General features: G+C 67.4%; 53 protein-coding genes, 1 tRNA gene, 2 pseudogenes and 1 riboswitch. Of the genes and pseudogenes, 28 read left to right on the top strand and 28 right to left on the bottom strand.

Annotation, left to right across the window (positions count from 1 at the left end; all coding sequences use genetic code 11):
* Positions 1-245 precede the first annotated feature (245 nt).
* Genes A5694_RS18590 through A5694_RS18580 form a run of 3 tightly spaced genes read left to right on the top strand, consistent with a single transcriptional unit; the run spans position 246 to position 3354 of the window.
* Positions 246-1037, top strand: a complete 792-nt coding sequence (locus A5694_RS18590; protein WP_064923781.1) for an SDR family oxidoreductase — start codon at positions 246-248, stop codon at positions 1035-1037.
* Between the two features lie 11 nt (positions 1038-1048).
* Positions 1049-2125, top strand: a complete 1077-nt coding sequence (locus tag A5694_RS18585) for an NAD(P)H-dependent amine dehydrogenase family protein (RefSeq protein ID WP_064923780.1) — start codon at positions 1049-1051, stop codon at positions 2123-2125.
* Positions 2125-3354 (top strand): Nramp family divalent metal transporter, encoded by a 1230-nt coding sequence (locus A5694_RS18580; protein ID WP_064923779.1) that lies wholly within the window; start codon positions 2125-2127, stop codon positions 3352-3354. Before A5694_RS18585 ends, A5694_RS18580 begins: the two co-directional genes overlap by 1 nt.
* A 1-nt stretch (position 3355) precedes the next feature.
* Here the strand turns inward: A5694_RS18580 and A5694_RS18575 are convergent, their stop codons facing one another.
* The 3 genes from A5694_RS18575 to A5694_RS18565 form a co-directional block, all read right to left on the bottom strand.
* Positions 3356-4276: an acyl-ACP desaturase gene (locus tag A5694_RS18575; protein WP_064923778.1), complete on the bottom strand. Its 921-nt coding sequence runs from the start codon at positions 4274-4276 to the stop codon at positions 3356-3358.
* 238 nt (positions 4277-4514) lie between these two features.
* Positions 4515-4943 carry an SRPBCC family protein gene (locus tag A5694_RS18570; protein ID WP_064923777.1) on the bottom strand — a complete coding sequence of 143 codons (429 nt, stop codon included), beginning with the start codon at positions 4941-4943 and terminating at the stop codon, positions 4515-4517.
* A 25-nt stretch (positions 4944-4968) separates the two neighbouring features.
* Positions 4969-6504: a PLP-dependent aminotransferase family protein gene (locus A5694_RS18565; protein WP_082952746.1), complete on the bottom strand. Its 1536-nt coding sequence runs from the start codon at positions 6502-6504 to the stop codon at positions 4969-4971.
* 98 nt (positions 6505-6602) lie between these two features.
* Between A5694_RS18565 and A5694_RS18560 the strand changes: the two genes are divergently transcribed.
* From A5694_RS18560 to A5694_RS18540, 5 genes are read left to right on the top strand one after another with little or no spacing between them, the layout of a single operon-like run.
* Complete coding sequence (locus tag A5694_RS18560) at positions 6603-7496, top strand: SAM-dependent methyltransferase (protein ID WP_109535744.1); 894 nt, start codon at positions 6603-6605, stop codon at positions 7494-7496.
* Entirely contained in the window at positions 7493-7942 is a 450-nt protein-coding gene (locus A5694_RS18555; RefSeq protein ID WP_064923776.1) for a nuclear transport factor 2 family protein, read from the top strand. The genes A5694_RS18560 and A5694_RS18555 overlap by 4 nt, the downstream gene beginning before the upstream one ends.
* The gene (locus A5694_RS18550; RefSeq protein ID WP_131809618.1) at positions 7939-8424 is read left to right on the top strand and encodes a hypothetical protein; all 486 of its coding nucleotides are present in this window, start codon (positions 7939-7941) and stop codon (positions 8422-8424) included. Before A5694_RS18555 ends, A5694_RS18550 begins: the two co-directional genes overlap by 4 nt.
* A 23-nt stretch (positions 8425-8447) precedes the next feature.
* Positions 8448-9188 carry an SDR family NAD(P)-dependent oxidoreductase gene (locus A5694_RS18545; RefSeq protein WP_064923774.1) on the top strand — a complete coding sequence of 247 codons (741 nt, stop codon included), beginning with the start codon at positions 8448-8450 and terminating at the stop codon, positions 9186-9188.
* A 38-nt stretch (positions 9189-9226) separates the two neighbouring features.
* Positions 9227-9739: a pyridoxamine 5'-phosphate oxidase family protein gene (locus A5694_RS18540; RefSeq protein ID WP_064923773.1), complete on the top strand. Its 513-nt coding sequence runs from the start codon at positions 9227-9229 to the stop codon at positions 9737-9739.
* Positions 9740-9764: 25 nt separating this feature from the next.
* On the opposite strand, the gene A5694_RS18535 is transcribed toward A5694_RS18540, so the two are convergent.
* The 6 genes from A5694_RS18535 to A5694_RS18510 all read right to left on the bottom strand — a co-directional run bounded on the left by A5694_RS18535 (position 9765) and on the right by A5694_RS18510 (position 17259).
* The gene (locus A5694_RS18535; protein ID WP_064923772.1) at positions 9765-10976 is read right to left on the bottom strand and encodes an acyl-CoA dehydrogenase family protein; all 1212 of its coding nucleotides are present in this window, start codon (positions 10974-10976) and stop codon (positions 9765-9767) included.
* A 228-nt stretch (positions 10977-11204) separates the two neighbouring features.
* Complete coding sequence (locus tag A5694_RS18530; RefSeq protein WP_064923771.1) at positions 11205-11573, bottom strand: fluoride efflux transporter FluC; 369 nt, start codon at positions 11571-11573, stop codon at positions 11205-11207.
* Complete coding sequence (locus A5694_RS18525) at positions 11570-11920, bottom strand: DUF190 domain-containing protein (protein WP_064923770.1); 351 nt, start codon at positions 11918-11920, stop codon at positions 11570-11572. The genes A5694_RS18530 and A5694_RS18525 overlap by 4 nt, the downstream gene beginning before the upstream one ends.
* Positions 11917-12387, bottom strand: coding sequence for a fluoride efflux transporter FluC (locus A5694_RS18520; protein WP_064923769.1), 471 nt, complete (start codon positions 12385-12387; stop codon positions 11917-11919). Before A5694_RS18520 ends, A5694_RS18525 begins: the two co-directional genes overlap by 4 nt.
* An 88-nt stretch (positions 12388-12475) precedes the next feature.
* Positions 12476-12537, bottom strand: a riboswitch (Fluoride riboswitch).
* A gap of 38 nt (positions 12538-12575) precedes the next feature.
* The gene (locus A5694_RS18515; protein ID WP_064923768.1) at positions 12576-12968 is read right to left on the bottom strand and encodes a nuclear transport factor 2 family protein; all 393 of its coding nucleotides are present in this window, start codon (positions 12966-12968) and stop codon (positions 12576-12578) included.
* Between the two features lie 16 nt (positions 12969-12984).
* Positions 12985-17259 carry a cation-translocating P-type ATPase gene (locus A5694_RS18510; RefSeq protein ID WP_064923767.1) on the bottom strand — a complete coding sequence of 1425 codons (4275 nt, stop codon included), beginning with the start codon at positions 17257-17259 and terminating at the stop codon, positions 12985-12987.
* 210 nt (positions 17260-17469) lie between these two features.
* On the opposite strand from A5694_RS18510, the gene A5694_RS18505 reads away from it, so the two are divergent.
* Positions 17470-17856, top strand: a complete 387-nt coding sequence (locus A5694_RS18505) for an ArsR/SmtB family transcription factor (RefSeq protein WP_064923787.1) — start codon at positions 17470-17472, stop codon at positions 17854-17856.
* Between the two features lie 46 nt (positions 17857-17902).
* Positions 17903-20230: an arylsulfatase gene (locus tag A5694_RS18500; RefSeq protein WP_064923766.1), complete on the top strand. Its 2328-nt coding sequence runs from the start codon at positions 17903-17905 to the stop codon at positions 20228-20230.
* A 221-nt stretch (positions 20231-20451) separates the two neighbouring features.
* On the opposite strand, the gene rpsR is transcribed toward A5694_RS18500, so the two are convergent.
* Genes rpsR through rpmB form a run of 4 tightly spaced genes read right to left on the bottom strand, consistent with a single transcriptional unit; the run spans position 20452 to position 21425 of the window.
* Positions 20452-20715, bottom strand: coding sequence for a 30S ribosomal protein S18 (rpsR, locus tag A5694_RS18495; protein WP_064923765.1), 264 nt, complete (start codon positions 20713-20715; stop codon positions 20452-20454).
* On the bottom strand, positions 20716-21021 hold the full coding sequence (rpsN, locus tag A5694_RS18490) for a 30S ribosomal protein S14 (protein ID WP_064923764.1): 306 nt from the start codon (positions 21019-21021) through the stop codon (positions 20716-20718).
* A 3-nt stretch (positions 21022-21024) separates the two neighbouring features.
* Positions 21025-21189 carry a 50S ribosomal protein L33 gene (rpmG, locus tag A5694_RS18485; protein WP_064923763.1) on the bottom strand — a complete coding sequence of 55 codons (165 nt, stop codon included), beginning with the start codon at positions 21187-21189 and terminating at the stop codon, positions 21025-21027.
* Positions 21189-21425, bottom strand: a complete 237-nt coding sequence (gene rpmB, locus A5694_RS18480; protein WP_064923762.1) for a 50S ribosomal protein L28 — start codon at positions 21423-21425, stop codon at positions 21189-21191. Before rpmB ends, rpmG begins: the two co-directional genes overlap by 1 nt.
* 103 nt (positions 21426-21528) lie before the next feature.
* Here rpmB and mrf point away from each other — a divergent pair, with 103 nt between their 5' ends.
* Complete coding sequence (gene mrf / locus A5694_RS18475; protein ID WP_064923761.1) at positions 21529-22716, top strand: ribosome hibernation factor-recruiting GTPase MRF; 1188 nt, start codon at positions 21529-21531, stop codon at positions 22714-22716.
* Entirely contained in the window at positions 22716-22970 is a 255-nt protein-coding gene (locus A5694_RS18470; protein WP_064923760.1) for a type B 50S ribosomal protein L31, read from the top strand. The genes mrf and A5694_RS18470 overlap by 1 nt, the downstream gene beginning before the upstream one ends.
* Positions 22971-22983: 13 nt before the next feature.
* Here A5694_RS18470 and A5694_RS18465 read toward each other — a convergent pair whose 3' ends face one another.
* Positions 22984-24195 (bottom strand): TetR/AcrR family transcriptional regulator, encoded by a 1212-nt coding sequence (locus A5694_RS18465; RefSeq protein WP_064923759.1) that lies wholly within the window; start codon positions 24193-24195, stop codon positions 22984-22986.
* A 96-nt stretch (positions 24196-24291) separates the two neighbouring features.
* On the opposite strand from A5694_RS18465, the gene A5694_RS18460 reads away from it, so the two are divergent.
* The 5 genes from A5694_RS18460 to A5694_RS18440 are packed head-to-tail and all read left to right on the top strand — an operon-like array spanning position 24292 to position 30164.
* On the top strand, positions 24292-24876 hold the full coding sequence (locus A5694_RS18460) for an enoyl-CoA hydratase-related protein (RefSeq protein WP_064923758.1): 585 nt from the start codon (positions 24292-24294) through the stop codon (positions 24874-24876).
* Positions 24873-26393, top strand: coding sequence for a fatty-acid--CoA ligase FadD5 (gene fadD5 / locus A5694_RS18455; RefSeq protein ID WP_064923757.1), 1521 nt, complete (start codon positions 24873-24875; stop codon positions 26391-26393). The genes A5694_RS18460 and fadD5 overlap by 4 nt, the downstream gene beginning before the upstream one ends.
* Positions 26394-26401: 8 nt before the next feature.
* Positions 26402-27631 carry an acyl-CoA dehydrogenase family protein gene (locus A5694_RS18450; protein WP_064923756.1) on the top strand — a complete coding sequence of 410 codons (1230 nt, stop codon included), beginning with the start codon at positions 26402-26404 and terminating at the stop codon, positions 27629-27631.
* Entirely contained in the window at positions 27632-28780 is a 1149-nt protein-coding gene (locus A5694_RS18445) for an acyl-CoA dehydrogenase family protein (RefSeq protein ID WP_064923755.1), read from the top strand.
* A gap of 28 nt (positions 28781-28808) precedes the next feature.
* Entirely contained in the window at positions 28809-30164 is a 1356-nt protein-coding gene (locus tag A5694_RS18440; protein WP_064923754.1) for a TIGR01777 family oxidoreductase, read from the top strand.
* A gap of 9 nt (positions 30165-30173) precedes the next feature.
* Here A5694_RS18440 and A5694_RS18435 read toward each other — a convergent pair whose 3' ends face one another.
* From A5694_RS18435 to A5694_RS18425, 3 genes are read right to left on the bottom strand one after another with little or no spacing between them, the layout of a single operon-like run.
* Positions 30174-30566, bottom strand: coding sequence for a PPOX class F420-dependent oxidoreductase (locus A5694_RS18435; RefSeq protein WP_064923753.1), 393 nt, complete (start codon positions 30564-30566; stop codon positions 30174-30176).
* 24 nt (positions 30567-30590) lie between these two features.
* On the bottom strand, positions 30591-32270 hold the full coding sequence (locus A5694_RS18430) for a GMC oxidoreductase (RefSeq protein WP_064923752.1): 1680 nt from the start codon (positions 32268-32270) through the stop codon (positions 30591-30593).
* Positions 32267-32737, bottom strand: coding sequence for a hypothetical protein (locus A5694_RS18425; protein ID WP_234786412.1), 471 nt, complete (start codon positions 32735-32737; stop codon positions 32267-32269). Before A5694_RS18425 ends, A5694_RS18430 begins: the two co-directional genes overlap by 4 nt.
* Before the next feature lie 107 nt (positions 32738-32844).
* Here A5694_RS18425 and A5694_RS18420 point away from each other — a divergent pair, with 107 nt between their 5' ends.
* A complete protein-coding gene (locus tag A5694_RS18420; RefSeq protein WP_064923750.1) occupies positions 32845-33405 on the top strand; it encodes an ester cyclase in 561 nt (186 codons plus the stop codon).
* Between the two features lie 2 nt (positions 33406-33407).
* Here A5694_RS18420 and A5694_RS18415 read toward each other — a convergent pair whose 3' ends face one another.
* From A5694_RS18415 to A5694_RS18405, 3 genes are read right to left on the bottom strand one after another with little or no spacing between them, the layout of a single operon-like run.
* A complete protein-coding gene (locus A5694_RS18415) occupies positions 33408-34454 on the bottom strand; it encodes a zinc-binding alcohol dehydrogenase family protein (RefSeq protein WP_064923749.1) in 1047 nt (348 codons plus the stop codon).
* Positions 34455-34484: 30 nt separating this feature from the next.
* Positions 34485-35174, bottom strand: coding sequence for a haloacid dehalogenase type II (locus tag A5694_RS18410; protein ID WP_207516048.1), 690 nt, complete (start codon positions 35172-35174; stop codon positions 34485-34487).
* A gap of 14 nt (positions 35175-35188) precedes the next feature.
* Complete coding sequence (locus tag A5694_RS18405; protein ID WP_064923748.1) at positions 35189-36061, bottom strand: alpha/beta fold hydrolase; 873 nt, start codon at positions 36059-36061, stop codon at positions 35189-35191.
* A gap of 80 nt (positions 36062-36141) precedes the next feature.
* Between A5694_RS18405 and A5694_RS18400 the strand changes: the two genes are divergently transcribed.
* The 6 genes and pseudogenes from A5694_RS18400 (at position 36142) to A5694_RS18375 (ending at position 40806) form a co-directional block, all read left to right on the top strand.
* Complete coding sequence (locus A5694_RS18400) at positions 36142-36669, top strand: CGNR zinc finger domain-containing protein (protein ID WP_064923747.1); 528 nt, start codon at positions 36142-36144, stop codon at positions 36667-36669.
* Between the two features lie 85 nt (positions 36670-36754).
* A tRNA-Arg gene (locus tag A5694_RS18395) sits at positions 36755-36830 on the top strand.
* A gap of 111 nt (positions 36831-36941) precedes the next feature.
* Positions 36942-37478: pseudogene (locus A5694_RS18390) on the top strand (helix-turn-helix domain-containing protein); the annotation flags it as partial.
* A 497-nt stretch (positions 37479-37975) separates the two neighbouring features.
* The gene (locus A5694_RS18385; RefSeq protein ID WP_064923746.1) at positions 37976-39436 is read left to right on the top strand and encodes an FAD-dependent oxidoreductase; all 1461 of its coding nucleotides are present in this window, start codon (positions 37976-37978) and stop codon (positions 39434-39436) included.
* Positions 39437-40014: 578 nt separating this feature from the next.
* The gene (locus A5694_RS18380; RefSeq protein WP_234786411.1) at positions 40015-40473 is read left to right on the top strand and encodes a cupin domain-containing protein; all 459 of its coding nucleotides are present in this window, start codon (positions 40015-40017) and stop codon (positions 40471-40473) included.
* Between the two features lie 9 nt (positions 40474-40482).
* A complete protein-coding gene (locus A5694_RS18375; protein WP_064923744.1) occupies positions 40483-40806 on the top strand; it encodes a class I SAM-dependent methyltransferase in 324 nt (107 codons plus the stop codon).
* Between the two features lie 90 nt (positions 40807-40896).
* Here A5694_RS18375 and A5694_RS18370 read toward each other — a convergent pair whose 3' ends face one another.
* Together A5694_RS18370 and A5694_RS18365 are read right to left on the bottom strand one after the other, a co-directional pair.
* The gene (locus A5694_RS18370; protein ID WP_234786410.1) at positions 40897-42672 is read right to left on the bottom strand and encodes an alkaline phosphatase family protein; all 1776 of its coding nucleotides are present in this window, start codon (positions 42670-42672) and stop codon (positions 40897-40899) included.
* 158 nt (positions 42673-42830) lie between these two features.
* The gene (locus tag A5694_RS18365; protein ID WP_064923743.1) at positions 42831-44798 is read right to left on the bottom strand and encodes a hypothetical protein; all 1968 of its coding nucleotides are present in this window, start codon (positions 44796-44798) and stop codon (positions 42831-42833) included.
* A gap of 261 nt (positions 44799-45059) precedes the next feature.
* Here A5694_RS18365 and A5694_RS18360 point away from each other — a divergent pair, with 261 nt between their 5' ends.
* Genes A5694_RS18360 through A5694_RS18350 form a run of 3 tightly spaced genes read left to right on the top strand, consistent with a single transcriptional unit; the run spans position 45060 to position 47955 of the window.
* The gene (locus A5694_RS18360) at positions 45060-46061 is read left to right on the top strand and encodes a DUF1254 domain-containing protein (RefSeq protein ID WP_082952743.1); all 1002 of its coding nucleotides are present in this window, start codon (positions 45060-45062) and stop codon (positions 46059-46061) included.
* On the top strand, positions 46062-47126 hold the full coding sequence (locus A5694_RS18355) for a poly-gamma-glutamate hydrolase family protein (protein WP_185746602.1): 1065 nt from the start codon (positions 46062-46064) through the stop codon (positions 47124-47126).
* A 10-nt stretch (positions 47127-47136) separates the two neighbouring features.
* The gene (locus A5694_RS18350; protein ID WP_064923783.1) at positions 47137-47955 is read left to right on the top strand and encodes a TIGR03621 family F420-dependent LLM class oxidoreductase; all 819 of its coding nucleotides are present in this window, start codon (positions 47137-47139) and stop codon (positions 47953-47955) included.
* 4 nt (positions 47956-47959) lie between these two features.
* On the opposite strand, the gene A5694_RS18345 is transcribed toward A5694_RS18350, so the two are convergent.
* Positions 47960-48511: a TetR/AcrR family transcriptional regulator gene (locus A5694_RS18345; protein WP_064923741.1), complete on the bottom strand. Its 552-nt coding sequence runs from the start codon at positions 48509-48511 to the stop codon at positions 47960-47962.
* Positions 48512-48628: 117 nt separating this feature from the next.
* Between A5694_RS18345 and A5694_RS18340 the strand changes: the two genes are divergently transcribed.
* A complete protein-coding gene (locus tag A5694_RS18340) occupies positions 48629-49378 on the top strand; it encodes a 3-oxoacyl-ACP reductase family protein (protein ID WP_064923740.1) in 750 nt (249 codons plus the stop codon).
* Here the strand turns inward: A5694_RS18340 and A5694_RS18335 are convergent.
* The 5 genes and pseudogenes from A5694_RS18335 to A5694_RS18315 all read right to left on the bottom strand — a co-directional run.
* Positions 49368-49796 carry a hypothetical protein gene (locus A5694_RS18335; protein ID WP_064923739.1) on the bottom strand — a complete coding sequence of 143 codons (429 nt, stop codon included), beginning with the start codon at positions 49794-49796 and terminating at the stop codon, positions 49368-49370. The two genes, A5694_RS18340 and A5694_RS18335, sit on opposite strands and share 11 nt — an antisense overlap.
* A gap of 9 nt (positions 49797-49805) precedes the next feature.
* Positions 49806-51392, bottom strand: coding sequence for an ABC-F family ATP-binding cassette domain-containing protein (locus A5694_RS18330; RefSeq protein ID WP_064923738.1), 1587 nt, complete (start codon positions 51390-51392; stop codon positions 49806-49808).
* 173 nt (positions 51393-51565) lie between these two features.
* The gene (locus tag A5694_RS18325) at positions 51566-52003 is read right to left on the bottom strand and encodes a type II toxin-antitoxin system Rv0910 family toxin (protein ID WP_064923737.1); all 438 of its coding nucleotides are present in this window, start codon (positions 52001-52003) and stop codon (positions 51566-51568) included.
* Between the two features lie 26 nt (positions 52004-52029).
* Positions 52030-54459 (bottom strand): cation-translocating P-type ATPase, encoded by a 2430-nt coding sequence (locus tag A5694_RS18320; RefSeq protein ID WP_207516044.1) that lies wholly within the window; start codon positions 54457-54459, stop codon positions 52030-52032.
* Positions 54444-54723 (bottom strand): annotated as a pseudogene (locus A5694_RS18315) (hypothetical protein); the annotation flags it as partial. The pseudogene A5694_RS18315 and the gene A5694_RS18320, both read right to left, overlap by 16 nt.

The following is a 54723-nucleotide window of genomic DNA, read 5'->3' as shown; positions in this document are numbered from 1 at the left end:
CGGCCAGCCGGCGCGCCGAGGCCGCGGCCTCCACCCGGGCCCACCCGGCAATGGCCGCCACCAGCAGGTTGTCGTCGACCTCCGCCAACGACGCCGGCCCCGGCAAACCGTTATCGAACATGTGTTCGATTGTACCCGAATCGGCTGACCCGTGCAGCCGCACATCCGGAGGGCCCCGGAGCCGAATTAGAACGTGTTTCAGAAAAGGGGTTCAGCTGGCGACGGATCCTTGTTAGCGTGCCTACGTGATCCTCGACAAATTCCGACTCGATAACTGCGTAGCCGTCGTCACCGGCGCCGGCCGGGGCTTAGGGGCGGCGATCGCGGTTGCGTTCGCCGAAGCCGGCGCCGACGTCGTCATCGCCGCGCGCACCCGATCCCAACTAGAGACCGTCGCCGAACAGATCGACGGCGCCGGACGTCGCGCCCACATCGTGGCCGCCGACCTGGCCCACCCCGAGGAGACGGCCAAGTTGGCCGGCGAGGCCGTCGACGCCTTCGGCAAGCTCGACATCGTCGTCAACAACGTCGGCGGCACCATGCCGAACATGCTGCTGACCACCTCGGCCAAAGACCTCAAGGACGCGTTGACGTTCAATGTCGTGACCGCGCACGCCCTGACCAGCGCTGCGGTGCCGCTGATGCTGGAACACTCCGGTGGCGGCTCGATCATCAACATCACCTCGACCATGGGCCGGCTGGCCGGGCGGGGATTCGCCGCCTACGGCACCGCCAAAGCCGCGCTGGCCCACTACACCCGGCTGGCCGCCATGGACCTCTGCCCGAAGATCCGGGTCAACGGAATCGCGCCGGGATCGATCCTGACCTCGGCGTTGGATGTGGTGGCCTCCAACGACGAACTGCGCGAGCCGATGGAGAAGGTGACCCCGATGCGCCGGCTCGGCGAGCCGGACGACATCGCCGCCGCCGCAGTGTATTTGGCCTCGCCGGCCGGCAGCTATCTCACCGGCAAGGTGCTCGAAGTCGACGGGGGCATCACGTTCCCGAATCTCGATCTGCCCATCCCCGACCTGTAGAGGACACCGGTATGCCCATTCGCGTCGCCCAAATCGGCACCGGCAACGTCGGCGTGCACGCGCTCAAAGCGTTGATCACCAACCCGGAATTCGAGCTGACCGGTGTCTGGGTCTCCTCGGATGCCAAGGCCGGCAAAGACGCCGGCGAACTTGCCGGCCTCGATGTCTCGGCCGGCGTGTCCGCGACCACCGACCTGCAGCAGGTGCTCGACGCCAAGCCGCAGTGCGTGGTCTATACCGCGCTGGCCGATAACCGGCTCGGCGAGGCGCTGGAGGACTTCCGGCGCATCCTGGACGCCGGTGTCAACGTGGTCGGCAGCAGCGCGGTGTTCTTGCAGTACCCATGGCAGGTGATCCCGCCGGAGATGCTGTCCCCGCTGGAGGATGCTGCCCAGGCCGGCAGGGCGAGCCTGTTCATCAACGGCATCGACCCGGGCTTCGCCAACGACCTGCTGCCGCTGGCCTTGGCCGGCACCTGCCAGAGCATCCAGCAGATCCGCTGCATGGAGATCGTCGACTACGCCACCTATGACAGCGCCGCCGTCATGTTCGACGTGATGGGGTTCGGCAAGCCGATGGACGAGATTCCAATGCTGCTGCAGCCCGGCGTGCTGAGCCTGGCGTGGGGTTCGGTGGTGCGTCAGCTCGCGGCCGGTCTGGGCCTCGAACTCGACTCGGTCGAGCAGTCCCACGTTCGGGTGCCCGCACCGGAGGACTTCTCCATCTCCGCCGGTGACATCGCCGAAGGCACCGCGGCCGCTTTGCGATTCGAGGTGCGCGGCATGGTTGACGGCGAGGCGGCCGTGGTGCTCGAGCACGTCACCCGGTTGCGCAAAGATCTGTGCCCGGAGTGGCCACAGCCGGCCCAGCCCGGCGGTTCCTACCGGGTCGAGGTGACCGGTGAACCGTCGTATGCGCTGGATCTGTGCCTGTCCAGTCCCAATGGCGACCACAATCACGCCGGGCTGGTAGCCACCGCGATGCGCGTGGTCAACGCGATTCCCGCGGTGGTGGCCGCCGAGCCGGGAATCCGGACCACCCTGGATCTGCCGCTGGTCACCGGACGGGGGCTCTACGCTCGTCCTTGATGACGCGTGTGGGCAAGCCGGTACGGGAAAAGCCGGGCTGGTATCTGCTCGGGCCCGCGTTTGTCGCCGCCATCGCCTACGTCGATCCGGGCAATGTCGCCGCCAACGTCAGTGCCGGCGCGACGTTCGGGTACCTCCTGGTCTGGGTGATCGTCGCCGCGAATGTAATGGCCGCGCTGGTGCAGTACCTCGCCGCCAAACTGGGCCTGGTGACCGGGCTTTCACTGCCGGAGGCGGTCGGTTCTGTTGCCCGCGGCCCGACCCGGATCGCGTATTGGCTGCAAGCCGAATTGGTCGCCATGGCAACCGATCTCGCCGAGGTGGTGGGCGGTGCCATTGCGCTGAACCTGATTTTCCGGCTTCCGTTGATGCTGGGCGGGGTGATTACCGGGGCGGTGTCGATGGCTTTGCTGGTCGTCGGCGACCGGCGTGGACCGCGGGCTTTCGAGCAGGTCTCCAGTGGGCTGTTGGCCATCATCGCGATCGGGTTCCTGGCCAGCCTGGTGGTCGCTCCCCCGCCGGTGACCGACATCGCCGGTGGCCTGCTGCCCCGCTTCGACGGCACCGAGAGCGTGCTGCTGGCGACTGCGATCCTGGGGGCCACGGTCATGCCGCACGCGGTCTATCTGCACTCCGGGCTGGCCCGCGACCGGCACGGACGAGCCGAAGCCGGGCAAGCGCGGCGACGACTGCTGCGGGTGACCCGGTGGGATGTCGGCCTGGCGATGCTGGTGGCCGGCGCGGTGAACCTGGCCATGCTGGTGGTGGCGGCGGCGAACCTGGCCGGGCACGACGGCACCGACTCCATCGAGGGCGCCCACGCCGCGGTGCGCGACGGGCTCGGCCCGACGCTCGCGCTGTTCTTCGCGGTTGGGTTGCTGGCTTCCGGCCTGGCCTCCACGTCGGTGGGCGCCTACGCCGGCGCGATGATCATGCAAGGCCTGCTGCGGGTGTCGGTGCCGTTGTTGTGGCGCCGGCTGATCACGCTGATACCGGCGCTGGCGATCCTGGCCATCGGGACCGACCCGACCCGGGCACTGGTGATCTCCCAGGTGGTGCTCTCGTTCGGCATCCCGTTCGCGCTGGCGCCGCTGATCCGACTCACCGGGAACCGCGCCCTGATGGGCGAAGACGCCAACCGGCGGCTGACCTCGGTGCTCGGCTGGACCGTCACGGTGGTGGTCGGCCTGCTCAACGCGGCGCTGATCTATCTGACCGTGACGGGTTGAATCAGGAGCTCAAGACGCTCTCGCGGTCCTTGGCCTTCTCTTCGTAGTACCTGGCCCGCTCGTCGACCATCTTGAGGAACCCGTCGACCTGTTCGCGAGCCTGCTCGCCCTCCGGGCCGAAGTCGTCCCGCTCGAAGACCTTCCAGAACCGCAGCACCGGCTGCACCACGTCGTCGTGGTGGATGCGCAGGTCGTAGATGCCGGCCTTGGCGATCAGAACGGCGTTCTCCTGGAAGCCGGGCATGTTCATGCCGGGCATCGAGAATCCGAGCACCTCATCGCGGATGGCGCACATGGCCGCATCCGGCGCGATGTCCAGGGCCGCATCCATCAGGTTGCGGTAGAACACCATGTGCAGGTTCTCGTCGAGGGCGACCCGGGCGAGCAACTGGTCGGCGATCGGGCAACCCGAGGCCTTGCCGGTGTTGCGGTGCGACACCCGGGTGGCGAGTTCCTGGAACGACACGTAGGCCAGCGCCTGCAGCGGCGTCTTGTCGCCGGAGTCGTAGCCGGCGATGGTGTGCTGCATCCGCATGTTCTCGAGGTTCACCGGGTCGATGCCCCGGGTGACGACGAGGTAGTCCCGCAGCGCGATGCTGTGGCGGCCCTCCTCGGCCGTCCACTGCCCGACCCAGGAGCCCCAGGCGCCGTCCCGGCCGAAGCGGGTGGCGATCTCCCGGTGGTACGACGGCAGATTGTCCTCGGTCAGCAGGTTGACCAGCAGCGCGGCCCTGGCGACCGGATCCAATGGCGAGTCCTCGGGAACCCAGTCCTCACCACCGAGGAACGCGAAGTCGCGCCCCTTGCTCCACGGCACATAGTCGTGGGGCAGCCAGGGCTTGGCGGCCTTGAGGTGACGGTTGAGGTTTTGCTCGACAATCGGCTCCAGCTCATGCAGCAGCGCTGTCTGGACGTTCGGCATGTTTGCTCCATCCCGGATCGACATATGGTCAGTCGATTGGCCCCCCGGCCAAACCTACGGTTCCGTAGGTTTGGCCCCACGGTAGACATGGAGCTTGGCACATGTCAACTTGCAAATCTCGCCGTTTGGTGCATCTCGGCATCCGATCGGCCACAGCCCCCGGTGTCCTTGCAGGTAACGCCGCTACGTTCATGGCGCCGACCTGCTGCCACCGGCTCCGTCGCTGTTGCGATCGCCGCTAGGTCGTCGCGCGGCCTTCCGAGCGCCGCTTGAGTCCCTCGGCCTCCATATCGACATAGCGTCGGATACGTCCACCGGCGAGCAACCGGCCCAGCCAGGCCATCGGACCGGTCAACGTGAAGGTCAGGACCGCCTGGACACCGGACTCCGTCGGCGTGAGCTCGTGGTAGCCGGTGAACCGGATTCCGGATGCCGACGCGGTCCAGGTGAACGACCGCTCGTTAGCCAACTCGGTGACGGTCCAGACCATCGGCCGGCCGGTGGGTTGGCGGACACGCGCGGTGCTGCCGACACGCAGCGGGCCGGAGTCGAGTCGGACGATCTCGCGCATCGATGCCGTCCAGTCCGGCCAGTGCTCGACATCGGCTAGGACTGCCCACACCTCTGCTGGGCGAGCGGCGATGGTATCGGTGCGGGTGTAGTGCACGGGAGCTCCTTCCCTCACCGGCACGCTACCGAGAATGGCGGGGGTTTTTCGGCGGTTCCAGCTTCGCCTCTCCTCCGTCGAGGCTCGCTAAACCACCGAACTTACGCGGCGGTTCCAGCTTCGCCTCTCCTTCGTCGAGGCTCGCTAAACCACCGAACTTACGCGGCGGTTCCAGCTTCGCCTCTCCTCCGTCGAGGCTCGCTAAACCACCGAGTAACTGCCCGAGATGTGCCAGCGCTCGGCGGTATTCATGCTCGGCCGGGGTGCCGTAACCCAACACGATTCCCTCGGCTTTCGGTGGCCCGTGCCAGAACGGCGCCAAACCGGTCAGCGCGATCTGGCGCTGCCGCGCGGCGGCCAGGACGTCGGCTTCTGACTGCCCCTCGGGCAGCACGAGGACCGCGTGCAGACCGGCGGCGATGCCCTGCAGCGGGATCGCCGGGACCGCGCGGCCAAGGGTGTGCACCAGTGCGTCGCGGCGCTGGCGGTAGCGTCGCCGCATCCGCCGGATGTGACGGTCCAGCGCCCCGGATTCGATCAGCTCGGCCAGGGCCAACTGGGCGAGGACATCGGTGCCGCGGTCGGCACGGCGCTTGGCTTCGACTACTGCGTCGACCAGATCGGCCGGTAATGCGAGCCAGCCCAGACGTAGCCCAGGGGCCAGGCTCTTGCTGGCGCTGCCGGCGTAGACGACCTGCTCGGGGGCCAGCCCCTGCAGCGCGCCGACCGGGTGGCGGTCATAGCGGAATTCGCCGTCATAGTCGTCTTCGATCAGGTAGGTACCGGCTGCGGTGGCCAGCCGGACGAATTCGGAGCGCCGGTCGGCGGCCAGCGTGACGCCCATCGGCGCTTGATGGGCGGGGGTGAGCAGCACGGCGGCGGCCGGCGCGGCATCCGCGTCCGGGCGTGCCCCGTGCTGGTCGACATCCAGCGGAATGCTGTCGAGCCCGGCGGCGGCGAGGGTGGCGCGGTGGTCGGGCAAGCACGGGTTCTCCACGGCGATCGACGTGGCACCGGCGACGGCGAGTGCGTCACACACCAGACGCAGTCCCTGGGTGAAGCCGCTGCAGATCACGATGCGCTCGGGTGTGGTCAGCACTCCGCGCGCGCGGCCCAGGTAGCCGGCCAGCGCGGTGCGTAGTCGCAACGCGCCTCGTGGGTCGAGCGGACCCAGCTCCGCGTGCGGGGTGACGTGCAGGGCTCGCCGCAGCGCGCGGAGCCATTCGGCACGCGGAAACAGGCTCAGGTCGGGACGGCCGAGCCGGAAATCCGCCACCACCCGAGTCGGGGCCGGTACGGTCGCGGGCGTCGGCGGCATGCCCGGGCCCCGGGCGACCTCGGTGACCGCCCCCTGCCGACTGCGCAGGTAACCCTCGGCGACCAGTTGCGAATACGCCTCTACGACGGTTCCGCGGGCGAGGCCGAGTTGTCCGGCCAGCGCTCGCGAGGACGGCAACCGCTCCCCTGCTGCCAGACGCCCGTCCCGAATCGCCTGTCGCAGCGCGTTTTCCAGTGCTGCGCGGCGCCCGTGCCCGGGCGGGAGTTCGAGATGCAGATCCACGCCGGCGGCATTATTGGTCCACGAATCCGGCATAGAATTGGACCTTACTCGCGGACCGGTCTGGTCATAGCGTTGTCGCTGTGCATGCTCCTGCCCCGCTGAGCGAACGGCGCCTGAATCGGGCGGCAAGTTTGACCGCGCAGATCAACGCCGCTCAACGAGCCGCCGAATCCCTGCAGCCGCCGCAGCGCCGCCTGCTCGACGATCCCTGGTCCCGGCATCTCGTCCGCCATCGGGCGCTGCGTGTGCTGCTTACCAATCGGTGGCTTGCCCGTGCCGCGGTGCGGGCCTTCGACCGCAAATGGGGCGGGTTGCACGCCCACATCGTGTTGCGGGCGCGCTTCACCGATGACGTATGCACGGCGGCGCTGCGAAGCGGCACCGGTCAACTCGTGCTGCTAGGGGCCGGATTCGACACCACCAGCCTGCGCAAGGCCCACGCCGCGGTGACCATCTTCGAGGTCGACGCGCCTGCAACCCAAGCCGAAAAACGCCCCACCGTCGAACGGCTGTTGCCGTCGCCGCGCACTGCCCACGTCGTCTGGGTGCCCTGCGACCTCGAGCAGGGTGCCCTGCGAGACCGACTGATGGCCAGTGGATTTGATACGAACACACCCACCCTCGTCGTCTGGCTCGGGGTCAGCATGTACCTCACCCGCCACGCAATCGAAGCGACGCTGGACGATCTGGCGGCACTGTGCGCACCCGGCAGCCGGCTGGTCGCCGACTACCTCGACGCCGCGGTGGTCACCGGAGACACCCCGTGGCTCAGCGCCCGGCGCATCGCCCGAGTCGTCGCCCGGCGCGGCGAACCGTACCGCAGCGGCTTCACCGCACCGGAGTTCGAGGCCCTACTCGGTCGCCACGGATTCACCAGCCGCGACCACGCCGGCGTCGCCGATCTGCTGCAGCGCTACGACCCATCCCATGCCAGCGGGTTGGCCGGCGACGACTGGCTCGGCATCGTCTGCGCCGAACGGAGCCCGGCGTGACGACCGAATTCGTCGACCACTTCCGGGCGGTCTGGGCCGCGCCGAGCGTCGAACGCCTCGACGCCTTGACCAACCCCGACGTCTGTTATGTCCAGCCGCTGCTCCCCGATGTGCGGGGCCGCGAAGCCGCCAGCACCTACTGGCGCCGGATCTTCACCCTGATACCGGATCTGCACCTTGAGGTGGTCAACTCGGCGGTTTCGCCGGATCACATGGTGTACATCGAGTTTCGGATCCTCGGCACCCTCGGTGGCAGACCGGTGAGCTGGCCGGCCATCGACCGCTACGAACTCGACGAGGTGGGGCGGGTTCGGCGACGCGTGTTGTACTGCGACTCGGCGCAGCTGATGTCGGCGGCGCTGCGGCCGCGTGGACTGCTCGCGCTGTGGCGGGCCGGTGTTCGGTTGGGTATCGCGGCACTGCGCTCACGGTGGAGCGGCCGGTGACCGGTGTCATCGGGCGGCGCCCCGCCGATGCCGCCGCGTTCGTCGAATTCGTACAGGACACCACCAACGCTTATCTGCCCGACGTGATCTTTCAGATCTACGCGCCCGACGCCCGGTTGGTGATGATCGCCGACGGTGCACGCGAGGAATCGGTTGGGGTGCAAGCCATTCACACGGCGTGGGCGCGGTCGTGCGCGGTGTTCGAGGCGCGCCGGTTCCGGCTGTCCAAGCGGTTGGTCGCTGCCACCGACGACACCATCGTCAACGAGTGGTGGGGCGGCCCGCATGGGCGGCACGACGGTTGCGGGATCGAAGTCTGGCGGTTCGACCCGCAGTCCAAGGTCCGCGACGTGCACGTCTACAGCTTCTTGAAGGTGCGCTCCACCCGACATCCGCTGCAGGTGCTGCAGCTGTCCGTCAGTTCACCCGGGACGGTGGTCGCGTTCGGCCGCGCGGCGTTACGCCGGCGCACGCGCCGCTGACCCCGGCGGATACGGTTGTGCCCATGACCGATCTGTCAGGCAAAGTCGCGCTGGTGACCGGCGCCTCGTCGGGGCTGGGCGCCGCGGTGGCGCAGCTGTTCGCCCGGCGCGGCGCGACGGTGTTCGGGCTGGCCCGCGACGCCGAACGGCTGGCCACAGTGTTCGCCGACGTACCCGGCGGGCAGTACTGCGTGACCGACATCAGCACCGCGCCGGCCTGCGCGGCGGCCGTCGAGCAATGCGTCGCGCAGTTCGGCCGGCTCGATGTCCTGGTCAATGTCGCCGGCGCCCATCAGATGCGCCACACGCTGGCCATCACCGACGACGAGTGGGCCCATGACCTGGCGGTCAACCTCAACGGCCCGTTCTTTCTGTGCCGCGCAGCGCTGCCGCACCTGCTGGAGACCGCCGGCAACATCGTCAACGTGGCCTCAATCGCCGGGGTGGAGGGCCAGGCCTACTCGGCGGGCTACTGCGCGGCCAAGCACGGCCTGGTCGGGCTCACCCGGGCGTTGGCGGTGGAGTTCACCGCGGAGAAGCTGCGGGTCAATGCCGTGTGCCCGGGCGGGATGCTGACCCCGCAGGTGACGAACTTCCAGCTGCCCGAGGGCGCCGACGTCAACCTGATCATGCGGGTGGCCTCCCCGCGCGGCATGAGCGCACCGGCCGATGTCGCCGAGGTGATCGCGTTTCTGGCCAGCGACGCCGCGGCCGCGGTGCACGGCGCGGTGTATCTGACCGACAACGGGAAGACGGCCGGGTAGGGCATCCCGCGTCGGACATCAGAGCTAACGAGAAACTCATGGATTCGACACTGGGCCCCACTGCGACACGTCCTGCGCTGCCCGAGGGATACGGGCTACCGAGTTCGACAGAAGGCCTGTTGAGCTGGCCAGAGGTCGAACAGCACTTGACCTCATCGCAGCACTACTGGTTGACCACGGTGCGCCCGGACGGCACGCCGCACTCCGTGCCGCGGTGGGGCGTGTGGCTCGATGGCCGCTTCTTTTACGACGGCGCACCGACCACCCGCCACGCGCGCAACCTCCAGCACAACCCGGCCTGCACCCTGACCCTTGAGAGCGGTACCCAGGTGGTGATCGTCGAGGGAGTCTCGACGGCCACCTCGGCAGACCCGGACGACCTCGGAGCCCGGTTGGCGAAAGCGTTCGAGAAATACCATCCGCAGTACGCTCCTGGCCCCGACGCCTGGGCGGGGCCGGACGGCGGCGGACTGCGCATGATCGTCCCGCGGCGGGCACTGGCCTGGTTCGCGTTCCCGACCGACTGCACCCGGTTCGTCTTCGCCGGTTGACAGTCTTGACGTGCGCGCCGGGCGCTCAGCGCAGCGGCAGGCCGGTCAGCGCCCGCGCGATGACCAGCCGCTGGATCTCACTGGTGCCCTCGAAGATGGTGAAGATCTTGGCGTCGCGGTGCATCCGCTCGACCGGGTAGTCGCGGGTGTAGCCGTTGCCGCCGAGGATCTGGATCGCCTCATCGGTGACATAAACCGCGGTCTCGCTGGCGAACAGCTTGGCCATCGAGCCCTCGGCATTGTCGAAGGCCTTGTTGTTGCGGCCCATCCAGCCGGCCCGCCAGACCATCAGCCGGGCGGCGTCGATCCGGCTCTTCATGTCGGCGAGCTTGAACGCCACGGCCTGGAATTCGCCGATCTTGCGGCCGAACTGCTCACGCTGGCAGGCGTATTCGAGGGCGTACTCGTAGGCGGCGCGGGCCACCCCGACCGCCATCGCGCCGACGGTCGGCCGGGTGCGTTCGAAGGTCTTCATGGCCGCCTGTCCGCGCGCGGAGGCACCGGACTTGACGCGGGCGACGCGGTCCTCGAACTTGTCCCGGCCGCCCAGGATCATGTCCTCGGGCAGCCGGACGTTGTCCAGCACGATTTCGGCGGTGTGCGAAGCCCGGATGCCGTGCTTCTTGAACTTCTGCCCCTGGGACAGGCCGGCGGTGCCCGGCGGGATAACGAACGTGGCCTGTCCGCGCGAACCGAGTTCCGGATAGACCGAGGCGACCACGATGTGCACGTTGGCGATGCCGCCGTTGGTGGCCCAGGTCTTGGTGCCGTTCAGCACCCATTCGCGGGTCGCTTCGTCATAGCGGGCGCGGGTCCGGATCGCACCGACGTCGGAGCCGGCGTCCGGTTCCGACGAGCAGAAAGCGCCGAGCTTGGGGGCGTCTGCGGTGCCGAACATCTCGGGCAGCCACTGTCCCAGCTGCTCGGGGGTTCCGTTGCCCGCCAGGGCTGCTGCCGCCAATCCGGTGCCCAGAATCGACAGCGCGATGCCGGCGTCTCCCCAGAACAGCTCCTCGAACACCGTGAGCATGCCGATTCCGCTCGGTTCGGCGGCTTGGGTGGCGAACAACTCCGGCGAGTACAGGCCGATCTTGGCGGCCTCGGAGATAATCGGCCACGGCGTCTCCTCGCGTTCGTCCCATTCGGCGGCGGCCGGGCGAACAACGTCGGCGGCGAACTGATGTACCCAGTCCCGCACCTCGATCACGTCGTCACTGAGCTCTATCGAGAACGACATGGCTACTCCTGAGAATCCGGGGCGGCGACTCGAAACCGCCGGTTCGATTGTGGCACCCCGTTCCCACGGCGACCCCGTCGGTGTAGCTTTCCGATGGGCGATGAGGATCGCCTAAGCACCGCAGGGGCCTGGCAGGTTCTTTGTGCCGAATTGTCCGCTGCCGCATGTGGCTACATGTCGCGCGTCTCTGAATCGGTCGCGAGCTCCTGGCTCGTGGGCTGACGCCGATTATCCCCAGACCGCCTGCGCGGCAAGGCCGCCCGAATAGTAGGCGCCGAGACCGCACGTTAGGGTGAGCACCAGGTTGGCCAGCGCATAAAGCCTTGCTCCGGCGCCGGCCAGCTGCAGCGTTTCGTAGGAGAAGGTCGAGTAAGTGGTGAGCGCCCCGCACAGGCCGGTACCGACCAGCAGCTGCAACCGCTCGTCACCGGCGCTCGTTGCACCTGTCAGCGCACCCAGGATCAGGCTGCCGAGCACATTGGCGGTGAACGTGCCCCACCCGAAGGTGGTGTTGTGCCGCGCTTGGACGAATCGATCGGTCAAGTACCGCAACGGTGCCCCCACCGCGGCACCGGCGATCACCAGCAGCCAGTTCACTGGCCCTCGGCGGTTCGGCCGACGTGCCGGACGACCTCGACCTCGTCGAGCAGGATCAAGCCCTCGGTGACCAATTCGTCCAGCTGCGGCAGGAAGGCGCGGATCCGTTCGGCGGTGTCGACGATGATCACCGAGACCGGAAGGTCCTCCGACAGGGACAGCAGCCGGGTGGTGTGGATGGCCGAGGACGCGCCGTACCCCTCGACGCCACGGAACACCGTCGCGCCGGCCAGACCAGCCCGGCGCGCCCGGTGCACGATCTCACTGAACAGCGGCTTGCGGTGCCACGTGTCACTCTCGCCGATGAATACCGTCAGGCGCAGCGCCGATCCGGTTAGCTGGGTCATGATGGCCTCCTGAAGAGCAGACCGCGGGTCAGAGCCGCGGCGGTCCAGGTAGTGAGCAGCGCCAGCACCGGGGTGGTCAGTAGATAGACCAAGGCCCGGGCCAGATGGCCTGCAGCGGCGAGGGAGTCGACGTCACCGGCGAACGTGGAGAACGTCGTGTAGCCGCCCAGCACACCGGTGCCCAGCAGCGGGCGCAGCAGCCGGTGCCCGACCCACAGTTCGGTGATCGCCACCATCAACGCCCCCATCAGGGCGCAGCCGCTGACGTTGACAAGCATTGTGGCCCAAGGGAAACCGCCGGACGGCATCGGCCATGCCAGTTCGATGCCGTATCGAGCGCATGCACCGATGGCGCCGCCGACCGCAACCGCCGCAACGACTAGGGCCTGTTCCCGCACCGCACGAGACCGCCGGTGCCGAACGAACAGCTCAAGGCCGTCGGACACATCGGATCCGGGTGTCGGCATCGCTCAGACGCGCATCCGGTAGCGGGTACGGTCGCCCAAATCTCTTGAGTGCCAAGTCATGCAATGCCTCCCAGCCCATATGTCATCGGATCTGGTAGAAGCCATCAGCCGGGGCGGCGGTTCAAGGCGAGCTTCATCGCCGTGCTCAACTATAACCGCCGGTCGGGCGGCGCCGATGCGCTTTTGCGCTAACCGGCGGCGGCCTCGCGCGTGATCTGCTCGAACTGCTGTCCCATGGCCTCGGCCAGCGCGGTGGCCGCCGAGAGCGGCCGGACCATGACCACGAAGTCGTCGATCTTGCCGTCGTCGTCCATATGCAGGAAGTCGCAGCCGCTGAGACGTTTGCCACCGACCGACGCCTCGAACATCAGCGCGTGGTCGCGCCCCGAGGGGTCGGCGATCTCCCGCACGTAGCGGAAATCCTCGAAGACACGCATGACGGCGCGCAGGATCGCCGCCGTGATCGGCTTGCCCGGATAAGGCTTGAACGCCACCGGACTGGTGAACACGACATCGTCGGACAGCAGCGCCTCCATTGCCGCGCTGTCGCGGGCCTCGACGGCCTGCCGGAATGGGTGCATGCCCCGCCTCCGCTGGTCAGTTGGTACGACTGGCCATCACGGTAGCCCCCTCATCGGCGGCAGCCGAGCTGGACCGGGCATCTGTTGGGCGCAGGGTCTGCACCGTGGCCAGCGGGCCGGGCCCAGCATCGATCTCCGGCGTCTGGTTCCGGGCGGCCGGCAGCACGTGCGGCGCCGCGGCGATCGCCAGGACGGCGGCACCGCTGGCGCCCAGGGCCTGCGACCAGCCCAGCGGGCCCACCGGGGTGCAACCCAACAGCTGGCTGATGCCCGGAAGGCTGATCATCGCCGCGAACGCCGCAAAGGAGCCCGCTGCGGTGAGCAGCACCAGCGGCGCACGGGAATCGACCAATGTCTGGGCAAGCTCGGTGGTGACCAGCGTGATCAGGGCGACCGTGGCGGCACGTTGCCGACGCCCGGTCAGTGCAGCCATCCCCCAGGCCACGCTGGCCGCAGCCCCGGTGATCGCGCCGCGGACGGCGACGGCGCGCATCAGGCTGCGTTCATCGATGCCGTGCGCGACTCGGTGCGCAGAGCCGGACGGGGTGCTGACCGCGACTGCGGTGGCCGGCAGCGCGTCGGTGAGCATGTTCATCAGCAGCAGCTGGCGGTTGTTCAGCGGTGAGGTTCCCGACAAGGCGGTGCCGATGACACCGAAGATCACCTCGCCGACGTTGCCGCCGAGCAGGCCGGTCACGGCCAACTGCACTCCGCGCCACAGCCGCTGGCCCTCGTCGATGGCATCCACCAGGGCGCCGATGCGTCCGTCCGTCAGCACGATGTCGGCGGTGAGGTGCGCCGAGTCGCTGCCGCGGGCCACCACGCCCAGCCCCACGCTGGCGGCCCGGATGGCCGCCGCGTCGTTCGCACCGTCGCCGACCATGGCGCAGACCCGGCCGCTGCGTTCGAGGGTCTGGACGACCTGCACCTTGTTCTCCGGGGACATCCGGGCGAAGATCACTCGCTCGCCTACCGCTCGTTCCTGGCCCTTGCGCGACAACGCATTCCACTCCGCTCCGGTGATGACCTGGTCGGCGGTGACCGGCATCCCCAGTTCCGCGGCGATCGCGGTGGCGGTGACGGGATGATCGCCGGTGATCAGCCGGATGCTCACGCCGCGATCTGCCAGGTCGGCGAGCAATTGCGGCGCTTCGGCGCGCGGAGTGTCAGAGATGCCCAGGAACCCGATCAACGTCAACCCGCTCTGGCACAGGCCGGTGATGGCGTCCGGGTCGTCGGCCAGTGACTTCACTTGTGCGGCAGTGAGCCGGCGTTGAGCCACGGCGATCACCCGCAGGCCCTCAGCCGCGAGTTCGGCCACCGGGGCGTCGCTGTCGGAGCCGAGGCCGGTGCAGGCGGCCAGCACCACTTCCGGTGCGCCCTTGATCATCAGCTCGGTACCGGACACCGACGCCGAGAACGCCCGGCCGGACCGGAACGGCAGGTGGGCATCCGGGGCGGTCCACAACGGCTCGTCGGCGCTGGATAAGCCGGCGGCCGCCTCGGTGACGGCCTGGTCGGTGGCGTGTGCGTGCGGGTCGCCTTCGGGTGCCGGGGCGGCGTTGGCCGCGGACCGCAGCACGTCGTCGTCCGAATACCCCGAGACCGGGTGTACCCGGGTCACCCGAAGCCGGTTCTCGCTCAGCGTTCCGGTCTTGTCGAAGCAGACCACCTCGACCCGCCCGAGGGCTTCCACCGAACGGGGGATGCGGACCAGCGCACCGGAATCGGTCAGGCGTTGCGCGGAGGCATGTTGCGCCAGCGTCGCCATCAACGGCATGCCCTCGGGCACGGCGGCCACCGCGACCGCGATCGCGTTGCCCAGAGCCAGCCGCAGGCCGCCGCCGCGCAGCATCCCGAGCAGGCCCACCATCAGCCCGCCGGCCGCGCTCGCCGGGAAGGCGCGACTCATCAGCTGACTCAGCTGATGCTGCAAGCCGACGACGGGCAGCTCCCCGGCGGCCAGTTCGGCGGCACGGCGGGCCTGCGTGTCGGCGCCGACGGCAGTAACCACGGCCCGGGCGGTTCCGGCGACCACCGTGGTGCCCGCGTAGAGCATGCAGCGCCGATCGGCGAGTTCGGCACCCGGTGTCGCCGCGGTCTGCTTGTCCACCGACAGCGATTCGCCGGTGAGCGAGGACTCGTCGACCTCGAGGTCGGTCGCTTCAAGGAGCCGCGCGTCGGCAGGCACGACCTCGTTGCTGCGGACCTCTATCACGGTGCCGGGCAACAACCGGTCCGCGACGATCTCACCGTAGGCGTCGGCGTCCTCCTCGACGACCCGCGCGGGCGGGGTCTGCTGGGCCAGCAGCCGGTTCAGCCGGTTCTCGGCCTGCAGCTGCTGCGCCGCCGCGAGCATGCAATTGCCGATCAGCACCGTGCTGACCATCAGCGCGTCGACCGGAGAACCCAGCATCGCGGTGGCCGCCGAACTCAGTGCCAGCACTGGCATCAGCGGGTCCGACAGTTCGGCGCGCACCGCCTTGACGAACTGCCAGGCCATCGTCGGGGGGCGAACATCGAGGTCGGCGGCGACTGCCGCGCGGTCCGGTGCCGGCAGGACCTCTCGGATCTGCTCGATCGACATCGCATGCCACTCGTAGGCCGGCGCGGGCCGCGGCGCGGGAGTGCGCGCCGCGCCGCGCGCCAACAGGTATCCCGAGAGCAGACCGGTGGCCGCCCCGGCGGTGACTGGCCCCGGCCCGCGCCCGCCCCGGACACCGGGCACCATGAGCAGCGCACCCAGGGTCGATGCGCCGGTGGACAGGGAGATGCCGCGCTGGGTGGCCGCCCGTGCCGCCGGTATCGCATGCAGCACCCGCCAGGCGCCGGTCAGATCGGCCAGCAGCAGATCGGCGTCCCACGGCGGCGCCGTCTCCGCATCATCGCTCAGGATCCCCAAACCCACATCGGCACAGCAGAGGGCCTGCCCACCGGTGGAGGTGAGCACTGCAACCGTGCGGCCGGCCTGCTGGCGAGCCGTCAAGGCGGCGGCCAACGCGTCGTCGAGTTCCTCGTCGCCGGCGCCCGCAACGACCGGCGCCAATTCGTCGAACGCCGGCCGCAGCTCGCCCAGGGATTCGACGTCGAGGGTCACCAGTTCGGCACCCGAGGCCCGCGCTTCGGCCAGCAGCGCTGACGCCAGCGGGTGGCGCGCCGCCCCGCGGTAGAGCAACCGCGGGTCGATGAGCACGGCGTCGACTCGGTCGAGTCGGCGCAGACCCTCCGGACGCAGCGGCAGCGCTGCGTGCTGCTCGACCAACGCGCGGCTCAGCGTCGCAGCAAACGATTCGGTGGTGGTGCGCATGGCCTTTGGAGCGGCGACGACGGCGGCGGTGGCGGCGGTGGTGACGTTTGCGGTGAGCAAGCCGACCAGGCCGGCGCCGAACAGTTGCACCGAGGCGGCCCTTCTGCCGTGGCGGTCGGCGGCTCCCTCCGGCAGGGGCACCGGCCGCGAGGGCAGGTGAACCTGCGCATGGTCGGCGTGCCGGGCCAGGTGCGGCTCGTGGTGGCTCCAGGCCTGTGCCGCAGCCTGGTTCTCCGCGGCCTTGATGCCCTGCAACGCCAAATCCACCGCCAGCGTGGCCGGCGACAGCGTGGCGATGCGCGCCCCCGTCGAGATCAACGACAGCACCGTGTGGGCGGGCCCGACGCCGATTCGATCGACGAGTTGGCGGCGCAGCCACGGTTGGTAGTTCGCCAGGGCGGCGGCGGCATCGACGGTGATCGGCGCCTGCGGCAGCCGCAGCGCGCGCCCGGCGACCGCGACGGCCAACCCCGCAATGTTGACGCCGACCATCACGCCCCGGGCCATCAGCAGCAATCCGTCGCCGGGCAGCGCGGCGGGTTGCACGGCCGGGGAGTCCGAGCCGCCGACCCGGCGGTAGCTCCGTTCGGTCTCGGCGACCCGCCGGCACAAGTCATGCAGTGATACCCGGTCGCCATCGACGTCGGGGGCGTTTCCGAACTGCACCACGACGCGCGACAGTGGGCGGTTCAGCCGGACCGAGATCACACCCGGTTCGGCGACCAGGACCTCAAGCACGCGGTCGCCGAGCTCGGCGCTGTCGCTCAGCCCGCGCACCTCGATCCAGGCCCGGTCGGCGCCTTGCCAACATCGGCGGCCCAGCGGCGCCGAGGCGGACTGGCCGGACAGCATCCGGGTGGCTTCGCGAACCGGCACCGCGGCGACCTGCAGGCTGGCCACGGTGATGGCGCCGACCGCCTCGGTGGTGGCCGACGCACCGCGGGCTGCTGCGTCGACGAGGGCCGACGCCGCCCGCAGTCCCATGGCAGTCGGGCGCAGCAGCAACGATGTCGCAATCAATTCGGCGGTAACCAATCGTGTGGTCTGACGGCGGGTTCGGATCGCACCCTCCCGGGCGGCCAATCTCCCGCGTGGACCGCCCAATTCTGGGCCACACTTTGGTGTTTGCGCAACTGTATGAATGTGTCGTTCGGCGAACCCCGCCATGGGAGTTGGGACAAAATGAATGCCGCCATGGCAAAAGATCGAGAACGGCTATCCGAAGAAATCAGTTCAGCCAACCGGCCCGACGAGCCGACCCCTCCCCAACTGGCCTCCGCCGCGAGCACGTTCGCACTGCTCAGCAGCCCAGCCCGGCTGTACGTGATGTGGCTGGCCGCCCAAGACGCCTATGACGTGACGACCCTGGCGGGCCGGGCCGGCATCAACGTCGCGACCATGAGCCAGCACTTGACCAAGCTGCGGCTGGCCGGGTTGATCAACGCCCGACGCGAAGGACGTCATCACATCTATACCGTCGACGATCCGCACATCTTGACCCTGCTCCAGCAGATCTTCGCCCACATCGCCCCGGACGGCAGTCTGGCGCCGGACCCACCGAGAGGCGACGCGCACACATGAGCGCGCAGCCGTAGACGACGATGTACCCGAGATAGGGAGGCTGGCGTTGGGTGATCAGGTGGTGGCTCCGGTGTTGCCGAACGGTGCGGTATTGCCGTTCCCACCGGTCAGCTCGGGCAGTATCGCGGGCCGGACATTGCAGGAATCGACTTACCGCCCACGGGTGACCCCCCAGCGGTTGCACGCCGACGCGCCCAATATCGTCATCGTGCTCATCGACGATGCCGGCCCCGGGCTACCGTCGACGTTCGGCGGTGAGGTGAACACCACGACCCTCGACCGGATCAGCCGGCAAGGCGTGTCCTACAACCGGTTCCACACCACGGCGATGTGCTCCCCTACCAGGGCGTCCTTGCTCACCGGACGCAACCATCACGAGATCGGCAATGGCCAGATCGCAGAATTGGCCAACGATTGGGACGGCTACGCCGGCAAGATTCCGGCGTCGAGCGCCACGGTGGCTGAGGTGCTCAAGCAGTACGGTTACGCCACCTCGGCGTTCGGCAAGTGGCATAACACGCCCGCGGAGGAAACCACCGCGGCAGGGCCGTTCGAAAACTGGCCCACCGGGCTGGGCTTCGAATACTTCTACGGCTTCCTGGCCGGTGAGGCATCCCAATACGAACCGAACCTGGTCCGCAACACCACCGTGGTGGCCCCGCCAAGGACTCCCGAAGAGGGCTACCACCTGTCCGAGGATCTGGCCGACGACGCCATCTCCTGGCTGCGGCGGCACAAAGCCTTCAACGCCAACAAGCCGTTCTTCATGTATTGGGCCAGCGGCTGCCTGCACGGCCCACACCACATCATGAAGGAGTGGGCCGACAAGTACGCCGGCAAGTTCGACGACGGCTGGGACGCCTACCGCCAGCGGGTGTTCGAACGCGCCAAGTCCAAAGGCTGGATTCCCCAAGACTGTTCGCTGACCGAACGCGACGAGACGCTGACCGCGTGGGAGGACATCCCGGAGGACGAGAAGCCTTTCCAGCGCCGCCTGATGGAGGTCGCCGCCGGATACGCCGAACACGTCGACGTCCAGGTCGGCCGAATCGCCGACGAGCTGGAGACCCTCGGCTACGCCGATAACACGCTGTTCTTCTACATCTGGGGAGACAACGGCTCCTCCGGCGAAGGGCAGAACGGCACCATCTCGGAACTGTTGGCCCAGAACGGCATTCCGACTACCGTGCGCCAGCATATCGACGCCCTCGACGCGCTCGGTGGCTTGGCTGTGTTGGGATCGCCGCTGGTCGACAATCAGTACCACGCTGCATGGGCATGGGCCGGTTCCACCCCGTATAAGGGCATGAAGCTGCTGGCCTCCCACCTGGGTGGCACCCGCAACCCAATGGTGGTGCGCTGGCCGGCCAAGGTCGCCGCGGACCCAGCCCCGCGCGAGGTGTTCCTGCATTGCAATGACATCGTCCCGACCATCTATGAGGTAGTCGGGATCGAAGCACCGCGAACCGTCCACGGGCAACCCCAGATACCCTTGGCGGGAGCGAGTTTCGCGCGCACGCTGGCCGACCGGCATGCGCCCGGCGGCAAGCAGACCCAGTACTTCGAAATCATGGGCAGCCGGGCGATCTACCACGACGGGTGGATGGCGTCGGCGCGCGGACCCCGCCTGCCGTGGGTGCCCGGTCAACCGCCGGGTATCGCCACCTGGACTCCCGATGAAGATGTGTGGGAGCTCTACCACCTCGACGAGGACTGGTCACAGGCGCACGACCTGGCCGAGCAGATGCCGGAGAAGCTCGCTCAAATGCGCGAGATCTTCATGGTCGAGGCGGCCCGCAACTCAGTGCTGCCCATCGGCGGCGGCCTGTGGGTGCCGGTCTACCACCCCGAGCTGCGGATCGCCCCGCCCTATACCGAGTGGGACTTTCCCGGGGATACCGTGCGGATGCCCGAATTCTGCGCTCCCGCACTCGGCAACAAGAACAACGTGGTCACGATCGACGCCGATATACCGGCCCACGCGAGCGGCGTGCTGTACGCGCTCGGAGGTGGAGCCGGCGGGCTGACGTGCTACTTCGACGAGGGCTTTCTCTGCTATGAGTACAACCTGTTCATCTTGTCGCGCACCAAGATCCGCACCGCGGCCAAGGTGCCACCTGGACGCGCCACCATCACCGTGACCACGCACTACGCCGAACCGCGCCCGGCGGGAGCACTCGACATCACCGTGGCCGTCAACGGCGACACCGTTGCCGAGGGCCAGGTGCCGGTCAGCGCACCGTTGTTGTTCACCGCCAACGACTGCCTCGACATCGGCACCTGCCTGGGCTCGCCGGTATCCCTGGACTACCGGGAACGCGCACCGTTCCCGTTCCAGGGCCAGATCCATCGGGTCCGCGTCGCCTACACCTGACCCGACGGCCGTGTCGCAGCTCACAGACCAAAGTCCCGAGTTGGGGTGATCGACAGCACTTTCCGAATATTTGCAACCCAAAGCTGTATACCGTCTCGGTCCATGAAAGACCCCGTACTTGTTCTTCCGGTGATCGCCGGAATCCTCGGATTGCTCGTCTTCGGATTCCTGGCCCTAGAAGTCGTGTTCCACATCGGCTGAGCCCCGGGCCATCGACCGAATCACTCGGCAGTGACACCCGGATAAGGCAGCAATGCCATTTCGCGGGCGTTCTTGATGGCGCCGGCGACCTGGCGCTGCTGGCGCACAGTGAGTCCGGTGACCTCACGTGAGCGGATCTTGCCGCGCGGCGAGATGAAGATCCGCAGGGTCGCGGTGTCTTTGTAGTCGACGGCCGCCACTTTCAGTTTGGTGAGCAGGTTCTGCTTCTTGGGCCTGGCTCCGGCCTGCCGAACGCGCCGCGCCCCCAAGGGTTTGGTTGCCATCTACCAGCTCGCCTTCCGGACGCCGGGCAAATGCCCGTCGTGGGCGAGCTGGCGCACCCTTACCCGGGAGACCCCGAATGTGCGCAGGTAACCGCGGGGACGCCCGTCGACGCTGTCGCGGTTGCGCAGCCGCACCGGGCTGGCATCGCGCGGTTGGCGCGCCAGCGCACGCCCGGCGGCCAATCGTTGCTCCGGGCTGCTCAACGGCGAGCTGATGATCGCCTTGAGTTCAGCGCGACGCTCACCGTAGCGGGCCACCAGCGCTCGGCGCTGCTCGTTTTTGACGATCTTGGATCTCTTGGCCATGACTCAGCGCTCCTCGCGAAAGTCGACATGGCGTCGAATGATGGGGTCATACTTGCGCAGCACGAGACGATCGGGGTCGTTGCGCCGGTTCTTGCGAGTGACGTAGGTGTAGCCGGTGCCCGCGCTCGAGCGCAGTTTGACGAGGGCGCGGATGTCGGTGCGCGCCATCAGATCCGCTGCCCTTCCCGGCGCAATCGGGCCACCACAGCCTCGATTCCGTCACGGTCGATGACCTTGATGCCTTTGGCGCTCACCCGCAGCGTGATGCGACGGTCTTGCGAAGGCAGGTAGTAGGTCCTGACTTGGATATTGGGCGACCAGCGGCGCCGGGTGCGGCGATGCGAATGCGACACCGCGTTCCCGAATCCGGGCGTCCGGCCGGTGACTTGGCAGCGGGCAGACAACAGACCCCTCCTCCAACCTTATTGAAAATGATTGTCGACAAGCGATGAACTGAAGGCTACCGTAGGACTGACGTTAATGACAATGATTTTCAATAGGAGGGTGATGCGGACTCCGGTGATCCTGGTGGCCGGGCAGTACGGCATCGGTGCAGCGACCAGGGCTTTGCAGTCGAAGGCGGGCACGGTCACCGTCTGCTACGGGCTGGACGGTCATGTGGTGGTTCGCGAAACCACTCAGGGGACAACGCCTGCCACGACCTCGGCCCTGGAGTTGGCGCATGGCTGCGTGTCCTGCACGCTGCGCAACGACCTGCTGGTGCTGTTGCGCAGGCTGCACCGGCGTGCCGGCGTCGAACGCATCGTGGTCTCCTTGCCCGACTGGTTAGAGCCGCAACCCATCTGTTGGGCGATCCGCCACGTCCGGGTCCGCGTCGGGCCGGGGTACATCGACGGCCCGGCCGGCCACGATGTGGCGGTCGCCGCGGTCGTCACGTGTGTCGATTCGACGACCTGGCTGCCCCAAGCCCTCGGGGACGACGAACTCGACGACGGCCGGACCGTCGCGCAAGTGGTGGTCGGCCAGGCCGAATCTGCCGATGTCCTGGTGGTTTTCGATCCGGACCCGACTGCGTTGGCGGTGTTGCGCCGATTGGCTCCGCTGGCACGCATCACCGCCGGAACGGACCGCCTCGAACAAGCGCTGACCCACCTCGACGCCGACGCCCGCCGCGGCCGCGATGAGGACCCGCACGCCCCGCTGCTGGCCGGTCAACCGTCGCTGCAGGCCGAGGGCCCGGTCGAGATGATCGAGTTCCACGCCCGCCGGCCTTTTCACCCGCAACGCCTCCACGACGCCCTCGACGTCTTACTCGAAGGAGTGGTGCGTGCGCGCGGGCGGCTGTGGTTGGCCAACCGGGGTGAGCAGGCCATCTGGCTGGAGTCGGCGGGCGGCGGGCTGCACACCTCTTCGGCGGGCAAGTGGCTGGCCGCGATGACAGCCGCAGAGGCCGCCCGCGTCGCCCCGCAACGGCATGCGTTCGCCGATCTGATCTGGGATCACCGCTACGGGGATCGGCACACCTCGCTGGTGATCCTGATCTGCGGCGCTGACCCCGCGCAGATCCGAGCGACCTTGTCTGCCGCACTGCTCACCGACCACGAGTTGCGTCGGCCGAACCAATGGGCCGGCTACCGCGACCCGTTCGGCGACCATCACGAGGAGCCGTGCGAGGAAAACGCCACGGCCACAACCGCTATCTCCTTGTACCGCAACCGAGACGGAGACCAGTGATGAAACCCGACATCCACCCCGACTACCACCCCGTGGTCTTTCAGGACGCCCCCACCGGGGAAGCGTTCCTGACCCGCTCCACCGTCACCAGCGAACGCACCATCGACTGGCCCACGGCGGCGGGCACCGACAGCTACCCACTGGTGACCGTGGAGATCAGCTCGGCGTCGCACCCGTTTTGGACCGGCACGAGCCGGATCGTCGACTCGGCCGGGCAGGTCGAGAAGTTCCGCCGCCGCTACGGCCAGGTCTGACCGCGCGCAGCGGTCACGGCCGCTGATCGCCGAAGAGCACGGCCGCCATCAAGGTGTTGACCCGGGCGCGTTGCTCCGCGGAGTCGTCGAAGTTAACCAGGCGTCCGACATCGACGACAAGGCCAAGGGCCGCGTGGACCCGGAAGACCGCTTCAGTCTCGGCCGCCCCGAGCTGACAGAGCAGGTGGGCCCATTCCTGGACGTTCTGCCGCTGCAACCCGCGCAGGTGGGTCCGGTCCTGGTCGGGCAGGTTGGCGAACTCGGCGAAGTAGATGTTGATCAGCTCCGGTGCGGCGAAGGCCAGCGCGGTATAGCGCTCGGCGATGCGGGTGGCCGCCTCGCGCGGGTTGCTCGACTCGGCCAGGGCATCGGTGATGATCAGTAACACCCGGTCGCCGGCCCTCTGGAACGCCGCGGCGAGCAGAGCGGCCTTGCTCGGGTAGTAGCGGTAGGCGCTGGAGCCGTTGAGGCCGGCGGCACCGCCGATCTCTTCCATACTGGCTTCGTAGAAGCCGCGTTGCCCGAACACGCGAATGGCTTCGGCGAGCAGCCGTTCTCGTTTGGAGGTGCTCGGCAGCCCCCGCTCGGCGCGCCGTGGCGCAGCACGGGCCGGCGCGGCAGGCAACTCGGTGGTCAATACCGACCAGCACAGGTCGGCCAGCAGCGTGTGAAGCGTCGCGGCGGCCAGGCGGGTGCGGTGCGCGGAGATGCTGCCGATGACGCTGAGCACGGCGGCGGCCAGCATCGCGGTGTCGGCGTCGGGGAGCCCGGGGCGCAGCAATGTCAACGGTTCGGCGAGGGCGGCGTTCAGAGCGTCGTAGCTGGCGCGGATGTGCTTGCGGTCCGGCGGTTGCAGGTAGCGCCGCTCCCACCGGTAGAACGCGCCCTCGCGTCGCATGCCGATGGTGGTCTCGATCAGTGCGTCGATGATCGCGCGCAACCGTTCGTGCGCCGGCCGGGCCGGGTCGTCGGCGCCGCGGGCGGCGGCCACCAGCGTCTGCGCGGTGTATTCGGCCGTGGCGACCAGCAGCGCGTATTTGTTGGCGAAATGCCGGTATAGGGCCGGCCCGGAGATCCCGACGTCGGCAGCGATCTCGTCGACGCCGACCGCGTGATAGCCGCGGTCGCTGAAGGCGCGCGCCGCGGCCCGCACGATCTGGACCTTGCGGTCCTTGGGACGACGCCGCACCGCGGTGGCTGGCGCATCCAGATCCCCTGCCGCCACCGTTCGCCCCCCGTTGTTGACAGTTCGGCCCGACACCCATAAGTTAACCACAATTTACATTTCAGACCACTAAGGAAGCAACGTGCGGGGCTGTCCATGACCGAGACCACCACCTCTGCCAAGCTCACCGCGGCCCGGGACGGCCGGGTCCTGCGGGTGACGCTGACCAATCCGGAACGGCTCAACGCCATCGACTACGCCACCATGGCGGCCCTGGGCGACGTGTTCGCCGAAGCGTCCGGCGATCCTGCGGTGCGCGCGGTCGTGATCACCGGCGAAGGCAAGGCGTTCTGCACCGGCGCCGACCTGTCCGCCACGGCCGGCGGGGTCACCGCCGAGGAGGTGATGGATTGCGCCGCCCGGCTGGTGACGGCGATCGCCGAAAGCCCGGTGCCGGTGATCGCCCGGGTCAACGGGGCGGCCGCCGGTGTCGGGGTGGGGATCGCGCTGGCCGACGCGGAGCTGGACGCCAGGGTGGATGAGGCCACCGCGAAGCTGGCCCACGGGCCGCGTCGTGCTCTGGAGCTGACCAAACAGGCGCTCAACGCCACCAGCCTCGCCTCACTCGGCGCCGCGCTGGCCCGGGAGAAGGCCGGCCAGGTGGAGCTGTTGGGCTCGCCGGACTTCATCGAAGGGGCCACCGCAATGCTGCAGAAGCGACAGGCGGTGTTCGCCGAATGATCGCACAGCCACTGCGTTCCCGACGCAACCACTGGATGAATCAGGTGGCGATCCACGCCGAGATGCGCCCCGATGCCGTGGCATTTCGGTGCCGCGGCACCGACACCACCTGGCGCCAGCTGCATGACCGCTCGCAACGGCTGGCCGGAGCACTGTTCCGTCGCGGGATCTCCTTCGGTGACCGCGTTCTCATCGTGATGCTCAACCACACCGAGTACATCGAGTCCGTGTTGGCGATCAACGCCCTGGGCGCCATCGCCGTGCCGGTCAACTTCCGGCTCACCGACCCCGAGATCAGCTACATCGTCTCCGACAGCGGCGCCAAGGGCGTCATCACCGACCAACTCCTCGCACCACTGATCGACGCGGTGCGTAAGAACGCCGTCGGGCTCGATGTGGCCGTCGTGCTCGGCGACGATTACGAGTCGCTGATCGCCGAACCCGGAGAGCCGCACCCCGCCGCCGATATCCCCGAAGACACCCCGGCGCTGATCATGTACACGTCGGGCACCACGGGCAGCCCCAAGGGCGCCATCCTCTCCCATTCGAACCTGCAGGCCCAGTCCCTGACCTGCATCCAGGCCCTGCACACCAGCCCGGAGAGCGTATATTTCTGTGCCGCACCGATGTTCCATATCGCGGGCCTGGGCAGCATCGCGCCCAACCTGGTGGTCGGCACCAAGACGGTGATCCACCCGCTCGGGGCATTCAACGCCGCCGACACCCTCGATGCCTGGGAGCGCGAGCGCGCCACCTCGGTCTTCCTGGTTCCGGCGCAGTGGCAACTGATCTGCGCAGATCCGACTGTGCGGCAACGGGACCTGGCTCTGGAGGTGATCAGCTGGGGAGCCGCGCCGGCGTCGGACACCGTGCTGCGGGCGATGGCCGAGACTTTTCCCGACGCGCTCAACGTCGCGGTATTCGGCCAGACCGAGATGTCGCCGATCACCTGCGTGCTCAACGGTGCCGACGCCATCCGCAAACTGGGGTCGGTGGGCAAGGTGATCCCGACCATCGCCGCACGGGTGGTCGACGATGACATGAACGACGTCCCGCCCGGTCAGATCGGCGAGATCGTCTACCGCGGACCGACTCTGATGCAGGGTTACTGGAACAAGCCGGAGGCGACCGCTGAGGCGTTCGCCGGTGATTGGTTCCACTCCGGTGACCTGGTGCGTGTCGACGACGAGGGCTTCGTCTACGTCGTCGACCGCAAGAAGGACATGATCATCTCCGGCGGGGAGAACATCTACTGCGCCGAGGTCGAGAACGTGCTCTTCGAGCACCCGAGGATCCGGGAGGCCGCCGTGATCGGGCGCCCCGACGACAGGTGGGGTGAGGTCCCGGTCGCCGTTGTCGCCGGTGATGAATCGCTGACGCTGAGCGACCTCGAACCCTTCCTCAACGAGCGGCTTGCCCGTTACAAGCACCCGAAGGAACTCGTCCTGGTCGACGAGTTGCCCCGCAATGCCAGCGGCAAGGTGGTCAAACCGCTGTTACGCAAGACGTACGGCTAGGAGGGGACGTGGATCTGGATTGGTCGGCCGAAGAGGCAGCATTCCGCGACGAGGTTCGTGCGTTCCTCGATGAGCACCTGACACCGGACCTGCGCCGGGCCGGACAGTTGATGACTAGTGTCTACGCCGATCACGAGGCGAGCATGCGCTGGCAGGCGATCCTGCACGAACGCGGGTGGGCCGCACCGGCGTGGCCGGTCGAATACGGCGGCTGCGACTGGACCCCGTTGCAGCACTACATCTTCAGCCGCGAATGCGCACTGGCCGGCGCGCCGTATCTCTCCCCGATGGGCATCAAGATGGTGGCGCACGCGATCATCGGCTTCGGCACCGACGAGCAGAAGAACTGGTTCCTGCCGCGGATCCTCACCGGTGAAGTGTTCTTCTGCCAGGGCTACTCCGAGCCGGAGTCCGGCTCGGATCTGGCGTCGCTGTCGATGGCGGCGGTCGATGACGGTGATCACCTAGTATGCACCGGCAGCAAGATCTGGACCACCCACGCAACCGAGGCCAACTGGATCTTCTGTCTGGTCCGCACGTCGCGCACCGGCAAGAAGCAGGAAGGCATCACCTTCCTGCTGATCGACATGACCACACCGGGTATCGAGATCCGGCCGCTGGTCATGACCTCCGGCGAGGAGGTGCAGAACCAGGTGTTCTTCGACTCGGTGCGGGTGCCCAAGGCCAACGTGCTGGGCCGGATCGACGACGGCTGGACCGTCGCGAAATACCTGCTCAACTTCGAGCGGGGCGGCGCGATGGCCCCGATGCTGCAGGTGTGGGCCGATGCGGTCGCCGAACAGGCTGCCGGACAACACGGGCCGGACGGCACCTCGCTGGCCGACGATCCGGTCTTCCGGCTGCGGCTGGCCGATGCCCGGGTCCGCACCGACATCTTGGAGATCCTGGAATTTCGCACCATCGCCGCCCTGGCCAAGGGCCACAATCCCGGACCGGCGGCGTCGATGCTGAAGATCCTGGGCACCGAACTGAGCCAGACGATCACCGAACTGGCGCTGGAGGCCGCCGGCCCGCGCGGCCGGATCTACCAGCCGCACGCCACCATGCCCGGCGGACCGGTGCCCGACTTCGTCCCGCCCGCCGACGGCTACGTCAGCGGCCAGCCGTGGCAGGCGGTGGCCCCGCTGCGCTACTTCAACGACCGCGCCGGCTCGATCTACGCCGGCAGCAACGAGATTCAACGCAACATTCTGGCCAAGGCAGCCCTGGGGTTATAGATGGACTTCTCATTCACCGACGAACAGGACCTGCTGCGCGACACCGTCGGCAAGTTCCTCGCCGACCGCTACGACTTGGAGACGAGTCGCGCTGCGGCCAAAACGGGAGCCGGCTGGCAGCCGCCCATCTGGCGTGCCTTCGCCGATGACCTGGGCATCCTCGGGGCGACCCTGCCGGAGAGCGCCGGCGGGCTCGGCGGTGGCGCTACCGAGCTGATGATCATCACCGAAGCACTCGGGCATGCGCTGGTCATCGAACCGTTCGTGGAAACCGTCGTGCTCGCCGGCGGGTTGCTGCAACGCACCGGAGGCCCGCAGGCTGCTCACCTGTTGGAGCGCATTGCACTCGGGAACGCCGTCGTTGCGGTCGCCGCCGAGGAGCCGGCGTCGGCGGGGACCTGGCACGACGTGGCCACCACCGCACGCCGCGACGGTGAGCACTGGGTGCTCGACGGGGCCAAGATCGCGGTGTCGGCGGCACCGATCGCCACCCACCTACTGGTGACGGCGCGGACGTCGGGCGATCGGCGTGACACCGCCGGGGTGTCGCTGTTCCTGCTCGAATTGAGCGATGCCACAGCGGGTCTCACCATGGAACCGTTGCGCACCATCGACGACCGTCGCGCCGCCGACCTGACGCTCGACGGCCTTCGGCTGCCCGCAGACGCGCTGCTGGGCGGCGAGGGCCAAGCGTGGCCGGCGCTGGAGCACACCGTCGACGTGGCCACCGCCGCGATCGTGTCCGAGGCGGTCGGCTGCCTGCGGCGCGTCCTGGCCGACACCGTCGCCTACACCAAGCAACGGCAGCAGTTCGGCCAGCCCATCGCGGCGTTCCAGGTGCTACAGCATCGGATGGTGGACATGTACCTGGAGGTCGAGCAGGCTGTGGCCGCACAGCACTTGGCGATGATGAAGCTCGACGCCGGCGCCGAAGAACGCGCCCGGGCGGTCTCGGCGGCCAAGGCCACGGTCGCGCGGGCCGCCCGGTTCGTCGGGCAGAGCGCGGTGCAGCTGCACGGCGCGATGGGCATGACCGAGGAGCTGGCGATCGGGCATTACTTCAAACGGCTCACCGCGATCGAGTTCCAGTTCGGCTCCCGCGACCGGCACCTGGCCCGCTACGCCGGGCTGACCTCAACCAGCCGGTAGCGCCGCCGCTGCCGAGTAGCGTCGAGGCATGGGCCTGGTCTTTTCCAGCGTCGTCGAGGCGCCGCCGGCGGACGTCTTCGCGTGGCACGAGAGGCCGGGTGCGTTCACCCGGTTGAGCCCGCCGTGGCAGCCGATGCACCTGATCGCCGAAGCGGACTCGCTGCGTGACGGCACCGCCGAACTGGCACTTCCCGGCGGACTGCGCTGGATCGCCGAACACCAGCCCGGCGGCTATGACCCGCCGTGGCGTTTTGTCGATGCCATCGGCGGCCGCGGCCTGGCGTCGCTGCCGGCCCGGACGGCGATGCGGTGGCGCCACAGCCACGAGTTCGACGATCTCGGCGACGGAAGAACACAGCTGACCGATCGCATCGAGACGCCCCTACCCGAGTCGATGCTGCGGCCGATGTTGGTCTATCGGCACCGCCAGCTCGCCGATGACCTGGCCGCCCACCGGCGCGCCGCAGAACACGGCCTGAAGCCGATCACGGTGGCCATCAGCGGCGCATCCGGGCTCGTCGGTTCGGCTCTGGCCGCGTTCTTGAGCACCGGCGGCCATCGGGTGATCCGGCTGGTGCGGCGCGCCGCAACCAATCCCGGTGAGCGGCAGTGGAATCCCGACGACCCGGATCCTGACCTGCTGGCCGGCGTCGATGCGTTGATTCATCTGGCCGGCGCCTCGATCGCGGGACGCTTCACCGCCGAGCACCGGCGGGCGATCCGGGACAGCAGAATCGCACCGACCCGCAGACTCGCCGAGTTGGTCGCCCGAAGCAGCGCTGGACCGAGCACCCTGGTCTGCGCATCAGCGGTCGGCTACTACGGTTACGACCGCGGCGACGAGATCCTCACCGAAGACAGCCAACGCGGCGACGGGTTTCTCGCCGAGGTCGTCGCCGACTGGGAAGACGCCCTGGCCCCGGCAGAACAGGCCGAAAAGCGCGTCGTGCGGATCCGCACCGGCATCGTGCAATCACCGCGGGGCGGGACGCTGCGCCTGATGCGGCCGCTGTTCGCCGCCGGGCTGGGCGGTCGGCTCGGCGATGGCCGACAATGGCTGCCCTGGATCGGGATCGACGACTTGATCGACGTTTATCACCGCGCACTGTGGGACACCGGGCTGTCCGGGGCGGTCAATGCCGTCGCGCCGAACCCGGTGCGCAACCGCGAGTACACCAAAACCCTCGGACGAGTGCTGCGCCGGCCGACGATCCTGCCGGTTCCGGCGCTCGGACCACGATTGCTGCTCGGCGGTCAAGGGGCACGTGAGCTTGCCGGCGCGAGCCAGCGAGTGCTGCCGGGGCGGCTAGAGGAGGCCGATCACCGCTTCCGCATGCCCGAACTCGAACAGGCGCTGCGGCATCTGTTGGGCCGGGCGGGCTAGGACGTTGGGCTAGAGCGCTGCCCCGGCGGGCGCGATCTCCAAGCCGATGTGAACCTTGTCGATCCCGCCGCGCACGAGCGAGTGCGGAACGAACCACCAGGCGTGCCACCAGTAGCGCCTGACGACCGCGTTGTAGACGCGCCTGGTCTCGCTCTTGGGCAGCACCCGGGCCACTGCCTCGACCGGCTCGCCCTTCGGCGCACCCAGCACGCCGCACTTCTGGATGGTCACGCGTGGCGTGTTGCGGATGCGCTTGGTCTTCCAGGATCCGTCATCGGTGATCACCAACAGCTTGTCGCCGGCCGGCGCGCCCCACACCGCGGTCGGTTTGGCCCTGCCGTCCTTGGTGAAGGTGGTCAGCAGCAGATACTTTTCGCGATACACCTGCGCGAACGTCGGCATCGCGCCAGGATAGCGCCGCGGCTCCTACCCCGACGGCGCCAGCGGCAACCGCAGCGCGCCGGGGGCGCTGTCCGGCACCGTCGGGTGGTGCGGAAACATCGGCGGGATGCGTCGGTAGGGCTGCCCGAGCGGCGGTCTCGGATCCGGCTCGCCGTTGTTGGGCCACAACGCCATGGCCCGTTCGGCTTGCGCGGTGATGGTGAACGACGGGTTGACCCCCAGGTTGGCGGTGATCGCCGAGCCGTCGACGACGTGCAGACCCGGGTGACCGTAGACGCGCTGATAGGGGTCGATGACACCGGTATCCGCGGAATCACCGATCGGGCAGCCGCCGATGAAATGCGCGGTCAGCGGAATGTTGAGCGCGTCGAGATAGGTGCCCCCGGCGAACCCGCCGACCTTCTCGGCCATCCGGCGGGCGACGTCGTGGGCGATCGGGATCCAGTCCGGGTTAGGTTCCCCCGCACCCTGTTTCGTGGTCATGCGGGTGCCGAACAGGCCACGCTTGCGGTAAGTGGTCAGCGAGTTGTCCAATGACTGCATCACCAGGATGATGATCGAATGCTCCGAGGCGCCACGCGGGAACATGCTGCGCAGCAGCAGCCCCGGGTGCCGCGCGATCATCAGCAGCAGCCGGGCGAAACGCCATGGGCCGCCGTCGACCAGATGGGTCCCCATCATCGAGAGCAGGTTAGAGCCCTTGCCGTAACGGCACACCTCGACATGGGTGTTGGCTTCCGGGTGAATCGACGAGGTGATCGCCACCCCTTGGGCGAAGTCGTCGCGGTCGGGCGCCAGCACCACCGGCACCTCTTCGGAGTTGGTGCGGGTCAGCTCGCCGAGCCGCGGCGAGAGCTGCGGCAGTGATCCGGTGTCGCGCAGCTTGTGCAGCAGCCGCTGGGTGCCCAGCGAGGCCGCGGCGAACACCACCTGGCGGGCGGTGAAGTCCCGCTTGTGCTTGCGCAGCCACCGGCCGATGCGCACCGTGCTGACGACATAACCGTCGCCGTGCGGCCGCACATCGGTGACCATGGTCAGCGGATGGATCTGGGCGCCGGCGTGTTCGGCCAGATACAGGTAGTTGGTCTCGGTGGTGTTCTTGGCGTTATGCGGGCAGCCGGTGAAGCATTGCGCACAGCCGATGCAGCCGGTGCGGGCCGGTCCGGCGCCGCCGAAAAACGGGTCCTCGACGGTTTTGCCGGGCTCGTCGCCGAAGAACACCCCGACGTTGGTCGGGTGGTAGGTGTGCTCGACCCCGAGGTCGCGGGCCACCGCCAGCAGCACCTCATCGGCCGGGGTGGTATGCGGGGTGGGCGTCACCCCGAGCATCCGGCGGGCCTGCTCGTAGTACGGCGCGAGTTCGGCTTTCCAGTCGGTGATGTGCGCCCACTGCGGGTCGGTGTAGAACCGCTCCAACGGCTCGTAGAGGGTGTTGCCGTAGATCAGCGATCCGCCGCCGACGCCGACCGCGCTGGCGATGAACGTCTTGCCGAGCACGGTGAGGCGCTGCGGGCCGAAGCAGCCCAGTTTCGGCGCCCACATGGCCTTGCGGACATGCCAGTTGTTGGGCGGGAAATCGGTGGGCGCCCAGCGGCGGCCCATGTCCAACACGCCGACCCGGTAACCCTTCTCGCTCAGGCGCAGCGCCGCCACGCTGCCGCCGAAACCGGAGCCGATCACCACGACGTCGTAGTCATAAGTCATGTGCGATCCACGCTGTGACTGCGTGCGGGGACGAGCAGGATAAGCGATACCACCAGAAGCAGGCTGAGACTGATCACGTTGAGGACCGCGTCACGCAGGCCGTACATGTGCAGCATGCCGAGGTGATAGATCAGGTGCAGCACATTGAAGACCGACCAGCTGACTCCCGTGATCACGACGACGGGGCGGTTATCGAGGTAGTACACCGCCGCGGCGCTGAGCGACCCGAGCCCGAAGAACAACGCGCCGACATCCTTCACGAAATGCTCGTTGTACGGGCCGAGCACCGGCAACCAGTGCATGCCCATGCCGGGAAACGTTGTGTACCAATTCAACGGGGCGAAGTATGCCCACACTCCGAGGCTGAGGCCGACGATCGTCAAAAGGATCAGACATACGCGATGCGCGACGAGGTTCATACCCCGTTGACGAGGCAGCGCGCGACTTTGTGACGCCGGGCCGGTCACGTGCGGTTCCGTGTGATCATGAGCGTCTCCTTCCGGGCAGGCGCGTCGCCGGCCAGGGTTAGTCTGCCCATTGTTGCCGCCCCGGGGACTTTTGTCTGGAGGATGCCATGACCGACCGCTTCGCCATCCCACCCGCCGAGGTGTTGCGGGCACGCGAGAAACTCGTTCTCGACCATTTTCACGACGAGGTGCGCCAGGATTGGGACGACGTGCTGGCCACGTTTCCTCACCCGCACTACGAGATCATCCCCACGCTGACCGTGCACGACGGTGACGCCGAGGTCCGCGACTACTACCGTGACACTCGGGTGGCGTTCCCCGACCAAGACCACGAGATCATCGCGCTGCGACACAGCGCCGACGCGGTGATTGTCGAGTTCTGGCTCCTGGGCACGCATTTGGGCCCGCTGGGCGGTATACCGGCGACCGGATCACGGCACCGCACCCGGATGACGGCCTACTTCGTCTTCGACGAGAACGAGACCCTGACCGCCGAACGGATCTACTTCGACACCTTATCGATGCTCAAGCAGCTCATCGGGGGGCTCAACCTACGCAACCCGCGCACCTGGCCGCTGATGATCCGCGGTGTGCGCGGGCTGCTGGCGATGGCCAAGGATCCCGACCCGCTGCTAGTGAACACCCCGCCTACCGACCTGGCGGACTGACCTCAGTCGAGGACCACCACCATCTTTCCGCCGGCCTCTCCTGCCTCCATGACCCGATGCGCTTCGCGAACCTGGTCGAAGGTGAACACGCGGGAGGGCCTGACATCCAGGCGACCGTCGCGCACCTTGTTCGCGATGTCCTGAAGCGGGACATCCGATAACGCGAACCCCGGGGAGCCGAACACGAAGCTGCCGAAGAAGCTGAGGTTGACCCCACTGGCCATCTGTAACAGCGGATTGAAGTCAGCGATCGGGTCCAGTCCCCCGAGCCAGCCGGCCAAACACGCGGTACCGCCTCGGCGCAGCATGTCTAAAGAGTCCAGAATCGTGCTGTTGCCGACGAGGTCGAGAACGGCGTCGACCTGCTTGGCTTCGGCAATGTGGGCACCGAGATCGGGAGTCTCCAGCTCGGCACGTTCAGCGCCGAGCGACGTCAGCAAGCCGAACCGTTCCCGCTTACGCGTGGTTGCTATCACGTGGGCTTTCGCCTCCACGGCCAGTTTCACTGCCGCCTGACCGAAAGACGATGTCGCCCCGCGGATCACGAGGGTCTGGCCGGCAGTCAGGCCGAGATTGCGGAACAGGCAGGTCCAGGCAGTGGCGTAGGTTTCCGGAAGTGCGGCCAGCTGAGCCCACGGCAGGTCCGATTCGATCAGCGCGACATTCTCGGCACGCACCCGGGTGAATTGCGCGTAGCTGCCGTTGATCGTGCGGCCCAGCCCGCCCATCAGCGCCGCGACCTTGGCGCCGACCGGGAATTCTCCTCCCGGGCAGGAATCGACGATGCCGACGCACTCGATGCCGCTGACTTCGGCGGCCTCGGCCCATTCACCCCGACGCATATGCATTTCAGCGTGGTTGATTCCGAATCCCTTGACCCGGATCACCACCTCGCCCTGCTTGGGCAGCGGCTTGGGGATGTCGGTGTAGGTCAAGGTGTCCAGGCCCCCGAAGCCGTCGAGAACGATGGCGCGCATAGTCGGGCCGCCCGCGGCTTCTCGCACCACCGCTGGGTGAGTCGGAATAGCCGGTGCGGGTGTCGTGGTCATGGTGATTCTCCTCTGAATGTTGTTGGTGTATTACGTTTCGGAAAGCTGGGTCAGTTGCCGCGCGAGGCCGACGAGGTCTCCTGCGATGACGGCGGGCTGGTAGACGCCGTCGACGCGCAACGGCGCGTTGCCACGGCGGGTGATGAGGGCGCCGCTGAATCCGGCGGCTTGTGCGCCGATGGTGTCCCAGGCATGCGCGGCGACCATCATGCAGGCCGAGGGCCGCACACCCAGGGCATGTGCCGTGTGCCGATACAGCGCCGTTGTGGGCTTGAAGACCCGTAGCTCGTCGACGGTGAACCGGCGCTCGAAAAGACCTTCGAGACCCGCGGTTTCCAATGCCGTCGCACGACCGGGATAGAACGGCGAGTTGGTCAGCGCCACCAGCCGGTAGCCGTCGTCACGCAGTCGTGACAGCCCTTGAACGACGTCGGGATGCGCCGGCATGGTGGCCAGCGCGTCGGCGAGAGCCGCTGCGTCACTGGCCGACAACTCAACGGCATGTACCTCGGCGAGCATCCGAAACACGGCCTGCCCAAGGGAGCTGAAGTCGGTGTAACAGTCCGCCAGGGTGACGGTCATCGAGTACAGGACGAGCTGGTCGAACCACTCCCGTAGCACACCGGGCCGACCGAAAAGCCTTGTGAACAAGGGCTCTAGCGCTTCGATGTCGAGAAGGGTTTCGTTGACGTCGAAGACCAGCACGGCGGGCCGCTCGATGCCGGACATGGCCGTCACCGCCCGTTGACCCGGTACAAGAAGTCCTTGACCAACTGCCCGATTTCCTCGGCGGCCGTCTCCAGCAGAAAGTGGCCGCCGTCGAGCAGATGGATTTCGGCGTCTTGGGCGTCCCGGTCGAATGCCCGGGCGCCGTCCGGGCCGAAGATCGGGTCCCCTTGTCCCCAGACGGCCAGCACCGGGACTCTGCTGGTGCGCAGGTACTCGTGTAGTGCGGGGTACATCGGCGGATTGGTCGCGTAGTCCCGGAACAGCGCGAGCTGAATCTCGTCGTTGCCCGGCCGGGACAGCAGTGCGCTGTCCAGGGTCCACGTGTCGGGGCTGACCACAGACTCATCCGGTGCACCGGTCAGGTACTGCCATTTGAGCGACTCGACAGTCAGCGCTGTGCGGATGGCCGCCTCGGTCTCGGCAGTCTGCTCACGCTGGTAGTCCCAGACGGTTTTCCAGAAGCTCTCGATGAAGCCCTCGTCGTAGCCGTTGCCGTTCTGCGTGACGATCGCACTGATGGTGTGGGGCCGGCTCAGCGCCAGTCGCCATCCGATCGGCGCCCCGTAATCCTGAACATAGATCGCGTAGCGGTCCAACCCGAGCTGATCCAGCAGCTTCTGGGTGAGCGCCGCGAGATTGTCGAAGGTGTAGTCGAACTCGGTCACCAGCGGCATATCCGAGTAGCCGAAGCCGAGGTAGTCGGGGGCGACGACGTGATAGTCCTCGCCCAGGCGGGTGATGAGGTCCCGGAACATGTACGAGCTTGTTGGAAAGCCGTGCAGCAGCACGATCGCCGGTGCATCGGCGCTTCCCGCCTCGCGGTAGAACAACCGGCGCCCGTCGACGGCCGCGTAGTGGTGTCGCACCGTAGCCACCATGCCTAACTCCTTAACTTGATTTTGATAGTTAGGAGCCAAGCACCTCTGATGTAACCTGTCAATAGGCATTTGGAGGTTATATGGATATCGTTGCGGCCGGGCCCGGCGACGAGGCGTTGCTGTTGGACTTGCTCAACTCCACCCCCGTCATCGACGGCGTGGCCCGCGACGAACTCGAAGACCCGGTTACCGCACAAGCCTGGTTGGATTCCCGCGACGCCGGCCCGGCAAACGAGCAGCAGCTACAAGAACTCGTCGACGTACGGACTGCCCTGCAAGACGTGGTGCGCGGCGACCGGTCGCCGCGGGCACTACAGCCGTTCCTGGACGGAGTCGGCCTGTCCCCCGCTCTCAGCGACGACGGCCTGACCTGGACACTGACCACGCAGGCGACCCCGCCGGCCGCCGCGCGGGCGATCCTCGCCTGGGACGCGCTACGGATCTCCAGTCCCGGGCGTCTTCGGCCCTGCGCCAATCCCGACTGCCGGTTGTTCCTGATCGATCGCAGCAAACCCAACACGGCCCGGTGGTGCTCGATGGCCATCTGCGGCAACCGCATGAAGGCGCGCCGGCACTACCAGCGGAGCAGAGCTGCGAGCGGCGATTGAGGCCAGAACGGCGAACGCACCGTCTCGCACCGTGCGTCTCTCGGCGATCCACTAGAGTTCTCAACACCTATTTCCACAGATCCCCGCCCCCGTAGCTCAGGGGATAGAGCACGGCTCTCCTAAAGCCGGTGTCGGCAGTTCGAATCTGCCCGGGGGCACCATTACTTCTGTATGACGTCGGGTGATGCTCGACGTTTCGGCTTCGGGTGATGGCTGACAGTGTTTCGGCTGATGGTTGACAGTTACTTCGGTTGATCCTTGACACTCCCTGGATGAGGGAGTTGAGCGTGGCTGAGCAGCGGTATCAAGCGGCGCAGGCCGCTGAACAGGCGAATGTGTCGCGGCAGACGATGCATGGCTGGCTGGCCCGGTATGAAGCCGAGGGCTTCGAAGGGCTCAAGGACCGGTCGCATCGGCCGGTGCACTGTCCGCATCAGATGCCGGCCGAGGTTGAGGCGGTGGTGTTGGAGTTGCCGCGGTCGCGGCCGTATCGGGGGCCGCGGCGGTTGGTGTTCGAGCTGGATAAGCGGGGTATGAGGCCGCTGCCGTCGGCGTCGGCGGTTTGGGCGCCTGGTGCGGGCCGCCATGATCGATGCCGAGTCGCGGCAGCGGCGGTCGCGGAAATGGAAACGCGGGAACGTAGCGCTGCGATGGGGCTGTGGCAGATGGATATCGTCGGCGGGTTCCCGCTGGCCGATGGCGCCAGCGCCAAAGCATTGACCGGTATCGATGACCATTCCCGGATGTGCACCGGTGCGCACTTGATGACGCGGGAACGTGCCGAGCTGATCTACGGACCCATCCGGAGCGGGCCGTGGAAGACCGCCGAAGACGTCTACTGGCCACCCTGAGCTGGGTTCACTGGCACAACACGGCCCGGCTCCACGGCTACCTCAACGACGTGCCTCCGGCCGAGTTCGAAGACACCTTCTACGCTGGGCAACGTACCGACCAAACCCTGGTCGAAATCCCATAGCCCGAGCCGCCATCAAACCCACGGCGATTCACGATGCTGCTGATTTGGAGTGCCGCCGGGATCGGGTGGCTCTGGTGGCCGGCATGTTCTCCGACATCAGCAATTTAGGTACTAAGTCCGCATCCCACAACCAGTTATGTTGGCCGACAGGCGGGTCCGAGTATGGGCCGGCCGCGTCCGATCTTGTGGGAAGGACGGCTCAAATAGCCGTCGGCGGACAGACCTTGTTTCCAGCAGACTGTTTCGAAGGTTGCGTAAGCGAGGAGGTTCACGCGCCATCGTCTGCCGCGCTGTAAGAAGCCCGAACCTAATACCCATGAAAGGCAGTAGATGTCGATCGGACCGCCCATCAACACAGCCTCGCCATGGCAAGGAGACAACGGGCCCGAACTTGGCGAGTCCGCAGTCGTACTTGGGGCCAGCATCGGTGGGTTATTGGCCGCCGGGGTGCTTGCTGACTTCTACAACAGTGTGACAGTGGTCGAACGAGATATCCTCCCAGACGGACCGGCGCCCCGTCGCGGTGTGGCGCAAGGCGACCTGCCCCACCTTCCGGCAGCGCGCGGGGTGCAGATCATGGGTGAGCTGTTTCCCGGTTTCGTCGACGAGCTGGTCGCCGGTGGCGCGCGGGTGTGGAACGACGGTGACCTGTCACGGTTTTGGGTATCGTTTGGCGGGCACCGGTTCTTGCGATCTGGCACGATTCCCGACCCTGATTCGATAGTCAGCTACTACGTCAGCCGGCCGTTCATCGAGTGGATCCTGCGTCGCAGGGCGCTTGCCGTTCCCAACGTGGAGATCGTGCAGGGTCACGATGCGGTGAGATTGACATCGGTTCCGAAACGGGACCGCGTGACCGGTGTTGTGGTGGCGCGGCGCGACTCTGGCGCCCAGACGACCCTGGCGGCCGACCTTGTCGTGGACGCCACCGGACGTGGCTCACGGGCACCGGTGTTTCTCGACGAACTGGGCTATCCTCGCCCCCGCGAAGACCAGCTCACGGTGCACGTCAGCTACGCCGGCCTGCCGGTCCACCTACCGCCGGGCACGTTGCGCGAGTACCTCGCCTTCAGCGGCCCCGAGCCGAACCGTCCTGTGTGCTTCGCGATGTTCGCCGGCGAGAACGACACCTATCGGCTTGCGGTCCAGACGGTGGCCGGACAAAAACCGCCCGCCGATCGCGCCGCGCTGCTGGACTGCCTGGCCGACATGGCGCCCAGGCACGTGCTGGACGCCGCGCGCCGCGCCGAGCCACTCGCCGACATGACGCACTATCGGTTTCCCTCGAACAGGTGGCGCCGCTACGACCAGTTGGGGCGAATGCCCGGCGGCCTGATCGTCATGGGGGACGCACTATGTAACTTCAATCCACTCTACGGGCAGGGCATGTCGGTGGCCGCCATCGAAGCGCACGTCCTGCGCCACTGCCTGCAGCAAGGCGACCGCAACCTACCGCAGCGTTTCTTTCGCGCGTCGGCCAAAGAGATCCGTGTGGCCTGGCAGGCGGCGGTGGCTTCAGACCTGGCTTTGCCCCAAATAGCGGGGAGGCGATCGCTGTCTATGCGGATCTTCAACGCTTACCTGGACCGGGTGCTGGCCGCCGCCGAAACCGATCCAGCAGTGGTCCAGCAATTCCTGCGGTCGATGAACCTGGTTGATCGACCCTCCCACTTGCTGCGCCCGTCGACAATGCTTCGGGTACTCAAGAAGTCGCGAAAGCGGGGAGTAGCTCAGAAGGCGACGTCACCGATGGTGCCCCGAGACACCACCGCGACCGACATTCCCAGATAAGACGGCACCATAGGGAATTACCGGGTAAGTGATGGTTGAAGTCTTGGACTGGTCGCCCTCGTCCGTTGCATCGAAATCCACGCTATCGACGAGGAATTCCGCATGGTGGTGTCCTTCGTGATCGTCGCCGCGGCCACAATCCGCGCCCAAGTGAAAGGGCTTAGCCGTGTTTAGGGGCGGTCTGATAGAACAACCGCTTCACACGCGCTACTCACCGTCAGCGTTGGCAAGCGCCAGTTATCTCACCGCGGTTGGGAACTGGGTGGACTCGTTTTGGGCTGCCCGACCATCTCGGCTCACTGTTCCCGCGATCGGTGATGAGATCGCCGTACGTCGGGGCCGCACGGCTCGCCCCCAAAATCGACGCGTGTCTCGAACCATGGACGGTATTGGGCCAGCTCGCCCTCCGGAACCGGCTGGGGCGGCGAAGACTTGGCATTGGTGTAACCGATGCTGACGGCTGACGTGCCGACGTCACTACTCCGAATACTTTTGAGAGGCAAACAGAAAGAATGACACCGCCCAATGACACAGGCGCCATCTTCGGCCGGCTTGCTGACGGAACCGGAGGGCCAACGGTGGACGTTTTCGGACCGATCATTGAGTTCCTGACGCCGAAGGACAACGAGCAGATTTGCGTCATGCGCGCGGTCCTTCCGCCCGGGGTCACCGTCCCGCTGCACAGCCACGACGACTTTGAAGATTTCTTCATCCTCGCGGGTGGTCACCAAGTTCTTGTCGAGGGCGAGGACGGCCCGCAATGGCGCGATGCCCACCCCGGCGATTACATCCGCGTGGCCGGCAATGCCCCACACGCCCATCGCAATCTGTCCGGCGAACCCGCTGTCGATCTGGTCATCACAACGGCAGTCATGGGCCGGTTCTTTCGGGAAGTCGGTCGCCCAATTGGTTCCCCACCGCCGACTGCTCGCGAAGTGGCGCGCTTCGCCGAGACTGCAAACCGCTTCGGTTACCGACTGGCAACGGCAGAGGAGAATGCAGCTGTCGGCATAACGTTACCGGCATTCACAGCGTGACCGGCAACCATGGCAGCCGCAGCCACGGCAGCGGCCAGCAGGCAAGCGGAGCCAATCATCAATGATCCGTTCGGCGAACCCCTCGTCGGCGCTGTCGGTGTCGAGCTGTTCGCCCGGTTGGCCAGCGGTGAGCCGGCGTTCGCCGACGTTGAAACCGGTTGGCTGATAGATTTTTTCGCCGTACGCGCGCGATTTTTCGATGGTTTCTTTCCCAGCGTGTTATCCGCCGGCATCCGGCAGGCGGTGATCGTAGGATCTGGGCTGGACTCGCGTGCCTACCGCCTGGAATGGCCGGCGGCAGCGTCGCTTACGCGATCTATCGACCCGAGGTGATCGAGTTCAAGAACTCGAGACTGACCCGTAGCGACTAGCCGGGGCCAACACCCGGGCCTCAAGAGGAATCACTTGCTGCCCGGGACACCATCACTTCCAGAAGGCATTCATCGGTGTGGCGTACATGTCGTTGTCGGTGAGCGGGGCCAGTGTTCCGGGCGCGGTGCGCAGGGCGTCTTCGATGGTGGCCAGCAGGCTGTACTGGTTGTAGTAGTCGTCGGTGGCGAAGTTGCCGGATTGCATTCCACCGAGCGTCACCGCGCCCTCGCTCGGGATGACGATCATCGGAACGTGATTGCCTTGGTTGCCGAAGCCCAGCGACAAGTTGTTGTTGTCCTCGTCGAACGTGACGATGATCGCGTCCTTCTGCGTCGGGTCAGTCCACAGTGCCGAGTTCTCGATGGTGGAGATCTCTTGCTGGAGGAACTGGTCGCCCGCCGCGACGTTGTACTGATGGTCGGTCAACTGGGTGGCGATGAACTGCAGAATCCCACTAAACGTATCGACCGGGCCTTCCATGTTGTTGTCCTCGTTGGCCGCGATCCAGGTGAATCCCGGGAAGGTGCTCGGGTGTGCGAGATCGGTGGCCAACTGCGTCAACGGAAGCAGGTGCTCTTCCAGGTAGTCGGGGGTGTTGCCGTAGACGTAGCTGAATTGGGTAAAGGGCAATTCGTCGACGGCGTAGTCCCCCGATGACACGATGGCCCCTGGGGACGGCATGCTCTGCGCGTAGCCGGCCCACGAAATGCCCGCCTGATCCATTTCTTGCATGAGGTTCGGTCCGTCGATGGAGTTCGGGGCGGAGTTGTAGTCGATGCCGAAGTCCGATCCGCCCAGGACCCGGATGTAGTTGGGATCACTGGGGTGGCTCAGCGCGTAGTAGTTGTTCGCAGACCCGTAGGTGTTGATCAGGCTGTTGATGTACGGCGCGTTGGGGCTGCCGACGATGTCGTCGAAGCCCTTGTTCTCCATGTAGATCACGAACACGTGATCCAGGTGGCCGACATCGGAGTCCGGTGGGAGCAGCGGCGCCGGGGCGAGGTTTGGATCGCCGACGGTGAACGACTCGTTGTCGGCGTAGGCGCCGTTGTAGGCGCCGAGGTACTGGTTGGTGTCGGTGAAGGTGGTGGTCACCGTTGCGGAGGTGGTGCCCTCGGGAACCGTCCCGGTGATCTCGCGTTGCTCGAACCCGGTGAAGCCCAGGCGATCCCATACCGTGACCGGGTTGAGCGCGCCGGTGCCGAGCACGTCTCCATTGGCGTCATAGAAGGTGACCTGCACTGAGGCGTAGGACGGGTTCCAGGTTTGGCCGCCGAGATCCGCGCTCAGCGAGTACGGCGTTCCGGCGGCGCCGGTGAGGTCGACGGTTTGGCTGATGCTGGACGTGCCCACCGGGCCGCCGCCGGCGAAATTGTCGCCGCCGCCTGGCGGCGCATCCTGCGGAAAGCCAAACAGGCCCGTCACCGTCGGAAGGGGAAATGACAGTGGCGACGGATAACCGACCGGGCTGCCGTAGGCGATCACGGTCGGGGTGCCGGTCTCCGTCCAGCCCGGTATGGTCACCCCGCTGTACCCCGACCCGGAGGGATCGGCTATTTCGAAGCCCGGGTTGACCAGCAGGTTCTGGCTCATCTGCGACGCGTCAACGCTGACCGGGGCAACCGGATCGAGGCTGTTGAACCAGCTGACGAGCTCGGTGTCCAGCTGCGGACCCAACACACTGCTGACCGAGTCCTGCTCCAAGAACCCGGTGATCGCATTGAGGACCTGGTCGATGATCACGTCGAACTCATCGGCCTGGGCTTCGGGCGCCGCCAGCAGCCCCAGCCCCACCGCGGAGTACACGCTGGCCGCGGTCACCCCCACCGCGCGCCAACCGCGGCGTGCGGTCCCCTTCCGGGTAGCCAGTTTTGCCGTCCTGGGACGGCCATGAGCCATGGCCCAATCGTCCTCAGCTGCCGCCAAGCAGGCAAGCAGCGCCGAGTTACCAGATTGTTACGTTTTTCGGGACGTCAACGGCTGGATCAGCCGCCGAACAGATCGTTGAGGTCGAAGCTCGGGGTGTTCGCGATCAGGTCGGCCATGTTGGCCCACTGCTGGGCCGCCTGCGCGCTCAGTTCGGTCGGCCAGTCGCTGTTGCCGCTCAGGATCACCGTCGCCAGGTCGTCGCGGGCGTTGAGCAGACCGGACAGGATGCTGGTGTTCGGGTTGAACAGCGCGTCGTTGAGGGCAGTGACCAGCATCTGCGGCATCACCACCGCCATAGCGGTCTGGGCCAGCGCCAGCGTGATCGGCAGGGTGATGTCGCTGGTCAGCACCGGCAGGGCATTCCACACCGAGGTCAGGCTTTCCATCGGGTGCTCGAAGACGCTGCGCATGACCGCATCCCAGTCCGGGCTCAGCGCGTCGGTGAACCGCAGCTCGATCGGAGTGAAGGGCTGGCTGCCGAACACCGACTCGAAGTCCTCCTTGCCCATTAGGGCCGACAGCGCGTTCAGCTCAAGATGCTGCAGCACCCACGCGGGCTGGGCGTGGATCCGCGACACATCCAGCGCGTAGTCGTAGGAGAACACCCGTCGGGCCATGTCAGCGGCGAACTCTTCGGGGCTGACGGTCGGCGTGTCGGTGGGCAGGTACTGGTCGATGTCGTCAATCGACACCACGTGCGTCTCCACACCCAGGCCGAGCGCGTCGGCACGATCGGTGACGTTCTCGAAGCGCGCGAAGATCTCACCTGTGCTGAGTCCGCCGGTGTCGAGCCAGTTGGCCACGCCCGGATTCGTCGCGCTCACAACGTAATAGGTGTAGCCGTCGTCGGCATGGTAGGTGGTGGTGTTGTTGAGGGTGGTCTGGGCCATCACATAGGGCAGCGCACCACCGTAGACGTTCATCAGCTCGATGCCGCTGTAGGCCGCCTCGACGGTCGGCACCTTCAGGATCAGCGCCTCACCGGGATCCAGATCCCAGTTGCCGCCGGTGACGACCGCGGACTCCAGACCGACTCCGTAGCTGGTCTCCGGCGCCAGCGTCATCATCGTGTTGGCGGGCACCTCCATGCCCACCGAGGCCCCACCTTCGATGCTGCGCTGGTTGAACGGGACGACGATCTGGGCGAAGGCGCTGAACAGCATGTTCAACACGTCGTCGACGGAGCCGATGTTGGCCGGCCCGCTCGGCACGTCGGTTCCACCCCCCTCCGTGGGGAAGAAGCCGCCGGCGGGGATGGAGAAGAACGGCGGGCAGTCGGCGACACACTGCAGGCTGATGTTGCCGGGCCCCTTGGCCCAGTCGCCCATCATGTCGCGGATCAGCAGGGACGCGGCGCCGCCGACGGTGGCGTCCGTGGAATCCAGGAAGTTGACGGCGCCGGCCGGCGCTTCGGGTCCGATGTAGACGGTGAAGTTGCCGTTGGCGTCGACCACCAGGCCGTGGTTGAGTTCCAGATCCTCGATGGTGTGGGCGGTGGCACCGGTGACGGCCGTGGTGCTGATCGACAAGTGCTCGGTTCCCCCGCCGAGGGTTCCGGTGAGCTTGTACGTCGCGCCGGGCGCCAGCCCCGCGGTGACGTGGTAGTAGATGTCGGGGGTGAAGTAGTCGAAGTATTGGCGAGAGTCGGCGACATTGCCGGCGACCACTTCGGGCGATTGGAAGAACACCCCGTTGAACAGCTCGGTGACCCGCGACAACCCGGTGGTGATCAGTTCGTAGTTGGTGTTCTGCAACATCGTCATCAGCGTGTCCGCGTCGCCGGGTGAGGCGTAGGGCAGGGACAGGTCATTGGCGACGGCTTGCTTCATGGCAGCGAGCAGGTCATCGAGTGCCTGCTGATATCCCGCGGTCAATGCCACCGCGGGTGCGGCGCTGCCAGCAGTGACCAACGGAGTGCCCACCACCATCGACAGCGCGCTGCCGACTGCTGCTGCGGCGATCCCGAACCGCCGGGCCTGACTCCGAGAAGAGCGTGTCGATTCGGCGCTCCCGGTCAGGTCCACGGCCGCTCTCCTCACATTGGTTAACTATTTACTCGACCTATTGACGGTTAAATCTCATTCGGACCATACGTGCGGGCAAGACTGTGTGCAATAGCCCGCCCGCAAACTGCAGGGGGTAGGTTGCCCTGCATGTGGAAGCGGTGGGTTTCTACGTTCGGCCTAGCGGCACTGGCACTCTCCGGCTGTGGACTGACGGTGACCAAAGCCGGCCCGGACCCGCTGACGCACCAGGCCCGCAGCACCCCGAACGGCATGGTGTTGGTGACACCGGACAACTTCGTGCGGGCCGTCACCGACCAGGAATTCACCAACGTCGTCAACGAGAACGGCTTCGGCCGTTTCTTCCACATGCGTGATGTCACCCCGATCGACCGGCAGCTGGTGGTGCGGCCCAACCGGGACACCTTGTATTCCGCGGCGGTGTTCGACTTGCAGGCCGCGCCGGTGACGATCACGCTGCCCGATCCGGGTGAGCGGTACATGTCGGCGCAGGTGATCAGCCAGGACGAGTACGTCACCGACATGTTCTACGGCAGCGGCGAACACACGCTCGATCAACGGCAGGTCGGCACCCGTTACGTCATGGTCACTGTCCGCATCCTGGCCGACCCCAAGGATCCGGCGGATCTGGCCACGGCACGCGGCTTGCAGGACCAGATCACGGTGGCCCAGGAGAACTCGGGCAGCTTCGATGTGCCGCGGTGGGATCCGGTCAGCCAGAAGAAGGTCAGCGACGCGCTGCTGGAGTTGGCCGAGACCATTCCAGACACCCGGGGCATGTTCGGCACCTTGGCCGACACCGACCCGGTGCGGCATCTGATCGGGGCCGCTGCGGCCTGGGGCGGCAACCCCGAGACCGACGCGCTGTACCTCAATGTCACCCCGACCCGCAACGACGGCCACACCGTGTACCGGCTGACCGTCAAAGACGTTCCGGTGAAAGCCTTCTGGTCGGTCAGCGTCTACAACAAGAACGGCTACTTCACCGAGAACCCGCAACAGGCCTACTCGGTCAACGACATCACCGCGACGAAGGCAGAGGACAACTCGGTCACCGTGCAGTTCGGCGGGTGCACGGCCAGCAACACGCCCAACTGCCTGCCGATCACCCCGGGATGGAACTACCTGGTCCGGCTCTACCAGCCCAAGCGGGAGATCCTCTCCGGCAAGTGGGTTTTCCCCGAGGCGCAACCGCTTGAGACGGCCGGCCCGGATACCCGGCCGGCTCCACCACCTCCCACTCCGGCACGGCCGCCACGCTGAATGTCGATGACGCGGCATGCCTACTTCGCGTACGGGTCCAACCTGTGCGCACAGCAGATGGCGCGCCGCTGCCCCGAGGCGTGCGATCCCCGCCCGGCGGTGCTGGCCGACCACGATTGGCTGATCAACCAGCGCGGGGTCGCCACCGTTGAGCCGTTCCCGGGTTCGCGGGTGCACGGGGTGCTGTGGCGGGTGTCCGACCGCGACCTGGCCGCGTTGGACAGCGCCGAAGGTGTGCCGGTGCGCTACCGCCGTGATCGGCTGACGGTGCACACCACCGACGGGTCAGCGCCGGCGTGGGTGTATATCGACCATCGGGTGCAGCCTGGTGCACCGCGGGACGGCTACCTGGAACGCATCATCGGCGCGGCCGGCCAACATGGGCTGCCCCCGGCGTGGATCGAGTTTCTCCGCCGCTGGGATCCGGTCCAGTGGCCGCTGCGCACCCCACCCGGCAATGACGCGGCGCCCCAGTCACTCTCGGAACTGTTGGCCGACCCCGGGGTCATCGAGGAGAGCCACCTGCGGTCGCGCTTCGGATTCCTAGCCGTTCACGGTGGGGGTCTGGAGCAGATGACCGACGTGATCGCCGACCGCGCCGCCGAGGCCGCCGACGCATCGGTGTACCTGGTGCGGCATCCCGATGGGTATCCGCGCCACCTGCCCTCGGCCCGCTACCTCGCCGCGGAGTCGGCACGGCTTGCCGAGTTCCTCGACCATGTCGACGTCGTGGTGTCGCTGCACGGGTACGGCCGGATCGGGCGCAGCACGCAGCTGCTGGCCGGGGGCTGCAACCGCCGGCTGGCCGCGCACGTCGCCCGATGCCTCGATCTGCCGGGCTATCAGGTGATCACCGATCTGAACGCGATCCCGGTCGGATTGCGGGGCCTGCACCCGGCGAATCCGGTGAATCAAGTGCGGGGCGGCGGGACCCAGCTGGAACTGTCGCCGCGGGTGCGGGGCATCAGTCCTCGCAGCCAGCCGCCCGGCGCGGACGGCCTGTCGCCGGTGACGTCGGCGCTGGTGCGTGGCCTGACGGCCGCGGCCCGCACCTGGGCTAGGTAGGAGGTAGTTGGTGGACAAGCAGTTTCGCTTCGGTGTGGGTTTGCATTCGATCCGGTCGGCGGCCGGGCTGGCCGAGATGGCTCGTCGCATGGAGGAATTCGGCTTCGATGTGCTCCACGTGCCGGATCATCTCGGTGCTCCGGCCCCCTTCCCCGCCCTGGTGGCGGCCGCGGCGGCCACCACGACGATCCGGCTGGGCACCTACGTGCTCAACGCCTGCTTCTACAAGCCGGCGCTGCTGACCCGCGACATCGCCGACACCGATCTGCTGTCCGGGGGCCGACTGGAGGTCGGACTGGGTGCCGGCTATGTTCGCGCGGAGTTCGCGGCCGCCGAGTTGCCGTTCCCCAGTGCCGCCCGGCGCATCGAGTACCTGGAGCACGTGACAACCTATGTGGCGACTCACCAGCCTCGGGTACCGATCCTGATCGCCGGCAGTGGCGATCGGCTGCTTACGGTGGCCGCCCGGCACGCCGACATCGTGGGCCTGACCGGGTCGCGGGTAGCCGACGCGGAAGACCCATTGGCAGAACGCATCTCCTTTGTCCGCGCGGCTGCCGGTGATCGGTTCGACGCCCTGGAACTGAACCTGGCCATCACGGCCGTGCCGACCGACGCCTCCGGGATTCCCGACCTCACGCTGACTCGCCAGTTCGCCCCGACCCTGTCGGACCAGGAGCTGCTGGCCATGCCCGCCGTGTTATCCGGGTCACCGCGCGAGATGGCCGACACGTTGCGCGACTACCGCCGCCGGTACGGGTTGAGCTATTTCACGGTCCAGCAGAATCACGCCGCAGCTTTCGCGAAAGTCATTGCCGCGCTGCGCTGACCGGCTAACGGCCGGCGGGCCAGCCAGCCAATGCCAGGTCGGCCAGTGCGTGCAGATCCGCGCGGTCTGCTCCGCTGCGCGCCTGGATCGCGATGCCCTGACAGACCGCAGCAATCCAGCGCGCGAGCACCACGGTGTCCACGCCGGACAGTTCGCCGTCGGCCACCGCGCCGTCGAATCGCTCGGCGATCCGGTGCACCGTGGCCTCACGCATCTCGGCGGTTCCCGGTCCACTGTCGAGCGTCAGGCAACCACGCGGACCGCTGCTAGACGTTTCGGCCGCGCCGTGCACCAGCGCTTCGGCAACGCCGCGGGCGCTCGGCATCGCCAACGCGTCCATGACATAACCGCCCTGCCCGGCAAGGTAATGCTGGACCGCCCGCTCGTACAGCTTCTGTTTGGAGCCGAACTCCGCGTAAATGCTGCGGCGATTGGTGTTCGTCGCCGCCGCGATGTCTGAGATCGAGACGCCGTCGAAGCCGCGCGCCCAGAACAGCGTCATCGCCTGGTCCACGACCTGATCGGGGTCGAATTCCCGGGGCCGCCCCACCGCCATCGCACACCCCACCCTTCCTGTGATGTCGCTCACAGCGGGAATGCAGCTCCCGCAATCCCCGCTTGACCTCAGCATACTTAGTAACATTTCGGTTCGTAATTGTCTGGAGGCGACGACATGAGCACAGCAACCCTGACCGGACGGCGCGCGCTGGTCACCGGAGGTTCACGCGGAATCGGCCGGGAGACGGTACGGCGGTTGGCCGCCGATGGAGCCGCCGTGGCCTTTACCTATTCGGCCTCAGCGACCGATGCCGAGAAACTCGTCGCCGAAGTCGCCGCCAACGGCGGTAAGGCCGTTGCGATCAAGGCCGACTCGGCCGATCCCGCCCAGATCACGGCCGCAGTCGAGCAAGCTGTCGCCGAACTCGGCGGCTTGGATGTGCTGGTGAACAACGCTGCGGTTGCTCATATTGCCCCGATCGATGAGTTTCCGGCCGAAGAGTACGACCGTCTTGTGGCGGTCAACATCGGCGGAATGTACTGGGCGGTGCGCAGCGCGGTGAAGCACCTGGGCGAAGGCTCGCGGATCATCAACATCGGCAGCATCAACGCCGATAAGATCCCGGTCCCCGGATTGTCGGTATACGGCATGACCAAGGGCGCAGTGGCCTCGTTCACCCGGGGGCTTGCCCGCGATCTCGGTCCGCGGGGCATCACCGTCAACAACGTGCAGCCCGGTCCCATCGATACTGATGCCAATCCCGACAACGGTGGCGAGTTCCCGGAGAGCCTGAAGAAGGTGATGGCACTGGGGCGCTACGGGCAGGTGAGCGACGTCGCCGCCATCGTGAGCTTCCTGGCGGGCCCGGAGTCCGGCTACGTCACCGGTGCGAACTGGAACGTTGACGGCGGATTCACCGTGTAGCCCGCGATCGTGCGGCCGACACCAGCGCCCACACCGAACAGGCCAGCGCGCCGGTCACGGCCACGGCCCCGATGTAGATCCCATACCCGGCGATGATCGGCGCGACCACGTTCAGCCGGTAGTACCACACCCCCAGCCCGGCGATAGCCAGTGAGATCAGCACGGCGGCAACCGATGCCAGCCTGGTGAACAGTCCCCGGCCGATCATCGCGCCGGTCACCAGCAGGACGGCCGCTAGCAGCACGATCAGCTGACCGACGCCGAAGCGCGGTGGCAGCGCGATGCTGCCGACACTGCCGCCGATCGCATTGGCGCGCCCGCCGCCGTTGGCCGAGGTGGTCAGCCATGGCAGCCACGTACTGACCGACAGGATCACGGCGAACAGCGCGATGAGCCAACCGGGACGCGAGCGGGTCATGTTGTGACACTAACCGGCATCGACGAGCTCACCGCGGCGCGGCATCGCCCATGTCCGGGTCACGCCGAGCCGCGCCAGGAAGGCGTCGTCGTGACTGACCACGATGAACGCTCCGCGGTAGCCGGCCAGCGCGTCGACCAGCTGATCCACGCTGGCCAGATCGAGGTTGTTGGTGGGTTCATCGAGCAGCAGCAGCTGCGGCGGCGGGTCGGCGAGCAGCAGCTGAGCCAACGCGACGCGGAACCGCTCCCCGCCGGACAGCGTGCCGACCGGCCGGCCCACACAGTCGGCGTCCAAAAGGAACCGGGCGAGTTGGGCGCGCACGGCCCGCGGCTCGCGACCGGATATCGCCGACACGGCATCGAATGCGGACACCGTGTCATCGAGATGATCCAGCCGCTGCGGAAGATAGCCGACCCGGTCGGTCTGCAGCCGTCCGCCCGCACCGCTCAGCAGCGCTTCGAGCAGTGAGGTCTTGCCGACCCCGTTCGGGCCGTCCAGGGCGATGCGCTCTGGTCCCGCCACGATGATCGGCCCGTCGACGCCCGGCAACTCGGCCAGCCGGCGGCTAGCCGGCACGTCCGGGTCCGGCAGGTCGACGCGAATGTGTTCGTCGTGGCGGACCCGGGCGGATGCGGCATCGGATTCGGCTTGCGCGTCGCGCACCCGGCCATCGAGCTGGCCGCGCAGCTTGCCTGCCGAAACCTGCGCGTTGGAGCCCCATTGGTTCATCACGATCTTCGGGGCGCGCTTGTTCTGACGGGCGACCTGGGCCGTGCGGTTGCGTCGGGCGAGTTTCGTCTCGGCGTCAACGCGCTGGCGCTTCTCGATCTTGACCACCTGTTCTGCGGTGCGGGCGGCCGCCCGGGCGGCGGCCTGCTCGGCGTCCAGGTGCGCCCGCCAGGCGCTGTAGGGCCCCCCGAAGGAACTCAGCCGCCCGTCGTACAGCTCGGCGATGCTGTCCATCTGCTCCAGCAACGCGGTGTCATGACTGGCCACGATGAGCGTGCCCGGCCACGATCCGACCAGCTGCGCCAACCGCTCACGGCCGACCCGGTCGAGATTGTTGGTCGGTTCGTCGAGCAGGGTGATCGGGGCGGCCGCCAGGCGCAGACCGGTCAACGCCACCAGCATCGCCTCGCCGCCGGACAACGTGCCGGCGCGCCGATCCAGGTCGGCCGAACCCAGCCCGATCGGCCGAAGTGCGGCGTCAGCGCGAGTTTCGATGTCCCAGTCATCGCCGAGGACCTCGAAGTGCGCCTGGTCGGCATCACCGCGTTCGATCGCGCGCAAGGCGGCGAGTTGTGCAGCAACGCCGAGCAATTCGGCGATCGACGCACCGACGTCGAGGGTGAGCAGCTGCGGCAGGTAGGCCACCTCGCCGGCCGTGGCGATGCGCCCGGTTGAGCACGCGAGCTCCCCGGCGATCAGGCGCAGCAGGGTGGACTTGCCGGCTCCGTTGACTCCGACCACGCCGGTGCGGCCGGTGCCGAACGAACCGCTGACGCCGGCCAGCGCGGTGCTGCCGTCGGGCCAGCTGAAGCCGACCTCGGTCAGGGTGACAACGGAACTGACGTCAGCAACGGGTTTGGACATGAGGTCTCCGGAAGGGTCAGCGGGGGCGCTGACAACCGGGACGCGACTACGGCGATTCGTCGGTGATCAGCGCGCGGACAGCGGCGCGAGACCGGCGATGCCTGTCATTCTCCAGACCTCCTGTGCGGGAACGTCCGCCACCCTAGCCGCGAGATGACGGGGTGCGCAACCGATTAAGCCGGCGCGAAAACCGCGACGAACTTCTGCAGCGACTCGTTGATGTCGCTCTTCAGCGCGGCAGCCACCAGCATGCCGATCGGGCCGAACAGCGCCGGCCCGCCCAGATGGACGTCGAAGCTGACCTTGGAGCCGTCGCCGACCGGGGTGACCTTGGCGAGCAGCTTGATCTTGACGCCGCCCTTGCCGTCCCCGTTGAGGGTCATCCCGGTCGGGGGCTTGTAGTTCACGATCGTCCACTTGATCCGGTTGGGCATGCCCTTGACTTCGACGATCGACTCGAGCGTCGTGCCCTTCTCCAGGGTCTCGGGCAGTGCGCTGCGCCACACCCGGTGGATGGTCAGCCACTCTTTGTAGCGCGACAGATCCGAGGCGTGTGCCCAGGCCTCCTCGGGAGGCAGTGGGACGTCGATGGATCCGGAGAGCTTGGCCATGTCGTGCTTTCCCCTTGTGTCACGGTTTATCGCTGGGTCATTGTGGTCGTTGCCGGCTCCCGCCACAACTTGGGCCGCTCACCGAGCATCGCGCCGCGCACCCACCAGATCGCCTCGATGGCGGCGGCACCGAGGGCCCCGACGCCGAGCGCCAGCGACGTCAGCGCGACGTTGGAGGGGTCCAGCAGGAACTTCTCCCGCGCCAACGGGATCGCGAAGATGCCCACATAGGCCAGGCCGCAGCAGATCACCAGCGTCAGCCGCCACCACTGATAGGGCCGCGCCACCACGGCCAGCACCCACCCGGCGGTGGTCAGCAGCGTGATCAGAGCGGTGGTGGACGCCTGGATCTGCTGTACGGCGGTGGCTTCACTGCCGCGATAGGCCAGCAGGTAGGAGCTGAAGGTGGCGACCCCCACCACCAGGCCGGCCGGCAGCGCCCCGCTCATCACCCGCCGAACAAATCCCGGGTGTGCCCGTTCGTTGTTCGGCGCCAGCGACAGGATGAACGCCGGGATGCCGATGGTGAACCAGGCGGCGATCGTGACGTGGATCGGCTGGAAAGGATACAGCAGCGGCTTGGTGCCGAACAGCGCCGACGCCAGCCCGACCAGGCCGACCAGCAGGGCGAGCAGCACCGAATACACCGTCTTGGTCAAAAACAGGTTCGCCACGCGTTCGATGTTGCCGATCACCCGGCGTCCTTCGCCCACCACATAGGGCAGCGTGGCGAACTTGTTGTCCAGCAACACGATCTGCGCCACCGAGCGCGCCGCGGAGCTGCCCGCGCCCATTGCGACACCGATGTCGGCGTCTTTGAGCGCCAGCACGTCGTTGACGCCGTCACCGGTCATGGCCACCGTGTGGTCGCGGGCCTGCAAGGCATGCACCATGGCCCGCTTCTGATCCGGGCGCACGCGGCCGAAGACGGTGTGTTCCTCCAGCGCGCCGGCCAGCCGGTCCGGCTCGGTCGGCAGCTGGCGGGCGTCCATCGCGCCCCCCGACAATCCCAATTCCTCGGCCACCGCGCCCACCGAGACCGCGTTGTCGCCGGAGATCACCTTCACCGTGACTTCTTGTTCGGCAAAATAATCCAGCGTGGCACGGGCGTCGGGCCGCACCTTCTGCTCCAGCACCACCAGCGCCACCGGGGTGACCTGCCCGGGTGCGTCGGGGTGGTCGACGGGCCGGTCACTGGACCCCAGCAGCAGCACCCGCAGGCCGCGCGCCCCGATCCGCTCGGCCTGTTCGGCGGCCGCCGATGACGGGTCGAGCAGGACGTCGGGGGCCCCGATCACCCAGTCGCCGTGGTCGGAGAACGACACGCCGCTCCACTTGGTGGCCGATTTGAACGGCGCGCAGCCACTTGACGTCCAGCCCGGCGATGTCGGGAACGCCTCGGCGATCGCCTGGATGCTGGCGTTGGGACGGGCGTCCTCGGCGGCCAGCGCGGCCAGCGCCTCGTGTACCGGAAGTCCTTCGGCGCCGGGAAGTTCGGTGACGTCAGCCACCCGCATCCCGTTTTCGGTCAGGGTGCCGGTCTTGTCGGCGCAGACGACGTCGACGCGGGCCAGGCCCTCGATCGCGGGCAGTTCCTGTACCAGGCACTGCCGCCGCCCGAGGCGCACCACCCCCACCGCGAACGCCAGCGACGTCATCAGCACCAGGCCCTCGGGAACCATCGGCACCAGCGCCCCGACCATTGCCAGCACCGAGGCGCGCCAGCCCACGTCGGTGGTGAACAGCTGGGTGTAGATGATCAGCAGGCCGGCCGGGATCAGCAGGTAGGTGATGAATTTCAGGATCTGGTTGATGCCATTGCGCAGTTCGGATTTCACCAGGGTGAACTTGCTGGCCTCCTCGGCCAGTTTGGCCGCGTAGGCCTCGCGGCCGACCCGGGTGGCCCGGTAGGCACCGCTTCCGGAGATCACGAAACTGCCCGACATCACCGGATCGCCGATGCTCTTGCCGACCGGGTCGGCCTCACCGGTCAGCAGGGACTCGTCGACCTCCAGATCGGCCACCTCGACGACGTCGCCGTCGACGACGATCTGGTCACCGGGGCCGAGTTCGATGACATCGCCGAGCACCACTTCCCGGGCGGGCAGCGGCACCGTCCCGGATTGCCTGCGCACCAAGGGTTTCGCCTGCCCGACGATGGCCAGCTTGTCCAGCGTCTGCTTGGCCCGGATCTCCTGCACCATGCCGATGACGCTGTTGAAGACGATGAGCAGTCCGAACAGCCCGTTGATCAGCGATCCGGTGGTGACCACGATGGCCAGCAGCACTCCCAGGATCGCGTTGATCCGGGTGAAGACGTTCGCCCGGATGATCTCGCGCACACTGCGTGCGGCGCGCACCGGGATGTCGTTGGTCTGTCCCTGCGCAACCCGCTGCGCGACTTCGGCGTCGGTGAGCCCGGCCGCGCTCTGCGTGACGGTCAAGGCCGCCACCACGGCGCGACGTCGTTGGCGCCCAGCCGGATCCGCTCGCCGGGTTCATACGGCGGTCCCAGCTTCGGCTCTCCTCCGTCGAGCCTCACTGAACCGCCGGGTCTCGGAACCGCCACGGCGACACCGGCTTCGGCGGCGGCGGCCAGCAGCCGTTCCACCGGCTCGTCCCACCGGTGCGGCGCCAGCCGGAACGTGCACATGAACCCCGAGGAGGCCGTCCGGGCCCACCTCGACGTCAAGGGCGGCGCGCTGGTGCCGATCCACTGG

The organism is Mycolicibacter sinensis, assembly GCF_001667945.1.
Classification (GTDB): domain Bacteria; phylum Actinomycetota; class Actinomycetes; order Mycobacteriales; family Mycobacteriaceae; genus Mycobacterium; species Mycobacterium sinense_B.
Note: the sequence above shows the minus strand (reverse complement) of the source record. Positions and strands in the feature narration are given on the sequence as shown.

Coding starts and splice junctions, on each gene's coding strand:
- A5694_RS18585 (WP_064923780.1), top strand. CDS start 1,049: ATGCCCATTCGCGTCGCCCAAATCGGCACCGGCAACGTCGGCGTGCAC.
- A5694_RS18580 (WP_064923779.1), top strand. CDS start 2,125: ATGACGCGTGTGGGCAAGCCGGTACGGGAAAAGCCGGGCTGGTATCTG.
- A5694_RS18575 (WP_064923778.1), bottom strand. CDS start 4,276: ATGCCGAACGTCCAGACAGCGCTGCTGCATGAGCTGGAGCCGATTGTC.
- A5694_RS18545 (WP_064923774.1), top strand. CDS start 8,448: ATGACCGATCTGTCAGGCAAAGTCGCGCTGGTGACCGGCGCCTCGTCG.
- A5694_RS18540 (WP_064923773.1), top strand. CDS start 9,227: ATGGATTCGACACTGGGCCCCACTGCGACACGTCCTGCGCTGCCCGAG.
- A5694_RS18535 (WP_064923772.1), bottom strand. CDS start 10,976: ATGTCGTTCTCGATAGAGCTCAGTGACGACGTGATCGAGGTGCGGGAC.
- A5694_RS18525 (WP_064923770.1), bottom strand. CDS start 11,920: ATGACCCAGCTAACCGGATCGGCGCTGCGCCTGACGGTATTCATCGGC.
- A5694_RS18520 (WP_064923769.1), bottom strand. CDS start 12,387: ATGCCGACACCCGGATCCGATGTGTCCGACGGCCTTGAGCTGTTCGTT.
- A5694_RS18515 (WP_064923768.1), bottom strand. CDS start 12,968: ATGCACCCATTCCGGCAGGCCGTCGAGGCCCGCGACAGCGCGGCAATG.
- A5694_RS18510 (WP_064923767.1), bottom strand. CDS start 17,259: ATGGGACTGCGGGCGGCGTCGGCCCTCGTCGACGCAGCAGCCCGCGGT.
- A5694_RS18505 (WP_064923787.1), top strand. CDS start 17,470: ATGGCAAAAGATCGAGAACGGCTATCCGAAGAAATCAGTTCAGCCAAC.
- rpsR (WP_064923765.1), bottom strand. CDS start 20,715: ATGGCAACCAAACCCTTGGGGGCGCGGCGCGTTCGGCAGGCCGGAGCC.
- rpsN (WP_064923764.1), bottom strand. CDS start 21,021: ATGGCCAAGAGATCCAAGATCGTCAAAAACGAGCAGCGCCGAGCGCTG.
- rpmG (WP_064923763.1), bottom strand. CDS start 21,189: ATGGCGCGCACCGACATCCGCGCCCTCGTCAAACTGCGCTCGAGCGCG.
- mrf (WP_064923761.1), top strand. CDS start 21,529: ATGCGGACTCCGGTGATCCTGGTGGCCGGGCAGTACGGCATCGGTGCA.
- A5694_RS18470 (WP_064923760.1), top strand. CDS start 22,716: ATGAAACCCGACATCCACCCCGACTACCACCCCGTGGTCTTTCAGGAC.
- A5694_RS18460 (WP_064923758.1), top strand. CDS start 24,292: ATGACCGAGACCACCACCTCTGCCAAGCTCACCGCGGCCCGGGACGGC.
- fadD5 (WP_064923757.1), top strand. CDS start 24,873: ATGATCGCACAGCCACTGCGTTCCCGACGCAACCACTGGATGAATCAG.
- A5694_RS18445 (WP_064923755.1), top strand. CDS start 27,632: ATGGACTTCTCATTCACCGACGAACAGGACCTGCTGCGCGACACCGTC.
- A5694_RS18440 (WP_064923754.1), top strand. CDS start 28,809: ATGGGCCTGGTCTTTTCCAGCGTCGTCGAGGCGCCGCCGGCGGACGTC.
- A5694_RS18435 (WP_064923753.1), bottom strand. CDS start 30,566: ATGCCGACGTTCGCGCAGGTGTATCGCGAAAAGTATCTGCTGCTGACC.
- A5694_RS18430 (WP_064923752.1), bottom strand. CDS start 32,270: ATGACTTATGACTACGACGTCGTGGTGATCGGCTCCGGTTTCGGCGGC.
- A5694_RS18420 (WP_064923750.1), top strand. CDS start 32,845: ATGACCGACCGCTTCGCCATCCCACCCGCCGAGGTGTTGCGGGCACGC.
- A5694_RS18415 (WP_064923749.1), bottom strand. CDS start 34,454: ATGACCACGACACCCGCACCGGCTATTCCGACTCACCCAGCGGTGGTG.
- A5694_RS18405 (WP_064923748.1), bottom strand. CDS start 36,061: ATGGTGGCTACGGTGCGACACCACTACGCGGCCGTCGACGGGCGCCGG.
- A5694_RS18400 (WP_064923747.1), top strand. CDS start 36,142: ATGGATATCGTTGCGGCCGGGCCCGGCGACGAGGCGTTGCTGTTGGAC.
- A5694_RS18385 (WP_064923746.1), top strand. CDS start 37,976: ATGTCGATCGGACCGCCCATCAACACAGCCTCGCCATGGCAAGGAGAC.
- A5694_RS18375 (WP_064923744.1), top strand. CDS start 40,483: ATGGCAGCCGCAGCCACGGCAGCGGCCAGCAGGCAAGCGGAGCCAATC.
- A5694_RS18355 (WP_185746602.1), top strand. CDS start 46,062: ATGTCGATGACGCGGCATGCCTACTTCGCGTACGGGTCCAACCTGTGC.
- A5694_RS18345 (WP_064923741.1), bottom strand. CDS start 48,511: ATGGCGGTGGGGCGGCCCCGGGAATTCGACCCCGATCAGGTCGTGGAC.
- A5694_RS18340 (WP_064923740.1), top strand. CDS start 48,629: ATGAGCACAGCAACCCTGACCGGACGGCGCGCGCTGGTCACCGGAGGT.
- A5694_RS18335 (WP_064923739.1), bottom strand. CDS start 49,796: ATGACCCGCTCGCGTCCCGGTTGGCTCATCGCGCTGTTCGCCGTGATC.
- A5694_RS18330 (WP_064923738.1), bottom strand. CDS start 51,392: ATGTCCAAACCCGTTGCTGACGTCAGTTCCGTTGTCACCCTGACCGAG.
- A5694_RS18325 (WP_064923737.1), bottom strand. CDS start 52,003: ATGGCCAAGCTCTCCGGATCCATCGACGTCCCACTGCCTCCCGAGGAG.